Origin of the sequence: Tsukamurella asaccharolytica (assembly GCF_007858435.1) — a bacterium.
In the GTDB taxonomy this organism is placed as follows: Bacteria; Actinomycetota; Actinomycetes; order Mycobacteriales; family Mycobacteriaceae; genus Tsukamurella; species Tsukamurella asaccharolytica.
The window spans coordinates 56,461-108,343 of sequence record NZ_VIGW01000009.1 but is presented as its reverse complement, the minus strand read 5'-3'; the positions used below and the strand labels follow the sequence as shown (position 1 = coordinate 108,343).

Annotated in this window: 49 protein-coding genes and 1 rRNA gene (1 of these 50 cut by a window edge); 12 read left to right on the top strand and 38 right to left on the bottom strand. The window is 69.5% G+C overall.

Going from position 1 to position 51,883, the window contains the following annotated elements; all coding sequences use genetic code 11:
• The 5 genes from FK529_RS15580 to FK529_RS20075 all read right to left on the bottom strand — a co-directional run.
• A 16S ribosomal RNA gene (locus FK529_RS15580) occupies positions 1-125 on the bottom strand; the annotation flags it as partial.
• A gap of 656 nt (positions 126-781) precedes the next feature.
• Positions 782-2,050, bottom strand: coding sequence for a tyrosine--tRNA ligase (gene tyrS, locus FK529_RS15575; RefSeq protein WP_146562838.1), 1,269 nt, complete (start codon positions 2,048-2,050; stop codon positions 782-784).
• A gap of 161 nt (positions 2,051-2,211) precedes the next feature.
• Positions 2,212-2,793, bottom strand: coding sequence for a DNA-3-methyladenine glycosylase (locus FK529_RS15570; RefSeq protein WP_231703119.1), 582 nt, complete (start codon positions 2,791-2,793; stop codon positions 2,212-2,214).
• Positions 2,794-2,803: 10 nt separating this feature from the next.
• Complete coding sequence (locus FK529_RS15565; RefSeq protein ID WP_146562834.1) at positions 2,804-3,010, bottom strand: Trm112 family protein; 207 nt, start codon at positions 3,008-3,010, stop codon at positions 2,804-2,806.
• 9 nt (positions 3,011-3,019) lie between these two features.
• Complete coding sequence (locus FK529_RS20075; RefSeq protein WP_158635135.1) at positions 3,020-3,160, bottom strand: hypothetical protein; 141 nt, start codon at positions 3,158-3,160, stop codon at positions 3,020-3,022.
• 27 nt (positions 3,161-3,187) lie between these two features.
• On the opposite strand from FK529_RS20075, the gene FK529_RS15560 reads away from it, so the two are divergent.
• Genes FK529_RS15560 through FK529_RS15550 form a run of 3 tightly spaced genes read left to right on the top strand, consistent with a single transcriptional unit; the run spans position 3,188 to position 5,315 of the window.
• Positions 3,188-3,955: an ABC transporter ATP-binding protein gene (locus FK529_RS15560; RefSeq protein ID WP_146562831.1), complete on the top strand. Its 768-nt coding sequence runs from the start codon at positions 3,188-3,190 to the stop codon at positions 3,953-3,955.
• Entirely contained in the window at positions 3,952-4,710 is a 759-nt protein-coding gene (locus FK529_RS15555; protein WP_146562829.1) for an ABC transporter permease, read from the top strand. The genes FK529_RS15560 and FK529_RS15555 overlap by 4 nt, the downstream gene beginning before the upstream one ends.
• Positions 4,707-5,315, top strand: coding sequence for a TetR/AcrR family transcriptional regulator (locus FK529_RS15550; protein ID WP_146562827.1), 609 nt, complete (start codon positions 4,707-4,709; stop codon positions 5,313-5,315). The genes FK529_RS15555 and FK529_RS15550 overlap by 4 nt, the downstream gene beginning before the upstream one ends.
• A gap of 58 nt (positions 5,316-5,373) precedes the next feature.
• Here the strand turns inward: FK529_RS15550 and argH are convergent, their stop codons facing one another.
• From argH to argC, 10 genes are all read right to left on the bottom strand, one after another.
• Positions 5,374-6,837 carry an argininosuccinate lyase gene (gene argH / locus FK529_RS15545; RefSeq protein ID WP_146562825.1) on the bottom strand — a complete coding sequence of 488 codons (1,464 nt, stop codon included), beginning with the start codon at positions 6,835-6,837 and terminating at the stop codon, positions 5,374-5,376.
• A gap of 8 nt (positions 6,838-6,845) precedes the next feature.
• Positions 6,846-8,267: an argininosuccinate synthase gene (gene argG, locus FK529_RS15540; RefSeq protein ID WP_146562823.1), complete on the bottom strand. Its 1,422-nt coding sequence runs from the start codon at positions 8,265-8,267 to the stop codon at positions 6,846-6,848.
• Between the two features lie 93 nt (positions 8,268-8,360).
• Complete coding sequence (locus FK529_RS15535) at positions 8,361-9,650, bottom strand: hypothetical protein (protein ID WP_146562821.1); 1,290 nt, start codon at positions 9,648-9,650, stop codon at positions 8,361-8,363.
• Positions 9,647-10,465, bottom strand: a complete 819-nt coding sequence (locus tag FK529_RS15530) for an alpha/beta fold hydrolase (RefSeq protein ID WP_331456332.1) — start codon at positions 10,463-10,465, stop codon at positions 9,647-9,649. The genes FK529_RS15535 and FK529_RS15530 overlap by 4 nt, the downstream gene beginning before the upstream one ends.
• A gap of 111 nt (positions 10,466-10,576) precedes the next feature.
• A complete protein-coding gene (locus tag FK529_RS15525; RefSeq protein ID WP_146562819.1) occupies positions 10,577-11,062 on the bottom strand; it encodes an arginine repressor in 486 nt (161 codons plus the stop codon).
• 13 nt (positions 11,063-11,075) lie between these two features.
• On the bottom strand, positions 11,076-12,026 hold the full coding sequence (argF, locus tag FK529_RS15520; protein ID WP_146562817.1) for an ornithine carbamoyltransferase: 951 nt from the start codon (positions 12,024-12,026) through the stop codon (positions 11,076-11,078).
• Complete coding sequence (locus FK529_RS15515) at positions 12,023-13,204, bottom strand: acetylornithine transaminase (RefSeq protein WP_146562815.1); 1,182 nt, start codon at positions 13,202-13,204, stop codon at positions 12,023-12,025. Before FK529_RS15515 ends, argF begins: the two co-directional genes overlap by 4 nt.
• Before the next feature lie 5 nt (positions 13,205-13,209).
• A complete protein-coding gene (gene argB, locus FK529_RS15510) occupies positions 13,210-14,115 on the bottom strand; it encodes an acetylglutamate kinase (protein ID WP_146562813.1) in 906 nt (301 codons plus the stop codon).
• Positions 14,112-15,311, bottom strand: coding sequence for a bifunctional glutamate N-acetyltransferase/amino-acid acetyltransferase ArgJ (gene argJ, locus FK529_RS15505; RefSeq protein ID WP_146562811.1), 1,200 nt, complete (start codon positions 15,309-15,311; stop codon positions 14,112-14,114). Before argJ ends, argB begins: the two co-directional genes overlap by 4 nt.
• Positions 15,308-16,342 (bottom strand): N-acetyl-gamma-glutamyl-phosphate reductase, encoded by a 1,035-nt coding sequence (gene argC / locus FK529_RS15500; RefSeq protein ID WP_146562809.1) that lies wholly within the window; start codon positions 16,340-16,342, stop codon positions 15,308-15,310. Before argC ends, argJ begins: the two co-directional genes overlap by 4 nt.
• A gap of 149 nt (positions 16,343-16,491) precedes the next feature.
• Here argC and FK529_RS15495 point away from each other — a divergent pair, with 149 nt between their 5' ends.
• A complete protein-coding gene (locus FK529_RS15495) occupies positions 16,492-16,716 on the top strand; it encodes a hypothetical protein (RefSeq protein WP_146562807.1) in 225 nt (74 codons plus the stop codon).
• A gap of 48 nt (positions 16,717-16,764) precedes the next feature.
• Here FK529_RS15495 and FK529_RS15490 read toward each other — a convergent pair whose 3' ends face one another.
• The 3 genes from FK529_RS15490 to pheS all read right to left on the bottom strand — a co-directional run bounded on the left by FK529_RS15490 (position 16,765) and on the right by pheS (position 21,065).
• On the bottom strand, positions 16,765-17,424 hold the full coding sequence (locus tag FK529_RS15490; RefSeq protein ID WP_166436423.1) for a PIG-L deacetylase family protein: 660 nt from the start codon (positions 17,422-17,424) through the stop codon (positions 16,765-16,767).
• 66 nt (positions 17,425-17,490) lie between these two features.
• On the bottom strand, positions 17,491-19,959 hold the full coding sequence (pheT, locus tag FK529_RS15485; RefSeq protein ID WP_146562803.1) for a phenylalanine--tRNA ligase subunit beta: 2,469 nt from the start codon (positions 19,957-19,959) through the stop codon (positions 17,491-17,493).
• A gap of 50 nt (positions 19,960-20,009) precedes the next feature.
• Positions 20,010-21,065: a phenylalanine--tRNA ligase subunit alpha gene (gene pheS / locus FK529_RS15480; protein ID WP_146562801.1), complete on the bottom strand. Its 1,056-nt coding sequence runs from the start codon at positions 21,063-21,065 to the stop codon at positions 20,010-20,012.
• 217 nt (positions 21,066-21,282) lie between these two features.
• Here pheS and FK529_RS15475 point away from each other — a divergent pair, with 217 nt between their 5' ends.
• A complete protein-coding gene (locus FK529_RS15475; protein ID WP_146562799.1) occupies positions 21,283-22,764 on the top strand; it encodes a nucleobase:cation symporter-2 family protein in 1,482 nt (493 codons plus the stop codon).
• Here FK529_RS15475 and FK529_RS15470 read toward each other — a convergent pair.
• The 5 genes from FK529_RS15470 to infC are packed head-to-tail and all read right to left on the bottom strand — an operon-like array spanning position 22,698 to position 26,217.
• A complete protein-coding gene (locus tag FK529_RS15470; RefSeq protein ID WP_146562797.1) occupies positions 22,698-24,050 on the bottom strand; it encodes an acyltransferase family protein in 1,353 nt (450 codons plus the stop codon). The two genes, FK529_RS15475 and FK529_RS15470, sit on opposite strands and share 67 nt — an antisense overlap.
• 56 nt (positions 24,051-24,106) lie before the next feature.
• A complete protein-coding gene (locus FK529_RS15465; protein ID WP_146562795.1) occupies positions 24,107-24,904 on the bottom strand; it encodes a TrmH family RNA methyltransferase in 798 nt (265 codons plus the stop codon).
• A 1-nt stretch (position 24,905) separates the two neighbouring features.
• The gene (gene rplT, locus FK529_RS15460; protein ID WP_146437342.1) at positions 24,906-25,286 is read right to left on the bottom strand and encodes a 50S ribosomal protein L20; all 381 of its coding nucleotides are present in this window, start codon (positions 25,284-25,286) and stop codon (positions 24,906-24,908) included.
• Between the two features lie 50 nt (positions 25,287-25,336).
• Positions 25,337-25,531 (bottom strand): 50S ribosomal protein L35, encoded by a 195-nt coding sequence (gene rpmI / locus FK529_RS15455; protein WP_068520473.1) that lies wholly within the window; start codon positions 25,529-25,531, stop codon positions 25,337-25,339.
• Between the two features lie 47 nt (positions 25,532-25,578).
• Positions 25,579-26,217, bottom strand: coding sequence for a translation initiation factor IF-3 (gene infC / locus FK529_RS15450; RefSeq protein WP_146562793.1), 639 nt, complete (start codon positions 26,215-26,217; stop codon positions 25,579-25,581).
• Positions 26,218-26,499: 282 nt separating this feature from the next.
• Between infC and FK529_RS15445 the strand changes: the two genes are divergently transcribed.
• Positions 26,500-26,886: a recombinase RecA gene (locus tag FK529_RS15445; protein WP_146562791.1), complete on the top strand. Its 387-nt coding sequence runs from the start codon at positions 26,500-26,502 to the stop codon at positions 26,884-26,886.
• Positions 26,887-26,969: 83 nt separating this feature from the next.
• Complete coding sequence (locus tag FK529_RS15440) at positions 26,970-27,314, top strand: hypothetical protein (protein WP_146562789.1); 345 nt, start codon at positions 26,970-26,972, stop codon at positions 27,312-27,314.
• 93 nt (positions 27,315-27,407) lie between these two features.
• On the opposite strand, the gene nrdH is transcribed toward FK529_RS15440, so the two are convergent.
• Together nrdH and uvrA are read right to left on the bottom strand one after the other, a co-directional pair.
• Positions 27,408-27,665 (bottom strand): glutaredoxin-like protein NrdH, encoded by a 258-nt coding sequence (gene nrdH, locus FK529_RS15435; RefSeq protein WP_146562787.1) that lies wholly within the window; start codon positions 27,663-27,665, stop codon positions 27,408-27,410.
• Positions 27,666-27,791: 126 nt separating this feature from the next.
• Positions 27,792-30,650, bottom strand: a complete 2,859-nt coding sequence (gene uvrA, locus FK529_RS15430) for an excinuclease ABC subunit UvrA (RefSeq protein WP_146562785.1) — start codon at positions 30,648-30,650, stop codon at positions 27,792-27,794.
• 137 nt (positions 30,651-30,787) lie between these two features.
• Between uvrA and FK529_RS15425 the strand changes: the two genes are divergently transcribed.
• Positions 30,788-31,357 carry an MBL fold metallo-hydrolase gene (locus tag FK529_RS15425; protein ID WP_438947206.1) on the top strand — a complete coding sequence of 190 codons (570 nt, stop codon included), beginning with the start codon at positions 30,788-30,790 and terminating at the stop codon, positions 31,355-31,357.
• Positions 31,358-31,466: 109 nt separating this feature from the next.
• Entirely contained in the window at positions 31,467-33,785 is a 2,319-nt protein-coding gene (locus tag FK529_RS15420) for a HelD family protein (RefSeq protein WP_500483108.1), read from the top strand.
• Between the two features lie 5 nt (positions 33,786-33,790).
• Here FK529_RS15420 and FK529_RS15415 read toward each other — a convergent pair whose 3' ends face one another.
• The 3 genes from FK529_RS15415 to FK529_RS15405 all read right to left on the bottom strand — a co-directional run bounded on the left by FK529_RS15415 (position 33,791) and on the right by FK529_RS15405 (position 37,645).
• Positions 33,791-34,234 (bottom strand): universal stress protein, encoded by a 444-nt coding sequence (locus tag FK529_RS15415; RefSeq protein ID WP_146562780.1) that lies wholly within the window; start codon positions 34,232-34,234, stop codon positions 33,791-33,793.
• A 153-nt stretch (positions 34,235-34,387) separates the two neighbouring features.
• Positions 34,388-36,550, bottom strand: a complete 2,163-nt coding sequence (uvrB, locus tag FK529_RS15410) for an excinuclease ABC subunit UvrB (protein ID WP_146562778.1) — start codon at positions 36,548-36,550, stop codon at positions 34,388-34,390.
• Positions 36,551-36,604: 54 nt separating this feature from the next.
• Positions 36,605-37,645 (bottom strand): TRM11 family SAM-dependent methyltransferase, encoded by a 1,041-nt coding sequence (locus FK529_RS15405; RefSeq protein WP_231703117.1) that lies wholly within the window; start codon positions 37,643-37,645, stop codon positions 36,605-36,607.
• Positions 37,646-38,010: 365 nt separating this feature from the next.
• On the opposite strand from FK529_RS15405, the gene FK529_RS15400 reads away from it, so the two are divergent.
• Positions 38,011-38,469 carry a ribonuclease FAU-1 family protein gene (locus FK529_RS15400; RefSeq protein ID WP_146562858.1) on the top strand — a complete coding sequence of 153 codons (459 nt, stop codon included), beginning with the start codon at positions 38,011-38,013 and terminating at the stop codon, positions 38,467-38,469.
• 34 nt (positions 38,470-38,503) lie between these two features.
• On the opposite strand, the gene FK529_RS15395 is transcribed toward FK529_RS15400, so the two are convergent.
• The 10 genes from FK529_RS15395 to eltD form a co-directional block, all read right to left on the bottom strand.
• Positions 38,504-40,207 (bottom strand): amino acid permease, encoded by a 1,704-nt coding sequence (locus FK529_RS15395; RefSeq protein ID WP_231703116.1) that lies wholly within the window; start codon positions 40,205-40,207, stop codon positions 38,504-38,506.
• Between the two features lie 170 nt (positions 40,208-40,377).
• A complete protein-coding gene (gene coaE, locus FK529_RS15390) occupies positions 40,378-41,247 on the bottom strand; it encodes a dephospho-CoA kinase (protein WP_193559711.1) in 870 nt (289 codons plus the stop codon).
• A gap of 17 nt (positions 41,248-41,264) precedes the next feature.
• Positions 41,265-41,714 carry a ribose-5-phosphate isomerase gene (locus tag FK529_RS15385; protein WP_146562774.1) on the bottom strand — a complete coding sequence of 150 codons (450 nt, stop codon included), beginning with the start codon at positions 41,712-41,714 and terminating at the stop codon, positions 41,265-41,267.
• Positions 41,711-43,441: a dihydroxyacetone kinase family protein gene (locus FK529_RS15380; RefSeq protein ID WP_146562772.1), complete on the bottom strand. Its 1,731-nt coding sequence runs from the start codon at positions 43,439-43,441 to the stop codon at positions 41,711-41,713. The genes FK529_RS15385 and FK529_RS15380 overlap by 4 nt, the downstream gene beginning before the upstream one ends.
• Complete coding sequence (locus FK529_RS15375; RefSeq protein WP_146562770.1) at positions 43,438-44,535, bottom strand: ABC transporter ATP-binding protein; 1,098 nt, start codon at positions 44,533-44,535, stop codon at positions 43,438-43,440. Before FK529_RS15375 ends, FK529_RS15380 begins: the two co-directional genes overlap by 4 nt.
• Positions 44,532-45,644: an ABC transporter ATP-binding protein gene (locus FK529_RS15370; protein ID WP_146562768.1), complete on the bottom strand. Its 1,113-nt coding sequence runs from the start codon at positions 45,642-45,644 to the stop codon at positions 44,532-44,534. Before FK529_RS15370 ends, FK529_RS15375 begins: the two co-directional genes overlap by 4 nt.
• A complete protein-coding gene (locus FK529_RS15365) occupies positions 45,644-46,534 on the bottom strand; it encodes a carbohydrate ABC transporter permease (protein WP_146562765.1) in 891 nt (296 codons plus the stop codon). The genes FK529_RS15370 and FK529_RS15365 overlap by 1 nt, the downstream gene beginning before the upstream one ends.
• Before the next feature lies 1 nt (position 46,535).
• The gene (locus FK529_RS15360; protein WP_231703115.1) at positions 46,536-47,450 is read right to left on the bottom strand and encodes a carbohydrate ABC transporter permease; all 915 of its coding nucleotides are present in this window, start codon (positions 47,448-47,450) and stop codon (positions 46,536-46,538) included.
• A gap of 13 nt (positions 47,451-47,463) precedes the next feature.
• Positions 47,464-48,843: an extracellular solute-binding protein gene (locus FK529_RS15355; protein WP_231703114.1), complete on the bottom strand. Its 1,380-nt coding sequence runs from the start codon at positions 48,841-48,843 to the stop codon at positions 47,464-47,466.
• A gap of 61 nt (positions 48,844-48,904) precedes the next feature.
• Positions 48,905-49,993 (bottom strand): erythritol/L-threitol dehyrogenase, encoded by a 1,089-nt coding sequence (gene eltD, locus FK529_RS15350; RefSeq protein WP_146562762.1) that lies wholly within the window; start codon positions 49,991-49,993, stop codon positions 48,905-48,907.
• Between the two features lie 142 nt (positions 49,994-50,135).
• Here eltD and FK529_RS15345 point away from each other — a divergent pair, with 142 nt between their 5' ends.
• A complete protein-coding gene (locus FK529_RS15345) occupies positions 50,136-51,158 on the top strand; it encodes a sugar-binding transcriptional regulator (protein WP_146562760.1) in 1,023 nt (340 codons plus the stop codon).
• On the top strand, positions 51,155-51,883 hold the 5' portion of the coding sequence (locus FK529_RS15340) for an SDR family NAD(P)-dependent oxidoreductase (RefSeq protein ID WP_146562758.1). 36 nt of this gene lie beyond the right edge of the window; only the first 729 of its 765 coding nucleotides appear in the window; it begins with the start codon at positions 51,155-51,157; its stop codon lies beyond the right edge, outside the window. Before FK529_RS15345 ends, FK529_RS15340 begins: the two co-directional genes overlap by 4 nt.

Sequence of the window (51,883 nt, the reverse complement as noted above, 5' to 3'; positions counted from 1 at the left end):
CAGGTCACCCACGTGTTACTCACCCGTTCGCCACTCGTGTACCCCGAAGGGCCTTACCGTTCGACTTGCATGTGTTAAGCACGCCGCCAGCGTTCGTCCTGAGCCAGGATCAAACTCTCCATAAAAACACTAGAAACACAAGGTTTCAGCATAATCAGGAAATCCTGAACAAAAAACGAAACCACTGACAAAATCAATGATTCCAGAAATACATCTCGCAAAGAAATAAACGAGAAAAGCCACAACACAAACAACCAAAAAATATTGATTGCCTATGCGTGCCAAAAAATTTGGCACTGACAATTTCATCGACACACTGTTGAGTTCTCAAAGAACACGCCAAACGCGGACTACTTCACCACGACCCCACACGTCGGGATCTTCACGATGGAGTAGAGCCTTCGCAGGCAACCGTTCCAGGTTATACTTCTCGCTATCGCCTGTCAAGACGACTCGCTCGAAGCAACCCTGCCAGACTATGTGAGAGTCGATCTCGGTGTCAAACCGAGTGCGACTCCTTCGTGGCAAGGTGTCTGCGCTTCCACCGTCTGACCTGGGCTTTTCGGCCCCGTACTGGTCGGTGTCGCGCTGACTTCGAATAAGTTACGCACCGAGGAACGGAAGCACAAATCCCCAGGTCAGCGCGTAACGTATTGTTCATCCGCCCAGGTCAGCGCCGTGCGCGCCAGCTCGGGCCGCCGGTTGACCGCTGTGTGACCTGCAGCACAAAAGGCGCCGGCGGTCGGCGGCGGGGCGGCCTCAGTGGTCATGACCAGCGGTTTCAAATGAAACGGGCGCCGGCGAAGGTCTTCTTGCCTCGGCGCAGGACGAGCCACCGGCCGTGGAGCAGGTCGGCGGGCTCCGGCTCCCACTCCTCGGAGTCCACCTTCACGTTGTTCGCGTAGGCGCCGCCCTCCTTCACCGCACGACGAGCGGCGCCCTTCGACTCACACAGCCCGGATGCGACCAGGAGGTCGACGATCGTCCGCGGCTCCCCCGCCGCCACGTCGACCACGGACGCCTCTTCCAACGCGGCCGCGAGGGTGCCCTCGGGGAGGTCCGCGAGCTCGGCCCGGCCGAACAACGCCTGCGCGGCCAACTCCGCGGCGCGGGTGTGCTCCGCTCCGTGCACGAGAGTGGTCATCTCCGCGGCGAGGCGCTTCTGGGCAGTGCGCTTCTGCGGAGCCTGGACCGTCTCGCGCTCCAGCTCCGCGATCTCCTCCTGCGTGAGGAAGGTGAACCAGCGCAGGTAGCGGACCACATCGGCGTCGGCGGTGTTCACGAAGTACTGGTACCAGGCGTACGGGCTCGTCTGCTCCGGATCCAGCCACAGCGAGCCTCCACCGGTGGACTTGCCGAACTTCTTCCCGTCCGACGAGGTCACCAGCTGGGTAGTCAGGGCGTGCACGTGCCGTCCGTCGATCTTCCGGTTCAGGTCCACGCCCGCCACGATGTTGCCCCACTGGTCGGAGCCGCCGATCTGCAGCGCGGCGTCGTAGCGGCGCGCGAGTTCCACGTAGTCGTACGCCTGCAGCAGCATGTAGCTGAACTCCGTGTAGCTGATCCCGTCCGATTCGAGCCGGCGCTTGACTGTCTCGCGCGCGAGCATCACGTTGATCGAGAAGTGCTTGCCCACGTCGCGCAGGAAGGTGGGCACGTTCATCTGTCCGTGCCAGTCCAGGTTGTTGACCAGGATCGCGGCGTTGTCTCCCTCGAAAGCGACGAAACGCTGCAACTGGGTGTCGATCTTCGCGGCCCACTCGGCGACCGTGTCCACGGAGTTCATGACGCGCTCCCCGACGTCGCGCGGATCGCCGACCTGCCCCGTCGCCCCGCCGCCGAGGACGATCGGCCTGTGCCCCGCCTCCTGGAAGCGGCGCAGGGTGAGCAGTTGGACGAGGTGGCCGGCGTGCAGCGACGAGGCGGTCGGGTCGAATCCGGCGTAGAGCGCGATCGGCCCCGCGGCCAAGCGCTCGCGCAGCGCGTCCAGATCGGTGGACTGCGCGATCAGGCCGCGCCAGGTCAGTTCCTCGAGGATGTCAGTGCTCACCGGTCCATTGTGAACGAACGGCCGCGGCGCGGAGGTCGCCGCCCTGCAGTGCGGTCACCGGCAACTGCCGGTCCGCGGGCCCTCGTACTCCTCCGCGAGCTCGGCGATGAGCGCGGCGCCGTACACGGCCCAACGCACGATTGGATTCCGCTGGGGAGGGATCAGCGGCTCACGGACGGATGGCCCGCCAGCCACAGCCGCCAGGGCTTCTCGACGGCCCGGCTGATCCCGATCCGCGGCCCCGCCGCGACCGGGCCCCGTCGGGCGGCGATCTCCAGCCTCACCGCGGACGCCGGGTCGAGTACGTCGATCCCCTTGTCGGCCACAGTGATCCCGAGCGCCTGGCCGAGCCGGCCGGGCCCCGCCGCGAGTCGCGCATCGGGATCGCGCACCGCGCGCCGCTCCCGGACCACGTCGAGACCGGATTCGATGGAGGCGGCCCGGAGCAGTACGCCCGCGCCGACGCCGTCGGGGCCGGCGGTGATGTTGACGCACTGGTGGATGCCGTAGGACAGGTACACGTAGAGGTGGCCGGCCGGACCGAACATCACGTCGTTGCGGGGCGTCGGCCCCGGGTAGGTGTGCGCCGCGGGATCGGGCCACGGGCCCTTCTCCGGCGATCCGTACGCCTCGACCTCGACGATGCGCGCCCGCACCCCGCCGACGACCAGCACGGATCCGAGAACCAGCCGGGCGGCCTTGAGCGGATGGACGGCGAGCCGGTCCCGCGGGTCGGCGGTCACCGGAAGCGGGTCACTGCGCGGCGCGGGCCAGAATCGACTCGTGCTCGGCATCGTCCACGTCGCGGGCCTCTCCGATGAGGAGCACGGGCAGACCGTCTTCGATCGGATAGGCGCGGTGCAGGCGCGGGTTGTAGAACAGCTCGTCCGGCACGTACAGCAGCGGCCCCTTGTCCTGCGGGCAGGCGAGGATCTTCAGCAGCGTCGCGTCGATGGCCATGGCGCCATGCTACCCAGCGGGGAGCCACACCGGTTTGACGGCGGTGCCCCCGCGGGCCGCGGTCCAGGCCTCGTCGAAGTCGGTGAACGTGGTGACGAGCCGATCGACGGGCAGGCGGCCGGCGGCGACGCGGACCCTTGACAACCTCACGACGCCCCCCACATAATTCACTCAACGATGAATTCATCGTCGGATGAAATATTAGGAGGCGCCGTGAGCAGCGCAATCACCCTGTCCGGCCTGACGGTGATCCGTTCGGGCATCACCGTCCTCGACCGATTGGACGCCGAGATCCCCGCCGGCGCCATCACCGGACTGCTCGGCCCGTCGGGTTCCGGAAAGACCACGCTGATGCGGGTGATCGTCGGTGCGCAGCGGATCACCGAGGGCGCCGCCACGGTGCTGGGCCGCCCCGCAGGAAGCCCCGACCTGCGGGCGCGCGTGGGCTACACGACGCAGTCGCCCGCCGTGTACGGCGACCTCACCGTGGCGCAGAACGTCGAGTACTTCGGCGCGCTGTACCCGGCGCGGCGCGCCACCGCCCAGGCCGACGCCGCCGAGGCCATCGACGCCGTCGGGCTCGGCGCCTTCGCCGACCGCCGCGCCGACGCGCTCTCCGGCGGGCAGCGTTCGCGGGTCAGCATCGCGTGCGCCCTCGTCGCGCACCCCGACCTGCTGATCCTCGACGAGCCGACGGTCGGCCTCGATCCGCTGCTGCGCGCCGACCTGTGGGAGCGATTCGCGGCGATGGCCGCCGCGGGGACCACGCTGCTGGTCTCCAGCCACGTCATGGACGAGGCCGCGCACTGCGCCCGTCTCCTCCTCCTGCGGGAGGGGCGCCTCATCGCCTCCCCGACACCGTCGGAACTGCTGGCCCGCACCGGAACGGCCGGCCTGGACGAGGCCTTCCTCGCGCTCGTCCGCGAGCAGGAGGCAACAGCATGAGCACCGTTCTGAATCCGAGCATCACCCGCGCGACCACAGTCCGCGTTCTGCGCCAATTGCGAGCCGATCCCCGCACCGTCGCGATGATCGTCGTGGTGCCGACCGCGCTGCTGACGCTGATGTACTTCCTCTACCGCGACTCGCCCGGCGGCACAGCGCTGTTCAGCCGGGTCGCGCTGGTCCTGCTCGGGGTACTGCCCTTCGCGCTGATGTTCATCGTCACGTCGATCGCGATGCAGCGCGAGCGGGCGTCGGGCACGCTCGAGCGACTGCTCACCACACCGCTCGCCAAGGCCGATCTGCTGCTCGGCTACGCGGTCGCCTTCTCCCTCGCGGCGACGGTCCAGGCCGCGGTCGCGACCACGGTGGCCGCGTACCTGCTCGGCATGGACACGGAAGGCAGCGTGTGGCTGGTGGTCCTGATCGCCGTCGTCGACGCCTGGCTGGGTGTCGCGCTGGGGCTGTTGTTCAGCGCGTTCGCCCGCACTGAGTTCCAGGCGGTGCAATTCATGCCCGTCGTCGTGGTCCCGCAGATCTTCCTGTGCGGGCTCCTCGTTCCCCACGACGCCATGCCGGGCTGGCTGCAGGGCATCGCCGACGTGCTGCCGATGACCTATGCGGTGAAGGCGCTGCAGGAGGTGGGCGCCCACGGCTCCGCGACCACCACGATGTGGACCTCGCTCGCGGTGGTCGCCGGGTTCGCCGTCGTCGCGCTCGCCCTGGCGGCCGCGACGCTGCCGCGCAGGGTCGCGTGAGCGGGCCGGGCCGCAGGTCCGGTCGGCGCACCGGCAGCCCCGACACTCGGGCCGAGATCCTCGCCGCGGCGCGGGCCGCGTTCGCCCGCGGCGGCCTGGCCGGCACGACGGTGCGCTCGATCGCGGAGGCCGCGGGCGTGGACTCGGCGCTGGTGCACCACTACTTCGGCACGAAGCAGGAGTTGTACTTGGCGGCGCTGGCGATCCCCGTCGACCCCGAGTTCGTGCGGGCGCCGCTTCGCGCAGCGCCCCTCGACGACACCGCCCGGGCGCTGCTTCAGGCCCTGCTCACGATGTGGGACGGGCCCCTGCGCGACGCGGGCGTCGCGGCGATCCGCACCAACCTCGGCAACGGCGGCGACCCCGCGATCGTGCGGGGCTTCCTGCTGGAGATCGCGCTGGCCGAGCTCATCGGCCGCATGGAGCAGGGCCCCGGCGACGGGGTCCTCCGCGCGAATCTCATGGTGGCCCAAGTGTTCGGCCTGCTCGTCGCCCGCTACGTCGTCGGCTTCGAGCCCCTCGCCTCGCTCACCGTCGACGAGGTCGTCGCCCTCACCGCTCCCCCGCTCCAGCAGGTGATCACCGGCCCCCTCCCCCGCAATTGAACGACGTTCTGGAGAGCAAAACCGCAGGTCAGATTCTCCAGAACGTCGTTCAATCGGGTCAGGAGGCGGTGGTGGCCCAGGTGCGGAGCGGGGTGACCGCGGCGGTGATCCGGTCGAGTTGCGCAGCCACGGCCGACGGGGCCGTGCCGCCGCGGGCATCACGGGAGGCGACGGAGCCGCGCACCGTCAGCACCTCGCGCACCTGCGGAGTGAGCGCCGGATGGATCGCGCTGAAGTCCTCGTCGGTGAGGCCGTCGAGGCCGGTACCACGGGTCTCGGCGGTGCGGACGCACTCGCCCGCCGCCTCGTGCGCGACGCGGAAGGGCACGCCCTGCCGCACCATCCACTCCGCGACGTCGGTCGCGAGCGTGAAGCCGGCCGGCGCTAACGCCCCCATGCGCTCGGGGTGGAAGGTGAGGGTGGCGGTGAGCCCCGCGACGGCGGGCAGCAGCAGCCGCAGCTGCTCCACCGAGTCGAAGACCGGTTCCTTGTCCTCCTGCAAATCGCGGTTGTACGCCAGCGGCTGCGCTTTGAGAGTCGCCAGCAGGCCCGACAGGTTGCCGATGAGCCGGCCCGCCTTACCTCGCGAGAGCTCGGCGACGTCGGGGTTCTTCTTCTGCGGCATGATCGAGCTGCCGGTCGACCAGGCGTCCGCGAGGGTCACGTAGCCGAACTCGGCCGTGCTCCACAGGATCACGTCCTCCGACCAGCGCGACAGGTCGACGGCGACCTGCGCGAACACGTAGGCCGCCTCCGCCGCGAAGTCGCGCGACGCCGTGGCGTCGAGGCTGTTGTCGGCGGCCGAGTCGAAGCCCAGATCGGCGGCGATGGCGTCGGGGTCGAGCCCCAGCGACGATCCGGCCAGCGCCCCGGATCCGTACGGCGAGATCGCGATCCGCTTATCCAGGTCCTGCAGCCGCTGCACATCGCGCAGCAGCGGATGCGTGTACGCCAGCAGGTGGTGCGACAGCAGGATCGGCTGCGCCGCCTGCAGATGCGTCTTGCCCGGCAGGATCACGTCCGGGTTCGCCTGCGCCTGGGCGACGAAGGCGTCCACCACGTCGAGCACGCCGGCGGCGACGAGCCGGACGGCGTCGCGCAGCCACATCCGGAAGAGCGTGGCCACCTGGTCGTTCCGTGACCTGCCGGCCCGCAGCCGACCGCCCACTTCCGGGCCGGCGCGCTCGATGAGCCCGCGCTCCAGCGCGCCGTGCACGTCCTCGTCGGACTCGGCGGGCCGGAAGGCACCGGACGCCACGTCGTCTCCGAGCCGGGTGAGCGCCGCGAGCATCGCCTCGAGGTCCCCGTCGGACAGCAGCCCTGCTCGGTTAAGCACTCGGGCGTGCGCCTTCGACGCCCGCACGTCGTACGGGGCGAGCGCCCAGTCGAAGTGCGTGGACTTGCTCAGCGCGGCCATCGCCTCGGCGGGGCCGGAGGCGAACCGTCCGCCCCAGAGGCTGCCCTCGTTGGTGCCGTGCTTCTCCTCCGGCCCGTCGACGTGCTTCTCGGCGTTCTCGCTCAACGGGTCTCCTAGTCGGTACCGAGGTCGAACGCGGCGTGGTTGCTCGCCTCGTCGAGGGCGGACGGAATCTTCTCGCCGCCGGAGACGATGGCGTCGGCGCCGCCCTGCTCCAGCTCGCCGACCAACGCCGCGGTCTCGCCCGCGACGATGCCCTGGACCGCGTACTGCTCGAGGCGCGAACGGGAGTCCGCGATGTCGAGGTTGCGCATGGTGAGCTGGCCGATCCGCTCGTCGGGGCCGAAGGCGGCATCGCCGACGCGCTCCATCGAGAGCTTCTCGGGATGGTACGAGAGGTTCGGGCCGGTGGTGTCGATGATCGAGTAGTCGTCGCCGCGACGCAGGCGCAACGTGACGGAGCCCGTGACGGCGGACGCGACCCACCGGATGATGGCCTCACGCTGCATGAGGGACTGCGGGTCCAGCCAGCGGCCCTCGTACATCAGGCGACCCAGGCGGCGGCCCTCGTTGTGGTACGTGGCAATGGTGTCCTCGTTGTGGATCGCGTTCACCAGGCGCTCGTAGGTGGCGTGCAACAGCGCCATACCGGGCGCCTCGTAGATGCCGCGCGACTTGGCCTCGATGATGCGGTTCTCGATCTGGTCCGAGATGCCGAGCCCATGCCGACCGCCGATGCGGTTCGCCTCGCGGACCAGCTCGACCGGGTCGGAGTATTCGACGCCGTTGATCGCCACCGGCACGCCGGCCTCGAACGTGACGGTGACGTCCTCGGTCGTGATCTCGACCGATTCGTCCCACGGGGCGACGCCCATGATCGGGTCGACGATGACGACGCCGGTGTTGAGGTACTCCAGGTCCTTCGCCTCGTGCGTGGCGCCCCAGATGTTGGCGTCGGTGGAGTAGGCCTTCTCGGTGGAGTCGCGGTACGGGAAGCCGTGCGCGACGAGCCACTCGCTCATCTCCTTGCGCCCGCCGAGCTCGGTGACGAACTGCGAGTCCAGCCACGGCTTGTAGATGCGCAGCGCCGGGTTCGCCATGAGGCCGTAGCGGTAGAACCGTTCGATGTCGTTGCCCTTGTAGGTGGAGCCATCGCCCCAGATGTCGACGCCGTCCTCCTTCATCGCCCGCACCAGCATGGTGCCGGTCACGACGCGGCCGATCGGGGTGGTGTTGAAGTAGGTCTTGCCGCCCGAGCGGATGTGGAAGGCCCCGGTCTGCAGGGCGGCGATGCCCTCCTGCACCAGCAGCGGCTGCACGTCCACCAGGCGCGCGATCTCGGCGCCGTACTCCGTGGCGCGGCCGGGGACGGCGTCGATGTCCGGCTCGTCGGGCTGGCCGATGTTGGCGGTGTACGTGCAGGGCACGGCGCCCTTGTCGCGCATCCAGGCGACGGCCACAGAAGTGTCGAGGCCACCGGAGAAGGCGATGCCGACGCGCTCGCCGACGGGCAGAGTGGAGAGGACCTTGGACATGCCGACCAGCTTATCTGCCGGGGGTCGACCTCCCGGTGCCCCGGTCGGTCGCCGCGGCGGTCCCAGGGGCGTCCCGGCGGACCTCCACACCCATCAGTGCCACGTCTGCTGGTGATCGCGATGCGTGTCGAGATAGGCCCCGGCTGCGAAGTGGTGGTCGTAGAAGTCGGTGTCGAGGTGCTGGGCTTGAAGGTAATTGAGGATGTGAACGGTCGGAACGGTGCCCGGGACCTTGCCGAACGTCTCGTCGATGTAGGCGACCTGACCGGTGAGCAGGTCCACGAACCGCTCGTCGTAGCGGGCGGCGGATCCGCGCACCCGGGGGTTATCGGACCAGGGTCCTCCGGTCTCCGTGTGCAGCGGCCCCCCGGGACGGGTCTTCCTGTCGATGTATCGCCGCACCGCGTCCTCGGGCCCGGCCACGTGCGGACGGGAGAGGGTCTCGAAGACACCGGGAAGTCCCGTGGGGTTCGGTATCGCCCACCGCTCATCGGACTGCACATCGAACCCGAGTCCGGGGACCTCTGGAACACCCGACGCGCCGAGCAGCGACAGCCGATCGATACCGTCGAAGATCCAGCCGCCGAGGCCGAGGGCCCCCAGAAGCAGATGACCGTTGTAGGCCGCGGTCGCCAGCTCCGCGCTCGCCTCGGCGAGGGTGTACTGCTCCACGAAGGACAGCGGAAACGGTTCGCCCGCGTGCGCGAGCGAGTCGTCGTCCGCTCCCGGAATCAGCTGACCGTTAACGTCGTCGTAGACCCCGTAGCCGTTCTGTAGGAAGAACGCCAGATTCGCGATGAGGTGCTGCGCCAGGTCCGCGACCGGGATCACGAGGAGCGAACCCGGGTGATTCGCGATCCACGTGTTGTGCCCCTCGAGGAAGGGTTCCTCGCGAGGGAGGTGGAGACGACGGTCCGACAAGCGACGGTATCGGGCCACCGTCTCCTCGAGCCACGCCTCGACATCCTCGTGCACCTCCTGCTCCGCGCCCTTCCGACGCGGCGCTGCGTCGCGGGACGACAGGAAGTAGGTTCCCGAGTCGTCGGTGAAGAAGAAGTCCGTGGTGTGGAATCCCGCCGCCGACGGAAAAGTCCTCCCTGCGGCGGATCCGGGGTAGTTCGGGAGCGCCGGGGCGTAACCCGGATGATGGGTGATGCCGAAGTTCCAGCCCGTGACTCCGGTGACGGTCGCCAGCACGATCGCCCGCTCGACTTCGCTGAGCGGCTGCACCTCCCGCCGCGACCGGTACGCGAGCTCGCCGGCAGGGATCTCGCCGCCCACCGGGAATCGCCTCGACCTGCGGCCGTTGATCGCGGTCAGGAGCGGGAATCGGCTCAGTGCGTCGATCGCGCTGCGCTCGCCCGCGGTGAGACGCAATGTCATCGCTCCACCCCCGCGGAACGCGCACCCGCCGTGGCGAACTCGGCGATGGTATCGGCCACCTCGCGGTGTGCGGTGTCGTTGAGCACATCGTGCGCGTTGCCGTCGAATACCGCGACTCGCAGCTGCGGCAGCCGGTCCCGCCATGCGTACACCCCTGCGAGAGGTGCGACCAGGTCGTCCGATCCGTGGACGGCGAGCACCGGGAGGTCCAGCGACGGGAGGTCGGCGGCGAGACGCTCCCATGCCGGCGGCAGCAGCGTGCTCAGCAGAGCATGGACATCCGCCTCGGTGAAGGCGAGCGGGTCGTTCTCGAGCTCGTCGCGGTAGGTCGGGTCGGACGACAGGACAGCAGGATCAAGCGCGAACGGCTCGCCACCGTCGTCGACACTCCCCGGTTCTGTGAGCCCGGGCAGCGGCGACAACGGCGCCCCGCTGAGGATCACCGCGTGATAACGACGTGGGGCGTCCAGCGCCGCGAAGATGGCCCCAAGGCTCCCCAAGGAGTGTCCGGCGATCACCAGCGGCGTCCCCGGCGACGACCGTTCTGCAAGATCGGCAAGACTACCGGCGTTATCGACGATCCGGTTGAAATCGCCTACGTCGCCGCGGTCACCGCCGGACAGGCCGTGCCCACGGTGATCGAGAGCCCACAGGTCGACGCCGTGCGTTCCCAATTCGGCGGCGAGCCGGTGGTACAAACCGGAATGCTCCCCGAAACCGTGCAGGAACACCACTGCGGCTCGTGGATCGTCAGTGAAGGACCAGTGCCGGTAGAAGATCCGGTCGTCGGCGCCGTCGAGGTAAGGCAAGGTCACTCCCGTGGTTCGCGTAACGGACTGGGTACGCGTTCCACAGTGGCCCGCTACACGGGCCCGGCCCACCGTTTGAACCGATCGGATTCTTGCCGACCGGGCCGTTTGCCACGGCTACGTCAGTTCCACCAGCCGCCCGGCGAGGTCTTTGCCGGTCAGGGGCTCGCGCGCGACGACGAGGACGGTGTCGTCGCCGGCGACGGTGCCGACGACCTCGGGCAGCGACGCGCGGTCGAGCGCGCTGGCGAGGAAGTTCGCCGCCCCCGGCGGGGTGCGCAGTACGCAGATGTTCCCGCTGTGATCGGTGGAGACGAGCAGCTCGCCCAGCAGGCGCGCGAGCCGCTCGGTGCCGCCGGACACGCCGCGCACGGGCGAGCCGTCCTCCGGCACCACGTACACACCCGCGCCGCCGTCGGCGCCGCGCAACTTCACGGCGCCCAACTCGTCGAGGTCGCGCGAGAGGGTGGCCTGGGTGGCCTCGTAGCCGCCGCGCACGAGCAGGGCCTGCAACTCGGCCTGACTGTGCACCTGGTGATTCGCCAGGATTTCGACGATGGCCGCCTGGCGCCCGGCGCGGGTGGCGAGCGGATGCTCGCTCATCGCGCGCCCCCGGTCACGAACGCTCCAGCAGCCAGGTGAGGAGCGCCTTCTGCGCGTGCAGCCGGTTCTCGGCCTCGTCGAAGACGGCGGACTGCGGCCCGTCGATCACCTCGTCGGTGATCTCGTCGCCGCGGTGCGCGGGCAGGCAGTGCAGCACGATCGCGTCCGGGTCGGCGTGCGCGAGCAGCGCGGTGTTGATCTGGTACGGCCGGAACGGGGCGTTGCGATCGACGCCGTCCTCCTCCTGCCCCATCGACACCCAGGTATCGGTCACCACCACATCGACCCCCGCGACGGCCAGCACAGGATCGGAGATGACGCGGACCTCGGCGCCGGTCTCCCGGCCCCGGGCCCGGGCCGCCTCCACGAAGCGCTCGTGCGGCTGGAAGCCCGCGGGAGCGCTGATGGTCACGTCCATGCCGGCTGTGACGCAGCCGAGCATGTAGCTGTGGGCCATGTTGTTGGCGCCGTCGCCGAGATAGGTGAGCCCCAGGCCGGCGACGGAGGTTCCACTTCCGTCCGCCCTCGCAGTCCCTTTCCGCTCCGCGATGGTCTGCAGGTCGGCGAGGATCTGGCAGGGGTGGAAATCGTCCGAGAGGGCGTTCACCACCGGGACCGACGCGTACCGGGCCAGCTCCTCGAGGCCCTCCTGTGCGTACGTGCGCCAGACGATGGCGTCGACGAACCGCGAGAGCACGCGGGCGGTGTCGGCGAGTGACTCGTCCCGGCCCATCTGGGTCGACTTGGTGTCCACGACGACCGCGTGACCGCCGAGTTGCGCGATCCCGACGTCGAAGCTGAACCGGGTCCGCGTGGAGTTCTTGTCGAAGAGCACCGCCACGCCCTGCGGCCCCTCGAGCGGGCGCCGGGAGAAGGGTGCCGCCTTCAGCTCGGCGGCGAGTGCGAGCACCTCCCGCTGCTCGGCCGGGCTGAGGTCGTCGTCGCGGAGGAAGTGCCTTGTCATGAAGTCTCCTGGGCTGAATCGAGGAGCGCGGGAAGCGCGGCGAGGAAGCGGTCCGCCTGCTCGTCGGTGAGGACGAGGGGCGGGGCGAGGCGGACCACGTCGGGCTGCGCGGCGTTGAGCAGGAAGCCGGCATCGCGCGCACCGCTCTCGATCGCCTTGGCGACGCCGCGGGACAGGGTGATCCCGAGGAGCAGGCCGGAGCCCCGGACGCCGGTGACCAGGGGGTGGCCGAAACCCTCGACGGTGGCGGCGATGTGCTTGCCGAGGGCGTCGGCGCGCTGAGCAAGCCCCTCGGCCTCGATCACGTCGAGCACGGCGTTCGCGGCGGCCGCAGCGACGGGGTTACCGCCGAAGGTGGTGCCGTGCTGGCCCGGGGCGAGCAGCTCGCCGGCGGCGCCGACGGCGACCGTGGCGCCGATGGGCAGGCCGCCGCCGAGGCCCTTGGCGAGAGTGAAGACGTCCGGGGTCACGCCCGCCCGCTGATACGCGAACAGAGTGCCGGTGCGGGCGATCCCGGTCTGCACCTCGTCGAAGACGAGGAGTGCCCCGGCGGCGGTCGCGGCGGCGCGGGCCTCCGCGAGATAGCCGGCGGGAGGGACGACGACGCCTCCCTCGCCCATGATCGGCTCCAGGAAGACCGCGGCCGCGCCGTCGGCGGCCGCGCGCAGGGCGGCGGCGTCGCCGTAGGGCACGTGGGTGACCGACTCGATGAGGGGCACGAAGGGCTCCCGCTTGGCGGGCTGGCCGGTCAGCGCCAGCGAGCCCATCGTCCGGCCGTGGAAGGCACCCTCGGCGGCGACCATCGCGGTGCGGCCGGTGCGCCGGCCGATCTTGATGGCGGCCTCGTTGGCCTCGGCGCCCGAGTTGCTGAAGAAGACCCGGGTGCCGGGCACCCCGACGGCCTCGGTGAGCCGCTCGGCGAGGCGCACAACGGGCTCGCTGATGTAGAGGTTCGAGACGTGGCCGAGCGTCGAGATCTGCTGCGTCACCGCCTCGATGATCTTGGGGTGAGCGTGACCGAGGGCATTGACGGCGATGCCGCCGAGCAGGTCGACGTACTCCTTGCCGTCGGCGTCGGTCACCGCCGCACCGCGGCCCGACACCAGCGCGATGGGCGGGGTGCCGTACGTGTCCATCACCGCGGCGTTCCACCGCGACTGCATTGCTTGGTTCGTCATGAGAATCAGATCCAGGTCTCTGTGGGAGTCTTCGGCGGGGCCACCATCGTGCCGATGCCCTCGCTCGTGAACAGCTCGAGAAGCACGGAGTGCGGCACCCGCCCGTCGATGACGTGCGCGGTGGGGACGCCCCCGTGCACCGCTCGCAGGCACGCCTCCATCTTGGGGACCATGCCGGAGTCGAGGCTCGGCAGCAGCTCGGTCAGCGCGTCCGTGTCGATCTCCGTGGTCAGCGACGAGCGGTCGGGCCAGTTCGTGTACAGGCCCTCGACGTCGGTGAGTACCACCAGCTTCTCGGCACCCAGCGCCTCAGCCAGCGCGGCGGCCGCGGTATCGGCGTTGATGTTGTGCACCACCCCGTCCGCGTCCGGCGCGATCGTCGAGATCACGGGGATCCGGCCGGCGGCCATGAGGTCGTTGACCGCCTCCGGGTTCACCGCGGTCACGTCGCCGACGAGGCCGACGTCGGTCGGCGTACCGTCGACCACGACCTGCCGCCGGGTCGCGGTGAACAGGTGCGCGTCCTCGCCGGACATGCCGACCGCGAACGGCCCGTACGAGTTGATCAGGCCGACCAGCTCGCGTCCCACCTGCCCGAAGAGCACCATGCGCACGACGTCCATGACCTCGGGCGTGGTCACTCGGAAGCCACCGCGGAACTCGCCCTGCATGCCGAGCCGCGTGAGCATGGCGTTGATCTGCGGCCCGCCGCCGTGCACCACGACGGGGTGCAGGCCGCAGGTGCGCAGGAAGACCATGTCCTGGGCGAAGCTGCGTTTGAGCTCGTCGTCGACCATGGCGTTGCCGCCGTACTTCACCACCACCGTCTTGCCGTGGAAGTCGAGCAACCACGGCAGCGCCTCGGCGAGCACGCCCGCCTTGTCGAGCGGCGTGAGATCGGGTCCGTTCATGACGAGTACGCCGAGTTCTCTTCGACGTAGGCGTGCGAGAGGTCGGTGGTCCGGATCGTCGCGGCGCCCCGGCCGAGCCCGAGGTCGACGGTGACGTCGATCTCCGGACCCGAGAGGTCCACATCGCGGGCTCCGGGCACGCCGCAACCGTTCTCGGCGATGGGCTGCCCGTTGAAGGACACCGTCAGCCGATCGTGCACCAGCTCGATCGGCGCGATCCCGATCGCGGCCATGACGCGGCCCCAGTTGGGGTCGCTGCCGAACAGGGCGGTCTTCACCAGGCTGTCGCGGGCGATGGCGCGCGCGCCGATCAGCGCCTCCTCCTCGGAGGCGGCGCCGGTCACGGTGATGAGGATCCGCTTGGTCACGCCCTCGGCGTCGCCTTGCAGCTGCGCGGCGAGGTCGTCGCAGACCTCGCGCACCGCGGCATTGAGTTCCTCCTGCGTGCAGGTCTTCTCGCTGGCACCGCTGCTGAGCAGGAGCACGGTGTCGTTGGTGGAGGTGGCGCCGTCCACGTCGAGCCGGTCGAAGGTGTAGCTCGTCGCGTACCGCAGGGCCTCGTCGAGCTGCTCCGGGGTGGCGTGCACGTCGGTGGTGAGCACGACGAGCATCGTCGCGAGTGAGGGCGCCATCATCCCGGCGCCCTTCGCCATGCCGCCGACGTTCCACCCGTCGCTGTGGTGGAGCGCGGTCTCCTTGGGCACGGTGTCCGTGGTCATGATGGCGTGCGCGGCGTCGGTGCCACCGGTGAGGCCGCCGCCCATCTCGTGCACGATCTCGGTGACACCGGCGAGAACCTTGTCCATGGGCAGGCGATCACCGATGAGCCCGGTGGAGCACACCGCGACCTCGCCGGCGCCGGTCTCGGTCCCCCAGTGGCTGAGCGTCTCCGCGACCTTCTCCGCGGTGGCGTGGGTGTCCTGGAAGCCGCCGGGCCCGGTGCACGCGTTGGCGCCGCCCGAGTTGAGGATCACGGCGCGGAGCTGACCGTCCGCGATGACCTGTTCGCTCCAGAGCACGGGTGCCGCGCGCACCTGGTTGCGGGTGAAGACGCCCGCCGCCGCGTAGTACGGGCCCTCATTGAAGACCAGCGCCAGATCGAGCTTGCCCGAGGCCTTGATCCCCGCCGCGATGCCCGCCGCCTTGAACCCCAGCGGCGCCGTGACGCCTTGGTTGCGAACGAGTTTGAAGGTCACGGTGCGACTCCTACGGTCGAGAGGCCGGCGGTCTCGGGCCAGCCGAGCGCGAGGTTCATGGACTGCACGGCGGCGCCGCCCGTGCCCTTGGTGAGGTTGTCGATCGCGGCAGTGGCGACGAGCCGCCCGGCACGCTCGTCGACGGCTACCTGCACCTGCACGGCGTTGCTGCCGAGCACCGACTTCGTCTGCGGCTGCGCGCCCTCGGGCAGCAGGTGCACGAAGGGCTCGTCGGCGTACGCAGTCGCGTAGACCTCCCGGGCCCGCGCGGCGGTCACCGTCGTCGGGGCGGAGACGGTGGCCAGGATGCCTCGGGCCATGGGTACGAGTATCGGCGTGAACGACACGGTGACGGGCGAGTTCGCGGCCGCCGAGAGGTTCTGCGTGATCTCCGGGGTGTGCCGGTGGGTGGTCACGCCGTAGGCCCGCGCGGAGCCGATGGCCTCGGAGGCGAGCAGGTCGGTCCGCGGCGACTTCCCGGCGCCGGAGGTGCCGCTCACCGCGACGACGGTGATCTCGGGAGCCACGATGCCGGCCGAGACGGCGGGCAGGAAGGCGAGGGTCGACACCGTCGGGTAGCAGCCCGGGACCGCGATGCGGGAGGCACCCGCGAGCACCTCCCGGTTGCCCGGAAGCTCCGGCAGCCCGTAGGGCCAGGTGCCGGCGTGGGCACTGCCGTAGTAGTGCTCCCACTCGGCGGCGTCCTTGAGGCGGTAGTCGGCGCCGCAGTCGATGATCAGCGTCGACGGGGGCAGTGCCTCCGCGATCTCGGCCGACTTGCCGTGGGGCAGGCCGAGGAAGACGACGTCGTGGCCGCGCAGCGTCTCCGGGGTGGTCTCCTGCAGGACGCGGTCCGCCAGGGGCAGCAGGTGCGGGTGGTGCTCGAAGAGCGTGCTGCCGGCGTTGCCGCCGGCGGTCAGCGCACCGATCGCGAGCTCACCGGACAAGTACTGCGGGTGGCCGAGCAGCAGCCGGAGGATCTCTCCCCCGGCGTAGCCGCTGGCGCCCGCGATCGCCACGGAAACAGTCATACGATGATTATGCACCATCATGCAAGTCTATTCACACGTGCTCGGAATCGCGTGCCCCGACACCCACAGGTTCCGCCCAGCCGCCCATCAGGACTCCTGGGCACCCTGGAGGAAGTAACGATCCGAACCCGGCACCCGAAGGACATGATATGCGCAACGACCTTCCGACCACGAACACCGACGCCCTCACGCAGCCGCTGTCGCTGCCGCGCCCCGAGCGCGGCCTGCGGGGCACCGTCAACCGCGTCCTCGACGGCTTCGCGCCGCGCGTGGAGAACCGCGCCATGCTGGTGAAGATGGGGCGCGGCCGCCCCAGCCTGGTGGGCGATCACCGGCGCGGCAACCACATCACCAAGGCCTTCCACCTCAGCTGAGCCGCCCGCAGAGTCCCCGCTCCGGCGGCGCGCGGTGCAACCGCTGGGCTACGCGAGGTCGCGGAATCCCACGGCGTGCCGAAACCCACCGCGGGGCTGGCACGCCGAGTCGACCTGCCGGCGGGCCTGCTCGATGACGGGCGTGACCGGGTCCAGCACCGAGAGGTACTGCCGGTGCTCGGCCAGCGATTCCACGGCCCGCTCCGTGAACCCGGTGACGTCGACGATGTACGTCGGCTCCGGTGCGGTCTGGTACGCCTTCACGCCGGCGGCCGCGGCGGCCTCGGCGACCGCACGGGTGAACTCCATGTGGTCGCGCTGGTTCGGCGCGCCGGGCGCCCATTCGGGGCCGCCCCACAGTGTGATCACGATGTCGGGCTCGTAGCGGGCGAGCGACTTCCGCACCGATTCCCGCAGTTCCGGCGTGTTCGTGACCTGCGAGTCGGGGTAGCCCCAGAACCGCACCTCGTCGACGCCGACGACGGCGGCGGACCGTCGCTGTTCCTCCTCGCGCACGGGGCCCGCCGTGCCCGGCGACATCCCCTCGATGCCCGCCTCGCCCGACGTCGCGAGTCCGTAGGCGACGGTCTTGCCCTGCGCGGTCCACCGGGCCACCGCCGCGGCCATGCCGTACTCGGGGTCGTCCGGGTGCGCCACCAGGACGAGCGCCGTGGTCCAGTCCTCGGGGAAGATCTGCGGCTCGCTCACGGGCTCCACGTTAGAGGTCGGAGCCCGTCGGCGCAGCACCCTCGACCGACCCGCCGTCGGCGCGGGTCAGCGGAGAACGGCGCCGACCGCCGCTGACGCCGTGGCCACCGCGGCGTCGCGGGCCGCGGACGCCTCGTCCTCGGTCAGCGTGCGATCGCCCGCACGGAACCGCAGCGAGAAAGCCAGGGACTTGCGGCCCTCGCCGACCTGCGCGCCGGCGAAGACGTCGAAGAGCACGATCGACTCGAGGAGTTCCCCTGCGCCGTCGGCCAGGGCGGCCCGAACGGCCTCCGCCGGGACGTCGGCGTCCACGACGACCGCCACGTCCTGCAGCACGGCCGGGAAGGGCGAGACGACCGGCGCGGGCAGGTTCTCCACCAGGGGGATCGCATCGAGGTCGAGCTCCACGGCGCAGGTCCGCGCCGGGAGGCCGGCACGCTCAAGCACCGCGGGGTGCAACTCCCCCGCGTGGCCGATCACGGCGTCACCGACGAGAACCTCCGCGCAGCGTCCGGGATGGAAGGGTGCGTACTGCGCCGCACGGAGCGTGAGCTCGACGTTGCTCGCGCGGCCGATCTCGCGGACCGCCTCGAACGCGTCCGTCGCGTCCGCGGCCCGGCCCTCGCCCCACGGCCCGGCAGGGGTGCGCCGACCGGCGAAGACGAGGGCGACGTGCTCGGGCTGGCTCGGCAGCGAAGCGTTGAGCTCGTCGATCTGCTCCGCGGTCGGGCGACGGTCGACGGGGATCGGATCGACGGCCACCGTCGTTTCCGAAGGCAGCACGACCTGGGCGATCGTGTACAACGCGAGGTCCCGCTGACCGCGGGAGACGTTGCGCGCCAGGATCTCCAGGAGGCCGGGCAGCAGGGTGGTCGCGAGCGAGGGCCGGTCCGACTCGAGCGGGTTGAGCACCGTCGTGGTGTTCCGGCGCGGGTCGTCGGCCTCCAGGCCCCAGGTGTCGAAGACACCGGCGGGCAGGAACGGGCTGGTGAGCACCTCGACGTGGCCGGCGTGCGCGAGCGAGCGGCTCACGGTGCGGCGGCGACGCTGGCGGGTAGTGAGCCCCCGTCCGCCGGGGGCGGCGGGCAGCACCGGCGGAATCTGCTCCAGCCCCTCGAGCCGCAGCACCTCCTCGACCAGGTCCGCGACCATGGTCAGGTCGGGGCGCCAGGTCGGCGGGGTCACCGTCAGGCTGCTCTCGCCTTGGACGGCGCAGCCGATCTGGGTGAGACGACGCACCGTCGTGCCCGGGGGGTAGGTGATCCCGGCGACGCGGTCCGGACGGTCCGCCGCGATGGTCACCTGCGGGCGCTCGTCGTAGGAGCCCAGGTCCGTGATCTCCCCGACGACGGTGCCGCCGGCGATCTCGGTCAGCAGGCGCGCCGCCTCCCGGACGGTCCACACGGAGATCGCCGGATCGACGGTGCGCTCGTACCGCTTCGCGGCGTCCGAGCTGAGCTTGTGCCGCTTTCCGGTGCGGAAGACCTTGACGGGGTTCCAGATCGCGCCCTCGAGGATGACGTTGACCGTGTCGTCGCCGACCTCGGTGCCCGCGCCGCCCATGACGCCCGCGAGCGAGACGGGTCCGGTCTCGTCCACGATGACCGTGTCCTCGGGATCGAGCGTGCGCTCGACGTGGTCGAGGGTCTCCAGGGTCTCGCCGGCGCGCGCGGCGCGCACCGTCAGCCCGCCCCGCACGCGGTCGGCGTCGAAGGCGTGCAGCGGCTGGCCGCTGAGCAGCATGAGGTAGTTGGTCACGTCGACCGCCGGGCTGATCGGGCGTACGCCGGAGGTGAGCAGGCGGCGCTGCAGCCACCACGGGCTCACGGCCTTCGGATCGATGCCCTCCACGCGCAGCGCGGTGAACCGCGTGCAGCCGGACTCGGGTTCGACGGTCACGTCGACGTCGCCCTTGCCGCTCCCGGCCTTGTCCGACGGGGTGGTGATGTCGGTGAAGGGGAGGTCGTAGCCGCAAGCGAGCTCGCGTGCGAGGCCGCGGACGGAGAAGGCGTAGCCGCGATCGGGTGTCACGTTGAGCTCGATGACGGTGTCGTCCATGCCGAGGACCGGCTTCGCGTCGTCGCCGGGTTCCGCGGTGCCCGCCGGCAGCACGAGGATGCCGGAGTGATCGGTGCCGAGGCCGAGCTCGGAGACCGAGCAGATCATCCCGTCGGAGACGTGGTCGTACGTCGTCCGCGCGGCGATCTCGAAGCCGCCGGGCAGCACCGCGCCGGGGAGGGCGGCCACGATGAGGTCGCCCTCGGCGAAGTTCCGCGCGCCGCACACGATGCCGCGGGGCTCGGCCTCGCCGACGTCCACCTGGCAGAACCGGATGGGCTTGCGGAAGTTCGTGAGCTCCTCGATGTGCGCGACGCGGCCGATCTTCAGCGGGCCGGTCACGGTGTCGAGCGAGTCGACCTCCTCGACCTCGAAGCCGACGCGCACGAATCCCGCGTCCAGCTCCTCGGCCGTGACGCCCCAGTCCGGGGTGTCGCGGCGGAGGATCTCAGTGAGCCATGACTGTGCAACGCGCACGGTGGAAGTCCTTCTCCTGGGGGAATTATGCGGTGCCGGGTGCGTCGGCGCTAGCCGCGGACGCCGAAGGGCAGGGTGAAACGGACGTCGCCCTCGACGATGTCGCGCATGTCGGACAGGCCGGTGCGGAACTGGAGGGTGCGCTCGAGGCCCATGCCGAAGGCGAAGCCCGAGTACTCCTCGGGATCGATGCCGCAGGCACGCAGGACGTTCGGGTTGACCATGCCGCAGCCGCCCCATTCGATCCAGCCCGCGCCGCCCTTCTTGTTCGGGAACCACACGTCGACCTCGGCCGACGGTTCCGTGAACGGGAAGTAGTTCGGGCGCATGCGGGTGGTGGTCTCGGGGCCGAACGTCGCCTTGGCGAAGGCCTCGAGGGTCCCGCGCAAGTGCGCCATCGTCAGGCCCTTGTCGACGGCGAGGCCCTCGACCTGGCTGAACACCGGGGTGTGGGTGGCGTCCAGCTCATCGGTGCGGAAGGTGCGGCCGGGGCAGGCCACGTAGATCGGCACGTCGCGCGTGAGCATGGAGCGCACCTGCACCGGGGAGGTGTGAGTGCGCAGAACCTGTCGCGAGCCCTCGGGCGCGATGTAGAAGGTGTCCTGCATGGAGCGGGCCGGGTGGTCCGGGAGGAAGTTGAGCGCGTCGAAGTTGAAGTGCTCGGTCTCGACCTCGGGCCCCTCCGCGATCTCCCAGCCGATGCCGACGAAGAAGTCGGCGACCTCGTCGGCGATGATGCTCACGGGATGGCGCGCACCCTGCGGCGCTCGCGCGGAAGGCAGCGTCACGTCGATCGATTCGGAGACGAGGACGGCGGCGTCGCGCTCGGCGTCGAGTACCGCCTTCCGCTTCTCGTAGGCCTCGCGTGCGCGCGCCTGCGCGACATTGACGCGCTTGCCTGCGTCCTTGCGCTCCTCCTTGGGGATGGACCCCAGGGCGCGCTTGCTCAGCGCGAGCGGCGACTTCTCACCCAGGTGCGCCAGGCGGGCGGTGTTCAGCGAATCCAGGCTGAACGAGGCGCTGAACGCCTGCGCGGCCTCCGCGGCGAACGCGTCGAGCGCGGCTTCGCTGAGGTCGTCGACGGGGGCGTTCTGGGCTTCCGACACTGCTCTGGGCTCCTCGGTGAGGGTGGAACGGTACCCGACCAGACTAGTCGACCGGGTTCCACGGGCGGAATCGCATTACCGCTGGTACGGGGTCGGCCGGCGCCCGGCGGTGTTCGGCGCGACGGATCGGGACTTCGCACCATTGCGCTCGCATGATGCAACACACTCGTCACATCGAGGCAATGGTTCGGCGGGGCGGGCTGCCTACCGTCGGGACATGGCGATCACGACGACGGACGGCGGCACGCCGCGCACGCGACCCGAGGACGAGTACCTGGGCGTCGGAAAGACTCTCGGCTACGGGGTCCAGCACATTCTCGCTATGTTCGGCGGCGTCATCGCCGTTCCGCTGATCGTGGGCGGCGCGGCCGGCTTGGACACCGCACAGAAAGCCCTCCTCGTCGCGAGCGGGCTGTTCGTCAGCGGCCTGGGGACGATGCTGCAGACCCTCGCCGTGCCGTTCTTCGGCAGCCGACTGCCGCTGGTGCAGGGCACCAGCTTCGCGACCGTCTCGACGATTCTCACTATCCTCGCCGGCGACCCCGACAACGGGCTCCGCGTCGTTTTCGGGTCGCTCCTGGTGGCCGCGGCGATCGGCCTGGCCATCACCCCGTTCTTCGCGCGAGTGATCCGCTTCTTCCCACCCGTCGTGACCGGTTCGATCATCACGGTGATCGGCCTGTCGCTGATGCCGGTCGCGGCGAGGTGGATCACGGGGCCGCCGACAATCACGGTGGACGGGCGGGAGGTCACCAATCCTGATTTCGCCGCGCTCCCGAGCATCGGCCTCGCGATGTTCACCTTTCTCGCCGTCGTCCTGCTCAGCAAGGTGCGTGTGTTGTCCCGGCTTTCGGTCCTGCTCGGGCTGGTCGTCGGCACCGTCGTCGCCCTGATCCTCGGCCGCGCCGACGTCGGCGCGGTGGGAACGGCGTCGGTGTTCTCCCTGCCACACCCCTTCCCCTTCGGCGGACCGATGTTCGAGATCGGCGCGATCGTCTCGCTCACCGTCGTGATCCTGGTGACGATGGTCGAGACCACCGCGGACATCCTTGCAGTCGGCGAGATCGTGGGAACGAAAGTCGACTCGCGGCGGGTCGCCGACGGGCTACGGGCCGACATGGCGACCTCGCTGCTGGCGCCGATGTTCAATTCGTTTCCCGCCACGGCCTTCGCGCAGAACGTCGGGTTGGTCGCGCTCACTGGGGTCAAGAGCCGGTTCGCCGTGGCTGCGGGCGGCGCGATCCTCTTGCTCCTCGGCCTGTCCCCGATGGCAGCGGCCGCGTTCAGCGTGATCCCCGGGCCGGTCCTCGGGGGTGCCGGGATCGTCTTGTTCGGCACCGTCGCCGCAAGCGGGATCCGCACACTCGCCAAGGTCGACTTTCAAGGCAACAACAACCTGCTCATCGTCGCGGCCGCGATCGCCTTCGGGCTCATTCCGGTGGTCGCCACCGACTTCTGGCACGCCTTCCCCTCCTGGTTCGTGGTGATCTTCCATTCGGGCATCAGCGCGGCGGCGATCGTGGCGGTAGTCCTCAATCTGCTGTTCAACGTCCTCCTCCCCGGCGCGCCCGAGCAGCCATCGATCGTGGCGGCCGGGCCCACCGTCGGGGCTCCCGGCGGCGAACACGCCGTTCAGGAATCCGATGGTGCCGGCACCCCGTCGGTCACGGAGGCGCGGAGCGCGCGCAACTCCGCCTGAGTCGTCCCAGCGACCGTCCTCGCCGCGCCGAGTGTCACCACGAACACGACGAGCGCCCACCAGCCCGGCGACGATCCGAGCCCCTCCTTCGCCATCAGCAGTACCGCGACCCCGGCGACGCAGACCAACCCGCCGACCACTCCTCCGCGGGCCCCGGAGGCGGCAACGGCGCGGTCCCACCACGGGATCCGACGGTGCTCGAGTGGCGAGAGCAGCACGAACAGCGCGAACATCACGACCGCGAAGACGACCGCGCGCAACGCCATCAGGCCCCAGAAGCCCGGCTGGGCGGGGTCGACCGCGTCGATGCCCACCGCGTGCAGCGCGAAGGCGGCGACGGCGATCGCGGGGATGTGCCAGAGGTAGAGCGTCATCGCGCCGCCGTTGCCGACGGCCACCGGGTACCAGACCCGCGGGCTCCGGGCCCAGCGACCGATCGCGGGCGCCGCCGCGACGAACAGCAGGCTCACCCACACGCAGTGCAGTCCCAGGAGAAACGTGGGCGGTGTGCTGTTCGAGAAGGTCTCGGCCCCGGTCACGACGAGCGGGACGTCGTACGGCCCCACGACGACCGCGGCGACAGCCGCGACGAACGCGACCGCTGCGGCCGCCAGCGCGAACCGGGTCGGAATCATCCGCCGCGCGTAGGCCACGCCGATGACGACGGGGATCAGCCACACCACCAGGAAGTTCGGGAAGCCCCATTCGAGCGCGCCCGAGGCCAGGCGCGCACCGTCGAACAGAGCGGACGCGGCCAGCAGCGCCACGACGATCCCGCCGAGCGCGGCGCGGCCGCACCGCATCAGCGCTGGCACGAACGCCAGGACCAGCAAGTACACGCCGATGAACCACAGCAGCGCCACGGACTCCCCACCGAGGCGCGCGGCGCTCGACTCCCCCAGCGCCATCCGCGCCCCGAGCAGCGCGACCGACCAGAACGCGAGGTACCAGAACACGGGCCGGGCCAGGCGTTGCGCCCGTCCGACGAGCCACCCACCCCACGCCGTGCCGGGCCGCAGCCCGTAGGCGCTGCTCGCAGCCCCGGCGAGGAAGAAGAGCGGCATCACCTGCAGCACCCAGGTGAAGGGCTGTAGCGACGGCTGCGCGCCGAGCGTGTTGCCCACCCACACGCCCGACGGGGCGATGGTGGCGAGCAACAGCGCGCAGTGGCCGAACATGACGACCAGCAGGCTGGCGAGGCGGGCGACGTCGATGGCGCGGTCGCGGGTATCCGGGGTGCCGTCGAGGACCGCGGCGCGGGCGGGCAGGAATCTCATGGTCACCATGCTTCCGGCGCGAGCGCCGTCGCGGATGAGTAGTCCTACCCGGAACCGGTGAGGACCTATCCCCGATTCTGCACGCGCGAGCTCGCGTACAGGCAGATCGACGCGGCGGTCGCGAGGTTGAGAGACTCGGCACGGCCGCGGATCGGGATGGCGACGCGGTAGTCGGCGAGGGCCTGCAGGGCGCGCGGCAGGCCGTGTGCCTCGTTGCCGAACAGCCAGGCCGTGGGGCCGGCGAGCAGCTCGTCGGCATCGTCGAGCGAGACCTCGCCGTCGGCGGCGGTTGCGAGCACCGTCAGGCCCGAGGCCTTGAGCTGGGCGAGCGCCGCGGCGGCGTCGCGCTCCTGCACGACGGGCAGGTGGAAGACGGAACCGGCGGAGGCGCGGACGACCTTGCCGTTCATCGGGTCGACGGCGTCGCCGGCCAGGACCACGGCGTCGGCGCCGACGGCGTCGGCCACGCGGATGACGGTGCCCGCATTGCCGGGCTCCGCGACGTCGACGGGGACGGCGACCAGCCGCGCACCGTCGGGCACGTGCGCCTCGGGTAGGGCCCGGCAGACTGCCACGATGCCGGGCGGGGTGACCGTGTCGGACAGGCCCCGCATGGCTCGTTCGGTCACGTACGCCGCGCCGCCCATGAGCAGGTCGGGGTACCGCTCGGCGCCCTCCTCGGTGACGAAGAGCTCGTCGACGAGGCCCGCGGCGAGCGCAGAGGTGACGGCGTTGGAGCCCTCCGCGAGGAACCGCCCCGCCTTGCGGCGGCCGGCGGCGCGGAGGAGCTTGGAAGCGGCAACGACCCGCGGGGTCCGCTCCGTGAAGAGCTGGTCCGCGGGTCGTTGCGAGTGCTGCGTCAAGTTACGCGACGGGCGCGTTCACGTCGGCGGGAAGCGCCTTGCGGGCGATCTCGACGAGCGCGGTGAAGGCGGCCGGGTCCGAGACGGCGATCTCGGCGAGGTTCTTGCGGTCGACCTCGACGCCGGCCAGGTTGAGGCCCTGGATCAGGCGGTTGTACGTCAGGTCGTTGGCCCGCGCGGCGGCGTTGATACGGGTGATCCACAGCTTGCGGAAGTCGCCCTTGCGCGCACGACGGTCGCGGTACGCGTAGGTGAGCGAGTGGAGCTGCTGCTCCTTGGCCTTGCGGTACAGGCGCGACCGCTGACCGCGGTAGCCCTTCGAGGCCTCGAGGATGGAACGACGCTTCTTCTGAGCGTTCACTGCGCGCTTGACGCGTGCCATAGGTCTTCGTCCTTACGTGATGAAAAGTTCTAGCGGGTACCGGGGGCGGCTTACTTGCCGAGCAGCTTCTTGATGCGACGCACGTCGGCGGGCGCGACCTCGGCCACGCCGTCGAGGCGACGGGTCACGCGCGAGCTCTTGTGCTCGAGGAGGTGGCGACGGCCGGCCTTCTGGCGCAGGACCTTGCCGCTCCCCGAGATCTTGAAGCGCTTCGAGGTACCGCTGTGGGACTTGTTCTTCGGCATGTGTTCGTCTCTCTGTCTCGTTCTACTGCCGGGCGCGACGTGTGTCGCTACTCGGCCGGAGCCTCGGGCGCGACGGGCCGCGCCACCGGGGCTTCCTTGTCCTGCTGCGCCTTGGCGCGGGTCTTCGCGCCCTTGTGCGGGGCGAGGACCATGGTCATGTTGCGCCCGTCCTGCTTCGCGGACGTCTCGACGAAGCCGTACTCGGCGACGTCGGCGCCCAGGCGCTGCAGCAGGCGGTAACCGAGTTCCGGACGCGACTGCTCGCGGCCGCGGAACATGATCGTGACCTTGACCTTGGAGCCCTGCTCCAGGAACCGGACGACGTGACCCTTCTTGGTCTCGTAGTCGTGGTCGTCGATCTTCGGGCGGAGCTTCTGCTCCTTGATCACGGTCAGCTGCTGGTTCTTCCGCGACTCGCGCAACTTCTGCGCCGCCTCGTACTTGAACTTGCCGTAGTCCATGATCTTGCACACGGGCGGGCGGGCGTTCGGCGCCACCTCGACCAGGTCGAGATCCGCCTCGTACGCCAGCTTGAGCGCATCTTCAACTCGCACGATCCCGACCTGCTCGCCGCCGGGGCCGACGAGTCGGACCTCGGGAACGCGGATCTGACCGTTGGTGCGTGTCTCAGTGCTGATGGGGCCTCCTTGAATAGGTGCTCGTGTCGTGGTGCGAGCGGTCTTCACTCGTTGACCGCCGCGCAGCCGACGAGGCCCACCCAAGTCCCACACAGCGAAAAGGCCCCGACCAGGCTCTTCGCCTGACGGGGCCCACACCGACCGATTCGGGCCTCCGACGGCGTACGCCGACGATCGACCCCTCCCCCAACGAGGAGACCGCAGCGGAAATTCCTCACGGAATCCGCGGCGGCGACCGGACCAGCCGACCTGAGGTCGACGTGGTGGGAGTGGACTCCACTTGCTGCCCCGGACAGAACCGGAGCGGTCGCACATGACAGTGTAGCAGTCGTGAGTGAGAATCCGAATTCGTCCCCCGAGCCCGACACCCTGGAACGCCTGGTCGCGGACTCGCCGTCGATCGAGGTGATCTCGAGCGCCTGGATGCTGCTGATGAGCGCCGCGGCGGAGAAGCTCGGCCTCACGGCCGCGGAGGGCGACGAGACGGCCGTTTTCGACCCGCGCGAGAGCCCGCACTTCGACCTCGACGAGGCCCGGCGCCTCATTACCGCACTGGCGGGCCTGACCACGGCATCGGTCGAGTATCTCGGCCCGCACGCGGGCCCGTACCGCGACGGCCTGAAGTCACTGCAGCTCGCCTTTCGTGAATCCAGTAGCCACCCGGACGAACCGGGCCAGGGCCCGGGCGAGAAATACACGGGACCGGTGTACAGCTAACCCTCAGGGTTATTCCCCAAAGACACCCTGACCTGTGTAAATAGGTCTAGTGTTCCAGGTCACACCAGGCGTACCGTCACGGCATGACACGGATGAGAACGCTCGCGGCCGGCGTACTGGTCGCTGCTGGAGTAATGGCACCCCTGGGGACGGTGGCGGCCACCACGGCCGCCGCCGCCCCGACCCCCGCGGTCTCGCACCCCGGGCAGGGATGGTGCGAACCGGGCCGCTGGGTAGGCGGCTACTGGACCCAGGGCCGCTGGCACCCGGGCTACTGGCAGGGCGGCTACTGGCGGCCCGGCTGGGTGGACCGGTGGGGCTGGCATCCCGGCTACTGGGTCCAGCCCCGATGGAATCCCGGCTGGTACGAGCAGGGCCGCTGGGTTCCCGGGCGGTGGGAACCCGGCCGCTGCTACCCCCACCGCTGAATCGGCCACCGACTACCCTCGACGGCCGAACGAACGGGCCCTCAGTCGCATCCCCGCGACTGAGGGCCCGTTCGGCTGTGTTCTGCGGAGCGCCTACGCCCCGGCGACCATCGCGGGTGCCGACGCCAGCGCCTTGATCCGGTCCGGGCGGAAGCCCGACCAGTGCTCGGCACCGTCGACCACGACCACCGGCGCCTGTAGGTAACCGAGGGCCAGGACGTACTCACGCGCCTCCTCGTCGAGGCTGATGTCGACCGAGGTGTACTCGACGCCCGCCTTGTCCAGCGCACGGTACGTCGCCGTGCACTGCACGCACGCGGGCTTGGTGTAGACGATCACGCTGCTGCTCATGCCCTCAATACTACATCTAGTGTCACACGCGTGCAATTTACACAAGATGCTGTGGATTGCGCTCCACAGGTGCCCCCAGACGGTCCACCGTCCGTCCACAGCCGCATCCCCAGGCGCACGCCCCTCCTACGTGGACAGAACCTCCTTGAGGAAGGTGCCTGTGTAGGAATCGGGCACCGAGGCCACGTCCTCGGGCGTGCCCTGCGCGACGACGGTGCCGCCCCCGCTGCCGCCCTCGGGGCCCATGTCGACGATCCAGTCGGCGGTCTTGATCACGTCCAGATTGTGCTCGATGACGAGCACCGAGTTGCCCTTGTCGACGAGTCCGTCGATCACCTGCAGCAGCTTGGCGATGTCCTCGAAGTGCAGGCCGGTGGTGGGCTCGTCGAGGATGTAGACGGTGCGGCCGTTGGACCGCTTCTGCAACTCGGCCGCCAGCTTGACGCGCTGCGCTTCGCCGCCCGACAGCGTGGTCGCCGGCTGTCCCAGCCGGACGTAGCCGAGACCGACCTCGACCAGGGTCTTGAGGTAGCGGTGGATCGACGTAACCGCCTCGAAGAACTCCGCCGCCTCCTCGATCGGCATGTCGAGCACCTCGGCAATGTTCTTGCCCTTGTAGTGCACTTCCAGTGTCTCGCGGTTGTACCGCGCGCCGTGGCACACCTCGCACGGCACGTAGACGTCGGGCAGGAAGTTCATCTCGATCTTGATCGTGCCGTCGCCCGAGCACGCCTCGCACCGGCCGCCCTTGACGTTGAACGAGAAGCGTCCGGGCTGATAGCCGCGGACCTTCGCCTCGGTGGTCGCGGCGAACAGCGTGCGGATCTTGTCGAACACGCCGGTGTAGGTAGCCGGATTGGAGCGCGGTGTGCGGCCGATCGGCGACTGGTCGACCTGCACGAGCTTGTCGAGGTCGTCGAGCCCGGTGACCCGGCTGTGCCGCCCCGGCACCTGACGCGCCCCGTTGAGCTTGTTCGCCAGCACCGTCGCCAGGATGTCGTTGACCAAGGTCGACTTACCCGATCCCGAGACGCCCGTGACCGCCGTCAGCACGCCGAGCGGGAACGCGACGTCGATGTTCTGGAGGTTGTGCTCGCGGGCGCCGACGACCTTGAGCTGGCGCTTCTTGTCGATCGGCCGCCGCACGGCGGGCACGGGCAGCGCTCGCCGCCCCGACAGGTAGGCGCCGGTCAGCGAGTCCTTGTTCTTCAGCAGCGCCTTGTACGTACCGCTGTGCACGACCTTGCCGCCGTGCTCACCCGCGTACGGGCCGATGTCGACGACCCAGTCGGCGGTACGGATCGTGTCCTCGTCGTGCTCGACGACGATGAGCGTGTTGCCCAGGTCGCGGAGTCGGACGAGAGTATCGATGAGGCGGCGGTTATCGCGCTGGTGCAGGCCGATCGACGGCTCGTCCAGCACGTACAGCACGCCCGCGAGGCCCGAGCCGATCTGGGTGGCGAGGCGGATGCGCTGCGCTTCACCGCCCGACAGCGAGCCGGCGGCGCGTGAGAGCGACAGATACTCGAGGCCGACGTCCAGCAGGAAGGCGATGCGGGCCTGCACCTCCTTGAGCACGCGACCGGCGATCGCCGCCTCGCGCGCGCCCAGCTTGAGGTCGGAGAGGTAGTCGGAGCACTCCCCCACCGACATCGCCGCGACGTCCGCGATCGACCTCTCGCCGAACCGCGGGTGGTCGAGCGTGACGGCGAGGATCTCGGGCCGCAGCCGCGCCCCGGAGCAGGCCGGGCAGGGCACGTCGCGCATGTAGCCCTCGTACCGCTCCTTCATCTGCTCCGACTCGGTGGATTCGAGGCGGCGGTGCAGGAAGGGCATCACGCCTTCGAACTCGGCGTAGTACGAGCGGGTTCGGCCGTACCGGTTGCGGTACTTCACGTGCACCTGATGCTCGGAACCCTCGATGACGGCCCTACGAGCCTTCGCCGGCAGGTCCTTCCACGGGGTGTCCAGGTCGAAGCCCATCGCGTCGGCCAGTCCGGAGAGCAGGCGCAGGAAGTACTCCGCGCTCTGACCTGAGGACCAGGGGGCGATGGCACCGTCGGCGAGCGAGAGCAGCGGATCGGGCACGACGAGCTCCGGGTCGACCTCCTTGCGGACGCCGAGACCGTCGCACTCCGGGCACGCGCCGTACGGCGAGTTGAAGGAGAACGAGCGGGGTTCGAGATCGTCGACGGCGATGGGGTGGCCGTTCGGGCAGGCCATCTTCTCGGAGAAGCGCCGCTCACGCTCGGGGTCGTCCTCCTCCCGGTCAACGAAATCGAGCACGACGATGCCGTCTGCCAGGCGCAGGGCGGTCTCGATGGAGTCGGTGAGCCGCTGCTTGGCCGTCGCCTTCACGGCCAAGCGGTCGATCACCACCTCGATGTCGTGCTTCTCCTGCTTCTTCAGCTTCGGCAGCTCGGCGAGCTGGTACACGACCCCATCGATCCGGGCGCGCGAGTAACCCTGCGTCTGCAGTTGGTTGAACAGGTCGACGAACTCACCCTTGCGCGTGCGGACGACGGGGGCGAGCACCTGGAAGCGGGTTCCCTGCTCCATGTCGAGCACCTGGTCGACGATCTGCTGCGGCGTCTGCCTCGCGATCACCGACCCGCACTCGGGACAGTGCGGGGTGCCGGCCCGCGCGTAGAGCAGGCGCAGGTAGTCGTACACCTCGGTGATGGTGCCGACGGTCGACCGCGGGTTGCGGTTGGTCGACTTCTGGTCGATCGACACCGCGGGCGAGAGGCCCTCGATGAAGTCGACGTCGGGCTTGTCCATCTGCCCGAGGAACTGGCGCGCGTACGCCGACAGCGACTCGACGTACCGCCGCTGCCCCTCCGCGAAGATCGTGTCGAACGCGAGGCTGGACTTGCCGGAGCCCGAGAGCCCCGTGAACACGATCAGGCTGTCGCGCGGGAGATCCACATCGATACCCCGCAGGTTGTGCTCGCGCGCGCCGCGCACGATCAAACGATCGACCACCGTGATCCCCTCATCCGCCTCGTTCCAGCCCACAGCGCGGGCCCTCGTCAATGCTAGGCAACCCCACCGACAAGTTTTCGCGGCGCGGTAGCGTCGGGGGTGTGACCACAACGATCAGCCAGCTCTCCGTCGGCCCCATGGACAACAACGTCTACCTGGTCAGTGATTCCGCAGGGCGCACGCTCCTCATCGACGCGGCCAACGACGCGGAGGAGGTCCTGGCCGCCGCCCGCGAGGCCGGCGGCGTCGAACTGATCGTCACCACGCACCGTCACCCCGACCACTGGCAGGCGCTCGCCCAGGTCCGGGCGGGTCTCGACGTGCCCGCGGCCGCGGGAGTCAATGACGCCGAGGGCATCGACGCTCCCACCGATCGCACCCTCTCCGACGGGGAAGTGCTCACGGTGGGCGACCTCACCTTCGATCTCATCGAGCTGGTCGGCCACACGCCCGGGTCCATCGCGCTCGCGCTGCGCCCCGAGTTCGACGGTGCGCCCGTCCACCTGTTCACCGGCGACTGCCTGTTCCCCGGCGGCGTGGGCAAGACGTGGCAGCCCGGCGACTTCGACCGCCTCTACGCGGACGTGACCACCAAGCTCTTCGACCGGTTCGACGACGACACCGTCGTGCACCCCGGCCACGGCAAGGGCACGACGCTCGGCGCCGAACGCCCGCACCTCGCGGAGTGGCGCGAGCGCGGCTGGTAGCTCCCACGGCCCGGGGTGCGCCCTCGCGCAGGACGCGTTCGAGGCGCGGGGCCCGCGGATCGTGGACAATGGACGGCCTGATTCATCGCTGCCGCCCACGAGGAGTCCTGTGACCACCGACGCCGTCGATCCCCTGCTCGCCGAGGAACAGGCCCACCTCGATCGCGTGTACGCCCGGATCGACGCCATGCGCCTCACCGCCAACCGGCGCCGGGCCGACAACCTGCAGGAAGTGGGCGAGAACCCGCAGGAGATCTCCGAGCGCGACTCCTACCACCAGCTGTACTCGGACGACATCGCCAAGTACGACGCCGCCGAGCAGAACCTCTACTTCGGCCGGCTCGACATGAACGGCGACGCCGAGGGCACCCCGGACGCCGTCCGCCGGATCGGGAGGATCGGCGTCCTCGACGACGACGAGGACCTGAGCACCCTCCTGCTCGACTGGCGCGCGCCGCTCGCCCGCCCGTTCTACCTGGCCACACCCGCACAGCCGGAGGGCGTCGCGGTGCGCCGCCACGTGCGCACGCGGGGCCGGGACCTCACCGGGGTGGTCGCCGAGCGCCTCACCCTCACCGGCGAGGGGTTCGACGGTGCCGACGCCGGTCAGGGCCTGGGCTCCAACGTCGCCGGAGAATCGGCGCTGGTGGACGCCCTCAATCGCGCGCGCACCGGGCACATGACCGACATCGTGGAGACCATCCAGCGCGAGCAGGACGCGATCATCCGGTCCGAGCACCGGGGGGTCCTCGTGGTGCAGGGCGGGCCGGGCACCGGCAAGACGGCGGTCGCCCTGCACCGCGCCGCGTACCTGCTCTATACGTACCGGCAGAACCTCTCCCGCACCGGCGTGCTCATCGTCGGCCCCAACGAGACCTTCCTCAACTACATCAGCCAGGTGCTGCCGAGCCTGGGCGAGACCGGTGTGCTGCTCAGCACCATCGGCGATCTGTTCCCGGGCGTCGTCGCGACGCTGGAGGACACCGCGGCGGCGGCCCGGCTGAAGGGCTCGACCGCGATGGTCGAGGTGATGAAGCAGGCAGTCCGGGGCTGGCAGACGGTGCCGGACGAGGCGATCGTGCTGAAGTTCGACGGTTACCCGCTCACCCTCGACAAGAAGCTCGCCACCCGCGCCCGCGGCCGCGCCCGTTCGTCGCGGCGCCCGCACAACACCGCTCGCGCGATCTTCCGACAGTCCGCACTCGACGCGCTGGCCGCCCAGCACGCCGCGACGATCGGCTCGTCGGTGGTGGACAACACGATGCTGCTCTCCCGCACGGACATCTCCGACATCCGCGACGAGCTGGCGCAGGACCCGGAGGTTCTCGGCGCACTCGATCAGCTCTGGCCGGCGCTCACCCCGCAGCGCGTGCTGACGGAACTGCTACGCGACGAGGACCGGCTCGCCGAGGCGGCACCCGACCTCACGGACGCCGAGCGCGCCGAGCTCCGCCGCGCCGCCACGACGGGTGCCGACGGCAAGCCCACGTTCTCCCCCGCCGATGCCCCGCTGCTCGACGAGATCGCAGAATTCCTGGGCGACGACGACGTGGACGCCGACGAGGCGGAACGCCAGTGGCGACAGCGGCTCGAGGAGGCGCAGGAGGCACTCGACATCTTGACCGGTTCGGCGCCACAGGATCTGGACGACGAGTTCGACGCCGAGATCCTCATGGCCTACGACCTGATCGACGCGGAGCAGCTCGCGCAGCGGCAGACGGTGCGCGAGTTCAACTCCACCGCCGACCGCGCGCGGGATGACCGGACGTGGACCTTCGGCCACGTCATCGTCGATGAGGCGCAGGAACTTTCGGCGATGGCCTGGCGAATGCTGATGCGCCGCAGCCCGAACCGCTGGATGACATTGGTCGGCGACACCGCGCAGACGGGCGATGCCGCCGGGATGACCAGTTGGGGCGAGGCACTCGACCCGTACGTGCCCGGCCGGTTCACGGTGTCCGAGCTGACAGTGAATTACCGCACGCCCAAGGAGATCATGGACCTCGCGGCGGACGTCCTCGCCGAGATCGATCCCGCGCTGTCGCCGCCGGCGTCGGTGCGGGCCGGCGCGGAGCCGCCGCGCCTGGTCCGGGTCGACGGTACGCGTCCGCTGGCCGAGTCCGTGCGCGACGTTCTACCGCGCGACGGTGAGCGGCTCACGGCGGTGCTGGCACCGGCTTCACTCGTAGCGCCGCTACGGCGCCTGACCTCCCCGGCCGTCCGGGTGATGAGCGTCCGCGATTCCAAGGGACTCGAATTCGACCACGTGGTCGTCGTCGAGCCGGGATTGATCGTGGGTGAGCCCGCCGAGGTGGAGTTCGACCGGGGGCTTCGGGACCTGTACGTGGCACTGACGCGAGCGACCCAGACGTTGACCGTGGTCACGTCCGGGTCGCTGCCGCGCGCCCTGCGCGCACTGGAGGTGTGACGCTCCTACGTGGTGTGGACGATGAGGATGTCCACGGAGGTCTTGCGGGCGGCGTCCGAGGGCACCGATCCCAGGAGTCGGCCCGTGAGGGAGTTCATCCCCTTGTTGCCCACGACCAGCAGGGCCGGCTCGGGGAGCGACTTGACCAGGTCGAGCAGCGCATCCACGGGCTGCCCCTTGATGGCCCGCTTCTCGACGTTGGTGGCGCCGGCCGCGACGGCGCGGCCCTCGGCGGTGCGCAGCATGTCGTTGACGGGGTTGGAACCCTGCAGCTGGTAGGCGTCGGCGCCCAGGATGTCGGCGGCCGCCGGATCCGGGCTCTCGCTCGGCAGGAAGGCGCATGCGATCACGAGCTTCGCGTCGCCGGACAGTGCAGCGGCGCGCTCCACGGCGCGCAGCGACGACTCCGAGCCGTCGGTGCCGACGACGATCGTGCTGTAGCCACTCATCGAGTCTCCTCTTTCTCTACGTTTCTCCAGCGAAGGTCCGCCACGGCAACGCCCTAGCATTTCTCCTACGACACAATAGCTCCATCCTTCCCCGGAGCAGGCAGTTTGCGGCGGGTGACACACCGGATCGGGCGATGCCCTGCGCTCCTCCGGTCATTGCACACCGGCGGCGTCCATACCGCGGAGCTCCTTCTTCAGGTCGGCGATCTCGTCGCGGATCCGGCCGGCGAGCTCGAATTGGAGTTCCCGCGCGGCGTTCATCATCTGGTCCGTCAGTTCCGAGATCAGATCGGCGAGCTCGGCCCGCGGCATCGACTTCACGTCCTCGCCCTCGTACACGCCCGCGCTCACCGCGGAGACGGACCGCAGCTGCCCCTGGGCACGGCGGCCGCGGGTGGCGTTGCGGCCCGAGCCGCCGATGGCCTGCTCGGTGTCATCGGCCTCCGTGTACACCTGGTCCAGGATGTCGGCGATCTTCTTGCGCAGGGGCTTCGGGTCGACGCCCATCTCCGTGTTGTAGGCGATCTGCTTCTCGCGGCGACGCTCGGTCTCCTCGATCGCCACGCGCATCGACTCGGTGACCTTGTCGGCGTACATGTGGACCTCGCCCGAGACGTTGCGAGCCGCACGGCCGATGGTCTGGATGAGCGAGGTGGTGGAGCGGAGGAAGCCCTCCTTGTCGGCGTCGAGGATCGCCACCAGAGAGACCTCCGGCAGATCGAGTCCCTCGCGGAGCAGGTTGATGCCCACGAGCACGTCGTACTCGCCGAGGCGCAGCTGCCGCAGCAACTCCACCCGGCGCAGTGTGTCGATGTCGCTGTGCAGGTAGCGGACTCGGATCCCCGCGTCCAGCAGGTAGTCGGTGAGGTCCTCCGCCATCTTCTTGGTGAGCGTGGTGACGAGGACGCGCTCGTCACGCTCGGTGCGCTCCCGAATCTCGTGGATCAGATCGTCGATCTGGCCCTTCGTCGGCTTGATCACCACCTCGGGGTCGACCAGGCCCGTCGGGCGGATCACCTGCTCCACGAACTCACCGCCGGTCTGCCCCAGCTCGTACTGGCCGGGCGTGGCCGAGAGGTAGACGGTCTGCCCGATGCGCTCGGTGAACTCCTCCCACGTCAGTGGCCGGTTGTCGACCGCGGACGGGAGCCGGAAGCCGAAGTCGACCAGATTCCGCTTGCGGGAGGCGTCCCCCTCGAACATCGCCCCGATCTGCGGGACAGTCACGTGCGACTCGTCGATCACCAGGAGGAAGTCCTCCGGGAAGTAGTCGATGAGGGTGGCCGGCGCGGATCCCGCGGCGCGGCCGTCGATGTGGCGGCTGTAGTTCTCGATACCGGAGCAGAAGCCGACCTGGCGCATCATCTCCACGTCGTACTGCGTGCGCATCCGCAGCCGCTGGGCCTCGAGCAGCTTCCCCTGCCGCTCGAACTCCGCCAGCCGCTCCTCGAGCTCGGCCTCGATCCCCTCGATCGCCCGGGCCATTCGCTCCGGCCCGGCGACGTAATGGGTGGCCGGGAAGATGCGCAGGTCGTCGACCTGCCGCACGATGTCACCTGTGAGGGGGTGGAGGTAGTACAGGGCCTCGATCTCGTCGCCGAAGAACTCGATCCGGATGGCGAGTTCCTCGTACGACGGGATGATCTCCACCGTGTCGCCCCGGACCCGGAACGAGCCGCGCGTGAACGCCGTGTCGTTGCGGTTGTACTGCACGTCGACCAGCAGCCGCAGCAGCGCGTCCCGGTCCACCTCCATGCCCACCTCGAGCTGCACCGAGCGGTCGAGGTAGCTCTGCGGCGTGCCGAGACCGTAGATGCACGAGACGGACGCGACCACGACGACGTCACGCCGCGACAGCAGCGAGGAGGTGGCGGAGTGCCGCAGCCGCTCCACGTCGTCGTTGATGGACGAGTCCTTCTCGATGTAGGTATCGGACTGCGCGATGTACGCCTCCGGCTGGTAGTAGTCGTAGTACGAGACGAAGTACTCGACGGCGTTGTGCGGCAGCATCGCCCGCAGTTCGTTGGCGAGCTGCGCGGCGAGCGTCTTGTTCGGCGCCATGATGAGTGTGGGGCGCTGCACCTTCTCGATCAGCCAGGCCGTCGTGGCCGACTTACCGGTACCGGTGGCGCCGAGCAGCACCACGTCCCGCTCGCCCGCCTCCAGCCTGCGTTGGAGATCGGCGATGGCGGCGGGTTGGTCGCCCGCCGGTTCGTACTCGCTGACCACCGTGAACTCCGCCGGAGCCCGCTCGATCTCTCCGATGGGGCGGTGCTCGGAGTGCGCCACCACCGGTTGCTCTGCCGCGAATGCCATGAGTCCAGCGTAGGCCGACCCACCGACAAGTTTTCGACGAGCGGCGGCGTCCGCTCAGTCCTTGCGCCCGACGATCACGTCCCGTGTGATTGCGCGGTCCACGCGGTGCCGCAGGTCGTCGTACCCGGGGCCGTCGAGCACCGTCAGTCCGGCGGACTCCAGGACCTCCCCGACCCGCGCCCGGGGCGCGACCCGGGTGTTCCACGCAAGGCCCATCGCGCCGCCGCTGCGGAGCCGGGTGGCCCAGCCGGGCAGGGCGGCTTCGAGCAGGTCGAGGGGGTCGCGCACCAGGCCGCGGGGGCCACGGCTGCCGTGCTGCACGCCGTAGGGCAGGTCGCCGACCACCACGTCGACCGTGCCGGGTTTCACCAGTTGGGAGGTCAGCAGGGTGTCCGCGGCGTAGCAGGTGAGCGTCTGCTTCTCCCCCGCGAGGTAGTCGGACTTGTCCGCGGCGAAGGCTGCCTCGTACTTCCTCGCGATCACCGACTTCTCGCGCCGGACCGGCGTGGTAGCGGCGGCGTGTTTGAAGCGGTGATCCTTGAGCCACGTGGTGAAGAAGGAGGTGTAGAGCTCGATGTCCTTGGTGTCGATGTCGATCCCGACGGCGTCGAGGCCGTACATGACGGCCTGGCTCAGGGTCGTGCCGCGCCCGCACACCGGGTCGAGCACGCGCAGCGTCCCGTCGAGCACCCCGTCGGGCCGCACGGTCGACGCCGCGGTCACGTTGAGCACGAGCCGCGTGAACTGCTCGTTCGTCTTGCCCTGGTACTTCAGGATGGTCAGCAGGTCGGACGGGTACTTCTCCGGCGACGGCACGGCGACGGGCCTCAGGAGCTCGCCGTCGACCTCGAAGAGCGCGTAGAACGCGGACGCCAGCCCCAGGAAGCCGAGGTCGCGTTCGGTCAGCGCGTCGGCCTCGAAGGAGAGGTACTCGATGCCCGCGACGGTCGCGGTCTCGACGGGGCCGACCCGCCCGGCGAGCGCGCAGCGGCCGAGGACCGTCAGCTCGGCGCGCACCATCGACGCCGCGGCCTCCGCGTAGACGCGGTTGGCGGCGGGGGCAGGCAGGAGCAGGTACTGGGGCACGGCGGGCATCGTATCGTGGGGGCATGCAGGCGGAAGAAACGTTCGAGCTGTCCGTCGACGGTGCCGCGGCCATCGGCGCGGTGGCCGGCGGCTGGCTGGACCTGACGGTGCTGGACGCGGCGGAGGACGCGGTGCCTGCTCTCCTCGACGCGGCCCGCGAGCGAGCGTCCCGCCTCGACGGGATCCTGGTCCGCACCCACGACGATGGGCTCGGCGCGCTGCTGCGACGCCACGGTTTCCGTCCCTCCGGTGCCGTCGCCGGCCGGCCGCGAGGCCACACGGAGGTCACGCTGGTGCTGCGGCTCGCCGCCGGTGCCGCGATCGACGACGGGGCCGTGCACCCGCCGAAGCGCGAGGTCTTCGATCCGCCGGCCATGACGAACACCGATCCCAAGGGGTTCGTCCGCGAGGTCGAGGAGTTCCGGGAGACGCAGTTCGGGCTGTACGTCTTCCGCCGTGCGGACCACCCGAAGTTCGATGCGATCGAGTCCTGGCTGCTGCCCGCTTTCGACCTACGCGCGACGATCTTCCGCTTCACGCCCGGCCACGAGCGCGATCAGCGCGTGTACCTCGACGTCGCACGGGTGTGGCGCGACGGGAATCTCTGGCATTCCGAGGACTGGTACCTCGATCTGGTGGAGCACCCGGGCCGGCCGATCGAGCTCATCGACGTCGACGAACTCCTCGCCGCCGCGGCGGCGGAACTCCTGAGTGCGGGAGACGCCGAGCGCGCGCTCCAGACGGCCGTCCGGGCCGTCGCGGGCACTGCTGCGCACGGACACAGCGTGGATGCCTGGCTCGCCGCGGAGGGCGCACCGATCACCTGGCGCTAAGCGCCGGCGTCGTCGAACCCACGCGCCCGTCGCCCTACGAGAGGTCCCGGAAGGCCAGAGCGAATCCGACGATCGCCATCACGGCGGCGACCGCGTAGCCGATGATCGACCACCACCCGAGGTGGAAGTGCGCGGTCACCGCGACCACTGCCATGCCGCCGAAGACGAGCGCCATGCCGTACAGCGGCGGTCGTGAGGCGTCGCGGTACCGGTCGTAGAAGCGGCGCAGCCACGACGGCTTCCCGTTGCCCCCGTCGACCGGCACATTGGCGACGACCGGGAACTCCCCGGTGTAGCCCTCACGCGCGCGGGCCTCCTCGTTCACCCGGTCGCGCACGAGGTACCAGCCGCCGACGAGCATCGGGATGATGATGACCAGGCTGGCGACGGTCCAGGTACCGATCGGCCGGTCGAATCCCATCAGCACCAGGACGGCGAACAGGAATGCGAGGGTGACGTACGCGGACCACGGCGCGAGAGGCATTCGGAAGGCCGGCCTGGTCATGCGCCCGGCATCGGCCTCGCTCTTGAGCTTCATCTGGCACAGCACGATGGTCGCCCAGGAGGAGAGGATGCCCAGAGCCGAGACGTTGAGGACGATCTCGAACGCCTGTCCGGGGTTGAAGGCGTTGAGCACCACGCCGAACAGGCAGATCACCGCGGTCAGCAGGATGCCGCCGTAGGGCACGCCGTGCTTGGACATCACCCCGGTGAACTTCGGGCCGCTGCCGTTCATCGCCATCGACCTCAGGATGCGGCCGGTCGAGTACAGGCCGGCGTTGAGGCTCGAGAACGCGGCCGTCAGGACCACCACGTTCATGAGATCGCCTGCTCCGTCGAAGCCGAGCTTCGAGAAGAACGTGACGAACGGGCTCTCCTTGCTCGAGTACTCCGTGTAGGGCAGCAGCAGCGCCAGGAGCACGATCGACCCGACGTAGAAGATCGCGATGCGCGCGATGACCGAGTTGATCGCGCGCGGCATGACCTTCTCGGGGTTCTCGGTCTCGCCGGCCGCGGTGCCCACGAGTTCGACGGCGGCGTAGGCGAAGACGACGCCCGAGGTCACGACGACGAGCGGGAGGATCCCTGTCGGGAACCAGCCCCCGTGCTGCGAGACCATGCCGAGCCCCGTACTCGCGCCCTGAATCTCGTAACGCCCGGCCAGGAAGACCGTACCGACCACCAGGAATGCGACCAGCGCGACGACCTTGATGAGTGCCGCCCAGAACTCCATCTCGCCGAACAGCTTCACGGACACCAGGTTCACCGAGAGGACGATGACCAGGGCGATCAGCGCCAGCAACCACTGGGGGATCGCGTCGAAGGCGTTCCAGTAGTGGAAGTAGGTGGCGATCGCCGTGGTATCGACGATCGCCGTCATCGCCCAGTTCAGGAAGTACATCCATCCGGCGACGAACGCGGCCTTCTCCCCGTAGAACTCGCGGGCGTAGGACACGAACGACCCCGACGACGGACGGTGCAACACCAACTCGCCCATGGCGCGGAGGATGAGGAAGACGAAGACACCGCACACCGCGTACACGAGGAACAGGCCCGGCCCGGCGTCGCGCAACCGGCCTCCGGCGCCGAGGAACAGACCGGTGCCGATGGCGCCGCCGATCGCGATCATCTGCAGTTGGCGGGGCTTGATGCCCTTGTTGTAGCCCTCGTCCTCGCGGGCGAGCCCCGCCTGCGTCGGCGAAGGCGGAGGTGCGGCGCTGGATCGTGTCTCGGACATGCACACCTCAATTCATGGAATACGTGCGCTCCGCATGGAAGTGCGGCGCATTCCTCAGTGTGTACCCGATCGACGGCAGCGGCGCCGCGTTCGCACCCGACACGCGGGCACGCGTCCCGAAGATGCGGCGGAGTCGGGCATTTCGCGCGTTCCTGGCCGCGTCGGGCGGACTACGCTCCGACGTGCACCGTCACCGCGCGACCCGGATCCGAGCCACGGAACAGCCCCTCCCCGACGGGGGCGAAACCGGCATCCGCGAGGCGGTCGGCGACCGCATGGACGGTGACGCCGGCGGCGAGCACGACGGTGGCCTCGGCACCGGCGGCCGTGACGGAGGAGGCGTCGGCGCCGAGGGTGAACCGGAGTCGCCCGACGAGGCGCTCGTCGTAGGCGGCGTCGTCCACCCGCGGGGCACCGTCGGCCGGGCGGTGCGCAGCGACGTTCGCGGCGAACGGGGCGATGCGGTCCGCCCACAGCGCGCGGACGGCGGCGCGGGTCGCATCCTCCGTGCCGGTGTTCTCGAGCCACACGTCGGCGACGGCGCGGCGCTGCTCGTCCGTCGCCTGTGCCGCGATGCGGGCGCGCGCGTCGTCCTCGGCCATACCGCGCGAACCGACCAACCGGCGGACCCGCTCCTCGGCGTCGACCCAGACGATGATCACGAGGTGGAACATCGGAGCCAACCCGTTCTCCACGAGGAGCGGGATGTCCTGCACGATCACGGCGTCCGGCCCCGCCGCCTCGATCAGCTCGGCCGACCGCGCGCCCACGAGCGGGTGCGTGATGGCGTTGAGCTTCGCGCGGGACTCGTCGTCGGAGAAGGCGATCGCCGCGAGGGCGGGCCGGTCGAGGCTGCCGTCGTCGGCGAGGATCCCGTCGCCGAAGGCCTCGACGAGGGCGGCGAGGCCAGGGGTCCCCGGCTCGACGACCTCGCGGGCGATCTTGTCGCCGTCCACGATCACGGCACCGAGGGCGGCGAGTTCCTTCGCCACCGTCGACTTGCCCGCGCCGATACCGCCTGTGAGTCCGATCCGCACCATGTCCCGAGCCTAACGGCTCATTCGTACTCCCCGATCGCGCACACCTTCTCGGCGGAGGCGCTGTCGGGATCGAATTCGTAGTCCAGCCACTCGCGGGCCAGGCGGCGCGCCAGTTCCAGTCCGACCACGCGCTGGCCGAAACACAGCACCTGCGCGTTGTTGGAGAGCACGGACCGCTCCACCGACAAGCTGTCGTGCGCGGTCACTGCGCGGATTCCCCGAACCTTGTTCGCTGCGATGGCCACCCCCAGCCCGGTGCCGCACACGAGCAGCGCACGATCGGCGCTTCCCTCGGCGACCATACGGGCCGCGGCGACGGCGACGTGCGGGTACGCGGTGTGCTCATCACCTCCCACGCCGACGTCGGTCACCTCGGATACCCGCGAATCCGACTCCAGGTCGCGCCGCAGCGCCTCCTTGTACTCGAATCCGGCGTCATCCGCCCCGACTACGATCCGCAAAGTCATGTCGCGTCCTCTCCTGCTAAGTGGCGGCCCACGGTCTCCAGGCACAGCGCCATCGATATCGCTCCCGCGTCGGGCGTTCCCAGGCTCCGTTCCGCGAGCGGGCGGGCTCGTCCGACCCGCGGCGTGAGGCTCGCGGTCGCGTCCGCGGCCTCACGCGCGACGGTCGCTGCGGCCGCCCACGCCTGCGGGAGCCTGTCGCCGGCGGCGACGCGGCGTTCCATCTCAGTGACGAAGGGCGTCAGCGAGTCCACCATCGTCTTATCGCCCAGCTGGGCGCCCCCGAGCCGCACCACCGCGTCCCGGGCGGCGACGACGGCCCGGAGCACCGCAGCCTCATCGGGGGTGCCAGAGTCACCGAGCTGATCGCCCGAGGCCTCGAGGAGGGCACCCCAGAGCACACCCGAGGTCCCTCCTGCGCGAGCGGCCCATTCACGCCCCGCGGCGCCGAGCACGGTCGCCGGGCCGGCGCCGGCGGCGGCGGTGGCCGCGGCCGCCGCGGCGGCCGCACTGGAGCCCTTCACCATCCCGCGGCCGTGATCACCGTCGCCCGCGACGGCATCGATGCGACCGAGCTCCGCCTCGTTCTCCGCGAGCATCGCGGCCAGGTCACCGATGACCGCGGCGACTTCCGCGCCGGCGGCACGCCCGGGCGCGTCCGATGCGGAGGCGGGATCCGCCTCGACGGCTGCGTCGCCGTCGGCGATCACCGCTCGTCGCTCACCGGCCGCAGCGGCGGCGCCCTTGCGGTACGCCGGGGTATCAGCCGGCGCCCGCCAGTAGCGCTCCAGTTCCTCGTCCAGCCACATCACCGTGAGGGAGCATCCGGCCATGTCGAGGCTGGTCACCAGTTCGCCGACCTCGGGCTCGACCACCTCGTAGCCGCGTTCGCGGAGCAGCCGGACGAGGTCGCGCCACACCACGAAGAGTTCCTCGTACTTGGTCCTGCCCAGGCCGTTGAGGATGACCGCCACCCGTCCCGGCGGCACATCGGGCCGATCCGCGAGCACACCGTCCACCAGGATCCGCGCCAGATCGGCGGCGGTCGGCAGGGGCTCGTCGGCGATTCCCGGCTCGCCGTGGATGCCCAGCCCCAGCCCCATGGCGCCGTCGGGCACGGTGAACAACGGAGTCTGGGCGCCCGGCATCGTGCAGCCGTCGAAGGCCACGCCGAGCGTGCGGGTCGCGTCGTTCGCAGCGGACGCCACGCGCACCACTTCGGCCAACGGCAGGCCCGCCTCCGCCGCGGCGGAAGCACATTTGAAGACGGTGAAATCGCCCGCGATGCCGCGCCGCTTCGCCTCCTCGCCGCGGGGCGCGGACGCCACATCGTCGGTGACCGGGAAGTACTGCGCGTCGATCCCCGCCGCGCGGAGGCGCTCCACGGCGAGCGTGAAGTTCATGACGTCACCCGCGTAGTTGCCCGTGGTGAGCAGCACACCAGCGTCACCGTGAGCGGAGCGGGCCACCGATTCCGCTTCGTGGGCCGACGGTGAGGTGAACAGGTTGCCCACGACGGCGCCGTCCGCGAATCCCGCACCCACCACGCCGTAGAACGCGGGGTAGTGGCCCGATCCGCCGCCCACGACCACCGCCACCTTGCCCGCTCGGGTCTCCGTGGAGCGCACCACACCACCCGGCACCCCGGTCACTCGGTCGGCATGGAGATCGAGAAAGCCGGCCAGGGCGTCGTCGATGAAGTTCGCCGGGTCGTTGTACAGCGTGGTCATCGCACTCGTCCTCCTGTGTCGGGCTCGAACAGGTACACCCGCTCGGCCGGCGCCGTGATGGTCGCCTCGTCCCCGGCCTCGAATCGCTCCTCCGCCGGCGTGACCACGACCATCGACTCGTCGATCCCGGGCACGACGACGGTCGCGAGTCCGTACTCGAGAAGGTGCTCGAAGTGGCTGACCCGGCACCGCACGCCCGGTTCGGCAGCGCCGGCCACGAGCGCACAGTCCTGTGGCCGCAGCCCGACGGTGACCGCGGTCCCGGCCGGCAACGACGCTCCGGCGGCCGCGGCGAGCACGCCACCGGTTCCCACCTGGACAGTCCCGGCGCGCACGGTCGCCGGCACGACGTTGATCTTCGGCTCACCGACGAACTCGGCCACGAAGAGGTTCTCCGGGTCGTCGAAGACGTCGTCGGGCGTGCCGAACTGCTGCACCACGCCGCCGTCCATCACTGCGAGCCGGTCGGCCAGGGAGAGTGCCTCCACCTGGTCGTGGGTGACGACGATCGTGGTGTACCCGAACTCGCGTTGCAGCGCCTTCAGCTCGCGCCGCACCCGGTTGCGCGCCGAGGCGTCCAGATGGCTCAGAGGTTCATCCAGGAGCAGGACCGGGGGTTTCCGAACCAGCGCCCGAGCCAACGCGACTCGCTGCTTCTGCCCACTCGAGAGCGCAGCGGGCCGGAGCGGCAACAGGTCCTTCATCTCCAGCCTCGCGGCGATCGCGTCGACCATCTCCTCCGCACCGGGCACCTTGCGGGCCTTCAGGCCGTACAGCAGGTTCTCGCGCACGTTCAGCGGCGGATACAGCGCATAGCTCTCGAAACCGACTCCGATGCCTCGTTTCGCCGCCGGAAGCTGCGAGATCTCGTTGTCGCCGATGCGGATCGATCCGCTCGTCACGCTCTCGAGCCCGGCGATCATGCGCAGCGTGGTGGTCTTGCCGCAGCCGGACGGCCCGAGGAGGGCCACGAGCTCGCCGGGCGCGATGGCCAGGTTGATCCCCCTGACCGCCTGAAACGACTCGCGACCACGGGCCGAGTAGGTCTTCACGAGATCGGTCAGGGTCAATCCCTGCGCCGTCGATGTCGTCACAGCTGCACCTCCGCGATCGGGTCGGCCTGGTGCAGCCGACCGGTGTCACCCTCACCGGCGGCGAAGACATGGACATCGGATGCCGGCACCGACACGCCCACCACATCGCCCTCCGCCAGGCCTCGTCGCGCGGAGGCCAGCACGATCAGCTCCGCACCGTTCATGTCCACAGCCAGTTCCGCGTCCCGGCCGAGGCGCTCGATGCCGGTGATTCTCCCGGTCATGTGGTCGCGCGTCGGCCCTGTCTCGACGCGCAGGTCACAGGGGCGGAGGCCCACCCGCACCGCCTGCCCGTCGTCCGCATCCAGCCCTGGAGGCGCGGGGACGCTGGCGGACTCGCCGAAAACGATCCGATCCCCGCGCACCACGGCGTCCACCACGTTCATCTCGGGTTGCCCCAGCGCGCGGGCGACGAACGTATCCGCGGGGCGATGCCATACCTCCCGCGGGGTGCCCACCTGGACGAATCGCCCGTCCCGCATCACCGCGATCCGGTCGCCGAGGGAGAGGGCCTCCTGGTAGTCGTGCGTCACGTACACGGCGGTCGTGTCCGAGACGGAACCCAACTGCCGCAGCTCCGCTCGCATCTCCGCTCGCAGCTTGGCATCGAGATGGCTGAGGGGCTCGTCGAGCAGGTAGACGTCCGCTGGCCGCACCAGGACCCGGCCCAGTGCGACGCGCTGCCGTTGCCCGTTGGACAGCTCCCGCGGAAAGCGCTGCAGGAGATGGTTGATCCCCAGGGTGCGGGTCACCTGGTCGATCCGCTCCTTCTGCTCGGATGGCGAATACTTCCGCGTGCGACCGGATTTCAGAGGGGATGCAAGGTTCTCACTCACCGTCTTCTGCGGGTACAGGGCGTAGCTCTCGAAGGCCATCGCCACGTTCCGGTGGTACGGCTCGACGAGCGTCATGTCCACGCCGCCGATGTGCACGCTACCCCCATCGATGTCGACCAGTCCGGCGATGGACTTGAGCGTCGTGGTCTTCCCCGCGCCGCTCGGACCGAGGATCACGAAGAACTCACCGTTCCCGATCTGGACCGATACGTCCTCGACCGCTGTGGTCGCGCCGAAGCGCTTGCTCACCTCATTCAGGACCAACGTAGCCATTAGGCCTTCACCGCCCCGAACGACAGGCCGCGCACCAGGTACCGCTGGATCGTCAGCGCAAGGATCAACGGTGGGAGCGCGGCGATCACCGCCGCCGCGGCGGTCAGGTTGTAGTACGCCTGCCCGCCGCCCCCGAGGAACTTGGTGATCGCGACGGTCACCGTGCTCGCCTTGGAGTCGGCGAGGATCAACGGGAAGATGTAGCTGTTCCAGGCGAAGATGAACGCAAGGAGTGCTGCGGCGGCGATACCGGGGCGGACGATCGGCAGGGCCACCATCACGAAGGCCCGGGTGCGCGAGTACCCGTCGAGCAAGGCCGCCTGCTCCAGATCCTCGGGGAGGTCTTGGAAGTACGACCGGAGAATCCATACGACCAGTGGCATCGTCACGAGCTGCAGCACCCAGATCATGCCCACGGTGGTGTCGAACAGGCCGATCTGGTTGTAGATCACGAACAGCGGCACGATCACCATCAGCTCCGGAGCGAAGCGGAACGAGAGCATGTTGAACATCAGGTCCTCGCTCCCCCGGAACTTCCAGCGTCCCGCGGCGTACGCCGCCGGTATCCCCACCACCAACGAGACGATCACCGCGCCGGCGCAATTGATCAGGCTCGTGAACAGCGACGCCTTGAAGTCGACGCTGGTCATCGCGGTGCCTTTCGATGAGAGCACCGTCGCGAAGTTGGACCACGTGGGCGAGAAGGCGAAGTAGGTGGTGGTCTGCTGGGAACTGTTCTTCAGCGCCAGCAACACCATCCACACGATCGGGAACAAGGAGAAGACGAACCACGCGATCAGCGTCACGTCCCCCGCAACGGACCCGAGGGTCAGGCGCTTTCGTCCCGGCATCAGTTCCGACCGCGCGAGGGGGTTCTTGATTCCGGGCATGTCAGGACTCCGCTCCTGCAGCTCGACGCTGCGCTTTGCCGAGCACTCCCACGAGGATGCGCGCGGTGATGAACACGACGATCCACAGCAGCAGCATGTAGGTGCTGCCACGGGAGTAGTTCAGGTTGATGATCGAATCTTCGAAGGCGCCGATCTGCAGCGACCGCGTCGCGACACCGGGCCCGCCGGCTGTGAGCACATAGATGTGATCGAAGACCTTGAGGTTGTCCATGAACCGGAAGATCACCGCCACCAGGATGTACGGCCAGATCATCGGGAGCATCAGCTTGCGGAACATGAAGAACCACGAGGCTCCGTCCACTTCCGAGGCCTCGAACGGCTCGCGCGGGAGCGACCGGATCCCTGCGAGCACGAGGATCGCGACGAAGGGGGTGTAGATCCAGGTGTCCACCAGGATCACCGACCACAGCGCGTTGGACTGCGACAGCCAGTCGAACGTGTTTCCCAGCCCGAGTATATGATTGAGCACGCCGAACTGAGGGTTGAACATGAGCTTCCAGATCACGCCGGCGATGACCGGAGCGATCATGAGCGGAAGGATCAGCACCTTCTCGAACAGTCGTCCCACGGTCGACGCACGGTTGAGGAGCAGCGCCAGCCCCACTCCGAGGACGGTCTCGACCACGGTGGCCACGACCGCGAACACGCCCGTCGTGCCGACCGAGGACCAGAACACCTCGTCCCCTAGGACGGAGGCGAAGTTCTGCAGGCCGACGAAGTGCGGATTCGGATTCACCGCCGCGTAGTTCAGAAGGGAGTAATAGGCGCCCACCACGAACGGGTAGAGGATCCCCACCACCACGACCACAGCGGGGACGGAGAGGAGGTAGGGACGGAGCCTGCGGCGCCACGGGGAAACCGTGGGCACCTCGGCCGCAGTCGGAGTTCGGGTCACAGCTTCCACGCTCCTAGAGATTGACCTTGGACGTGTTCGTCTTCGCCACACTCCGCAGCCGGGACCCGGTATCCGCACCGCCGTAGATGTCTTGCAGCGCGACAGCCCAGTTCATGGTGGTGTCGAAGAACGCCTTCTGCGGGGTGAACTGGATCTTCGAGGTGGGGATCACCTTCTCGAAGGTCTCGAGATAGCCCACCTGATCGGCGGCCACCTGCTTGAACGTGGAGTTGAACACTGATGAGCGAACAGGATCGGCGTAGGTACCGCCCGCGACCGCCTTGTTCATCGCGGTCTTGCCGGTCACCCACTGCAGGAACAGCCACGTGGCGTGCTTGTTCTTCGACCGCGAGCTCATCGCCCAGCACCAAGTCCACAGGTTGGTGTCGTAGTTGCCCTGAGGCCCGGCGGGACCCGGGTACCACGCCAGTTGGCCCGCGGTCTTGCTGGCGCCCGGCTTGTTCTTCGTGTACGTCGCGCAGTCGGCGTCGAAGACCATCATCGCGGTGCCGTCGCCGAGGTCGCCCGTCGCCTGCGGATATTCGTATGAGGTCCACGAGGTGGGGCCGGCGCGATGCTGCATGTCGATCCACTTGGTCGTGAAGTCGATCGCCGCGTCCGAGTCCATGGCGGCCACGAGCTCTCCGCCCTCGACCCGGTAGTCCACGGCCCCCTCGCGGGTGAACTGCGTCATGAAGCCGGGGTGGATGGTCGCCCAGGACTTCGAGCCTCGGGTCGCGATGCCGTACCTGTTCTCGGAACGGTCCGTGAGGTCTACTGCCAGCTGAATGAAGTCGTCGAAGGTCTCGGGGAGCCGGGTGATTCCGCGCTGGTCGAAGTAGGTCTTGTTGTAGCAGACCACGTTGTTCTCGAACCCCCAGGGCAATGCCCACTGCCCTCCGGTTCCGAGCGGGCTCCCCGTCTGGAAATCCCACCGCGTGGAGGTCCGAAGTCCCTCGAAGATGTCCTCGAAGTCGTACTCCGCGGAGGTCGCAGCTGTGTTGTTCAGCCACGGATTCAGGTCCTCGAGCCAGTTGGGGGGACCGTACTGCCAGATGAAATAGGCCCCGATCATGAACGCGTCGTGCCGCGCGGTTCCTCCGGCCAGCTCCGTGTTGAGCTTGGTGAAGTAGTCGGCCTCGGGCACGAGGTCGACGATCACCTCGACGCCCGAAAGTTCTGTGAACTCCTTGAGCAGCGGCTGATACGCGAGCTGATAGGGGTGCGGGGTCTGCAGGACGCGGATCGTGGTTCCGGCGGCCTTCCGCCAATCGAAACCACCCGACACCTCCGACGCTCCGTTCGGGGCCGGCGCACCACCACCGATGCCGCACGCGGACAGCGCCGATGCACCGGCCAGGCCGGCGGCGCCGATGCCGAACAGCCTCAACATCTCTCGTCGCGACATCCTTGATGACGGAAAGTCTGCGGTCATACTGATCCTCCTGGCCCGCTCACTCCGGAAGGAGCGAGACCTTGATCGACTCGTCACCGCGGGAGACCATGTCCAGGCCCTCCTGGAACTGAGCCAACGAGTACTGGTGCGAACAGATCTCGTCCATGGGAAGGACGCCGGACTCGATCATCGCGATGGCGGCCGGCCAGCAGTGCGGGCCCAGATGCGCTCCGAGCACGTCGAGCTCCTTATCATCACTGATGATCGACCAGTCCACGGTCACATCACTTCCGAAGACGCTGTACTCGACGAACCGTCCGCACTTGCGAAGCAGGCCGAGTCCCTGCGGAACCGCGGACGGATGACCGGTGCCCTCGAGGTAGACGTCCGCGCCGTAGCCGCCGGTGAGCTCCTTGACCACCGCGACGGGATCCTGTTGCGCGATGTTGATCGTGATGTCGGCGCCACACTTCGCGGCGAGCTCGAGCTTCCAGTCGGACATGTCGAGTGCGATCACGTGCGCCGGCCCCTTGGCCCTCGCTCCGGCGATCATTCCCAGTCCGATGGGCCCGCACCCGGCGACCACGACCACGTCCTCGAACAGGATCTGGCCCCGCTCGACCGCGTGCAGCGCGCAGGAGAGCGGCTCCGCATACGCCGCGTGGTGTGCGGGGATCTCGCTGGAGACCTTGTGCACCAGGGCCTCGGCCGGGTACACCATGTAGCTCGCCATCGCGCCGGGGGTCCGTCGCTTGAATCCGTAGAGGTCGTGGGGCTGACACATGTGGTACTGCCCTCGCCTGCAGTACCGGCATTCCCAGCACGGGACGATCTGCTCGGACACCACGCGATCTCCGACCGCGATGTTCCACCGGGCCGCGGCTTCGTCGTCCAGACTCACCACTCGGCCGACGAATTCGTGTCCGGGGATCACTTCCGTCTCCGCCCAGGCCGGGCGGTTCTCGTCGCCCCAGAACTTGGCTGCGCCGTGGTAGCACTTCAGGTCGCTCGCGCAGATGCCCACAGCCTCGACCCGGACGAGCGCCTCACCTCGGCCCGGAACCGGCACCGGCACCTGCTCCAGTCGATAGTCCTCGGGGCCGTGGCACACCACGGCCGGCATGGTCTCGGGTATCCGGTCCACCATCGCGAGTTCTCCTTCGCGCTTTGAGCTACGTGTCGGGCGTCACATTATCGACGGTGCGCACATTTGTCCAGAGATTTTGTTCAGCCGTCGCGTTCGCCCGGAACAACTGTTCAGCCGCGGATTCACGGTGCATACTCGAGCAATGGTGAGAACGGGACCGACTACCGGAGCGCCCGGCGTCGACGACGGTGCGCGATTCAGCGACGCGATCCTGGTGCGAGCCGCGCGGGAGTACTACGAGAACGATGCGACCCAAGCCGAGGTCGCCGCGCTCCTCGGGGTGAGCCGGCCGACGGTGAGCCGGCTCCTGGCCGAGGCGAAGCGTCGCGGGATCGTCCGGATCGAGGTCGTTTCTCCGTCAGGACAGTCCACCGAGGGCCTCGCCACGCACCTCGCCCGGGCACTAGGACTCAACACGGTGTATCTCAGTTCCCCGATCCCCCACGGTGATCCGCGAATCGACGTTCTCACTGCCATGGGGCCGATCCTCGCGCCCACCGTCTCGCGCGCACTCGCGGCCGCCGGTCTGCTCAGTGGCGACGTCCTGCTCGTCAGCTCAGGGCGAACGGTGTACGAGGTCGCCCGCAACACCCTCACTCCGCTCCCGGGTGTTCTGGTCACTCCCACGGTCGGCGGTAGCGATCAGCCTGAGGGGTGGTACCAGACGAACGAGATCACCAGGCTCGTCGCCGAACGCGTCGAGGGCCGGGCGAACTACCTGTTCGCTCCAGCACTCCCCGGACCCGATCTCCACGCCTCCCTGGTCGAGGATCCCTCGATCCAACGGGTCATCCACCTGTGGCCACACGCTCGATGCGCCCTCATGGGCGTCGGAGCCCCGCCCCTCACCCGCTCCGACATCCCCCGATTCGTCCCGATGGAATCGACCGACCTGCGCCGCGCCGTCGGAGACGTGTGCTCGCGCTTCTTCGACCGGGAGGGCGAGCCCGTCCATTTCGAGGGAGACGACCGGCTGATGGCAGTGTCACTCGAGGCACTGCGCCGCATCCCCGTGTCGATCGCGGTCGCCGTCGGCGCGGACAAGGTGGAGTCGGTGATCGCCGGCGCGCGAGGCGGGTACTTCAACCGCCTCGTGACCGACCCGGGCACGGCTGCGGAGATCCTCTCCCGCGTCGCCCCGCGGGCGGAGGAGGGCACACCATGACCGAGCAGGTACTCAAGGGCCGCCGCGCCCTGATCACCGGTGCTACCAAAGGAATCGGTGCGGACATCGCCATCGCCTTCGCCGCCGCCGGCGCCGATCTCGTGCTCAGCGCCCGTGGCGTCGAGGACCTTGAGACCGCACGGCACGAACTCGCCGGCCGATTCGGGGTCCGCGTTGCCGTCGTACCGTGCGATCTCGCGTTGCCCGACGCACCGTCCGAACTGGCCGCCGCAGCGCTCTCCGCTTTCGACGGGCTCGACGTCCTGGTGAACAATGCGGGCATCTCCCATCCCGAGGCGGTGGTCTCGATCACCCCGGAGCTGCTGGGCGCCACGATCACGATCAACCTCCAGGCGCCGGCACTCCTGGCGGCCGAGATCGGCCGGGCGATGGTGGCACAGGGCACCGGCGGCTCGCTCATCACGATCGCGTCCGCCGCGGCGCTCGCGCCGCTGCCCGAGCACTACGCGTACTGCGCGACCAAGGCCGGCATGGTCATGGCGACGAAGGTCCTCGCCCAGGAGCTGGGGCCACACGGCATCCGCGCGAACTCCGTGTGCCCCACCGTCGTCCTGACTGAGATGGGGCAGCGCGTGTGGGGCGAGGAGGCCAAGAGCGCACCGATGCTCGCCCGGATCCCGTTGGGCCGCTTCGCGGAACCGCGGGAGGTATCCGAGGCGGTCGTCTGGCTCGCGTCCGACGCCTCCAGCATGATCACCGGCATC

What these genes read in the sequence shown, in the direction of transcription:
- FK529_RS15425 (WP_438947206.1), top strand. Translation starts at nt 30,788, where the DNA reads ATGGACAACAACGTCTACCTGGTCAGTGATTCCGCAGGGCGCACGCTC.
- FK529_RS15370 (WP_146562768.1), bottom strand. Translation starts at nt 45,644, where the DNA reads ATGGCTACGTTGGTCCTGAATGAGGTGAGCAAGCGCTTCGGCGCGACC.
- coaE (WP_193559711.1), bottom strand. Translation starts at nt 41,247, where the DNA reads ATGGTGCGGATCGGACTCACAGGCGGTATCGGCGCGGGCAAGTCGACG.
- argG (WP_146562823.1), bottom strand. Translation starts at nt 8,267, where the DNA reads ATGTCCAAGGTCCTCTCCACTCTGCCCGTCGGCGAGCGCGTCGGCATC.
- FK529_RS15345 (WP_146562760.1), top strand. Translation starts at nt 50,136, where the DNA reads ATGGTGAGAACGGGACCGACTACCGGAGCGCCCGGCGTCGACGACGGT.
- FK529_RS15365 (WP_146562765.1), bottom strand. Translation starts at nt 46,534, where the DNA reads ATGCCCGGAATCAAGAACCCCCTCGCGCGGTCGGAACTGATGCCGGGA.
- FK529_RS15515 (WP_146562815.1), bottom strand. Translation starts at nt 13,204, where the DNA reads ATGACGAACCAAGCAATGCAGTCGCGGTGGAACGCCGCGGTGATGGAC.
- FK529_RS15565 (WP_146562834.1), bottom strand. Translation starts at nt 3,010, where the DNA reads ATGGCCATCGACGCGACGCTGCTGAAGATCCTCGCCTGCCCGCAGGAC.
- FK529_RS15535 (WP_146562821.1), bottom strand. Translation starts at nt 9,650, where the DNA reads ATGACATTGCGTCTCACCGCGGGCGAGCGCAGCGCGATCGACGCACTG.
- FK529_RS15475 (WP_146562799.1), top strand. Translation starts at nt 21,283, where the DNA reads ATGGCGATCACGACGACGGACGGCGGCACGCCGCGCACGCGACCCGAG.
- FK529_RS15385 (WP_146562774.1), bottom strand. Translation starts at nt 41,714, where the DNA reads ATGACTTTGCGGATCGTAGTCGGGGCGGATGACGCCGGATTCGAGTAC.
- FK529_RS15355 (WP_231703114.1), bottom strand. Translation starts at nt 48,843, where the DNA reads ATGTTGAGGCTGTTCGGCATCGGCGCCGCCGGCCTGGCCGGTGCATCG.
- FK529_RS15415 (WP_146562780.1), bottom strand. Translation starts at nt 34,234, where the DNA reads ATGAGTGGCTACAGCACGATCGTCGTCGGCACCGACGGCTCGGAGTCG.
- FK529_RS15405 (WP_231703117.1), bottom strand. Translation starts at nt 37,645, where the DNA reads ATGCCCGCCGTGCCCCAGTACCTGCTCCTGCCTGCCCCCGCCGCCAAC.
- FK529_RS15560 (WP_146562831.1), top strand. Translation starts at nt 3,188, where the DNA reads ATGAATTCATCGTCGGATGAAATATTAGGAGGCGCCGTGAGCAGCGCA.
- uvrB (WP_146562778.1), bottom strand. Translation starts at nt 36,550, where the DNA reads ATGGCATTCGCGGCAGAGCAACCGGTGGTGGCGCACTCCGAGCACCGC.
- rpmI (WP_068520473.1), bottom strand. Translation starts at nt 25,531, where the DNA reads ATGCCGAAGAACAAGTCCCACAGCGGTACCTCGAAGCGCTTCAAGATC.
- argC (WP_146562809.1), bottom strand. Translation starts at nt 16,342, where the DNA reads ATGACTGTTTCCGTGGCGATCGCGGGCGCCAGCGGCTACGCCGGGGGA.
- FK529_RS15525 (WP_146562819.1), bottom strand. Translation starts at nt 11,062, where the DNA reads ATGAGCGAGCATCCGCTCGCCACCCGCGCCGGGCGCCAGGCGGCCATC.
- FK529_RS15395 (WP_231703116.1), bottom strand. Translation starts at nt 40,207, where the DNA reads ATGTCCGAGACACGATCCAGCGCCGCACCTCCGCCTTCGCCGACGCAG.
- FK529_RS15555 (WP_146562829.1), top strand. Translation starts at nt 3,952, where the DNA reads ATGAGCACCGTTCTGAATCCGAGCATCACCCGCGCGACCACAGTCCGC.
- argB (WP_146562813.1), bottom strand. Translation starts at nt 14,115, where the DNA reads ATGAACGGACCCGATCTCACGCCGCTCGACAAGGCGGGCGTGCTCGCC.
- FK529_RS15470 (WP_146562797.1), bottom strand. Translation starts at nt 24,050, where the DNA reads ATGGTGACCATGAGATTCCTGCCCGCCCGCGCCGCGGTCCTCGACGGC.
- argF (WP_146562817.1), bottom strand. Translation starts at nt 12,026, where the DNA reads ATGACAAGGCACTTCCTCCGCGACGACGACCTCAGCCCGGCCGAGCAG.
- FK529_RS15400 (WP_146562858.1), top strand. Translation starts at nt 38,011, where the DNA reads ATGACGAACACCGATCCCAAGGGGTTCGTCCGCGAGGTCGAGGAGTTC.
- rplT (WP_146437342.1), bottom strand. Translation starts at nt 25,286, where the DNA reads ATGGCACGCGTCAAGCGCGCAGTGAACGCTCAGAAGAAGCGTCGTTCC.
- FK529_RS15440 (WP_146562789.1), top strand. Translation starts at nt 26,970, where the DNA reads ATGACACGGATGAGAACGCTCGCGGCCGGCGTACTGGTCGCTGCTGGA.
- FK529_RS15380 (WP_146562772.1), bottom strand. Translation starts at nt 43,441, where the DNA reads ATGACCACGCTGTACAACGACCCGGCGAACTTCATCGACGACGCCCTG.
- eltD (WP_146562762.1), bottom strand. Translation starts at nt 49,993, where the DNA reads ATGGTGGACCGGATACCCGAGACCATGCCGGCCGTGGTGTGCCACGGC.
- FK529_RS15495 (WP_146562807.1), top strand. Translation starts at nt 16,492, where the DNA reads ATGCGCAACGACCTTCCGACCACGAACACCGACGCCCTCACGCAGCCG.
- nrdH (WP_146562787.1), bottom strand. Translation starts at nt 27,665, where the DNA reads ATGAGCAGCAGCGTGATCGTCTACACCAAGCCCGCGTGCGTGCAGTGC.